This is a genomic window from Kribbella steppae (assembly GCF_004342025.1).
GTDB lineage: Bacteria > Actinomycetota > Actinomycetes > Propionibacteriales > Kribbellaceae > Kribbella > Kribbella steppae.
In genome coordinates, this window is record NZ_SLWN01000003.1 from 282,779 (window position 1) to 338,989 (window position 56,211).

The 56,211-nt window shown below is 68.1% G+C and carries 51 protein-coding genes (1 of these 51 running past the window's edge); 31 read left to right on the forward strand and 20 right to left on the reverse strand.

Annotated features, from left to right (window positions below):
* Positions 1-1,183, reverse strand: the 5' portion of a protein-coding gene (locus EV652_RS10025; protein ID WP_132208757.1) for a DUF7800 domain-containing protein. It extends 488 nt beyond the left edge of the window; only the first 1,183 of its 1,671 coding nucleotides appear in the window; it begins with the start codon at positions 1,181-1,183; its stop codon lies off the left edge, out of view.
* A 17-nt stretch (positions 1,184-1,200) separates the two neighbouring features.
* A complete protein-coding gene (locus EV652_RS10030; RefSeq protein ID WP_132208758.1) occupies positions 1,201-1,785 on the reverse strand; it encodes a TetR/AcrR family transcriptional regulator in 585 nt (194 codons plus the stop codon).
* Between the two features lie 85 nt (positions 1,786-1,870).
* Between EV652_RS10030 and EV652_RS10035 the strand changes: the two genes are divergently transcribed.
* Complete coding sequence (locus EV652_RS10035; protein WP_132208759.1) at positions 1,871-3,022, forward strand: acyl-CoA dehydrogenase family protein; 1,152 nt, start codon at positions 1,871-1,873, stop codon at positions 3,020-3,022.
* Positions 3,019-3,786 (forward strand): SDR family NAD(P)-dependent oxidoreductase, encoded by a 768-nt coding sequence (locus EV652_RS10040; protein WP_132208760.1) that lies wholly within the window; start codon positions 3,019-3,021, stop codon positions 3,784-3,786. Before EV652_RS10035 ends, EV652_RS10040 begins: the two co-directional genes overlap by 4 nt.
* Here the strand turns inward: EV652_RS10040 and EV652_RS10045 are convergent.
* From EV652_RS10045 to EV652_RS10055, 3 genes are read right to left on the reverse strand one after another with little or no spacing between them, the layout of a single operon-like run.
* Positions 3,779-5,014: a glycoside hydrolase family 27 protein gene (locus tag EV652_RS10045; RefSeq protein WP_132208761.1), complete on the reverse strand. Its 1,236-nt coding sequence runs from the start codon at positions 5,012-5,014 to the stop codon at positions 3,779-3,781. The two genes, EV652_RS10040 and EV652_RS10045, sit on opposite strands and share 8 nt — an antisense overlap.
* 20 nt (positions 5,015-5,034) lie before the next feature.
* Entirely contained in the window at positions 5,035-6,180 is a 1,146-nt protein-coding gene (gene dgoD, locus EV652_RS10050; RefSeq protein ID WP_132208762.1) for a galactonate dehydratase, read from the reverse strand.
* Positions 6,177-7,409 carry an ROK family transcriptional regulator gene (locus EV652_RS10055; protein ID WP_132208763.1) on the reverse strand — a complete coding sequence of 411 codons (1,233 nt, stop codon included), beginning with the start codon at positions 7,407-7,409 and terminating at the stop codon, positions 6,177-6,179. The genes dgoD and EV652_RS10055 overlap by 4 nt, the downstream gene beginning before the upstream one ends.
* Before the next feature lie 145 nt (positions 7,410-7,554).
* Here EV652_RS10055 and EV652_RS10060 point away from each other — a divergent pair, with 145 nt between their 5' ends.
* From EV652_RS10060 to EV652_RS10090, 7 genes are all read left to right on the forward strand, one after another.
* Entirely contained in the window at positions 7,555-8,340 is a 786-nt protein-coding gene (locus tag EV652_RS10060; RefSeq protein WP_132208764.1) for an NAD-dependent epimerase/dehydratase family protein, read from the forward strand.
* Positions 8,341-8,362: 22 nt separating this feature from the next.
* A complete protein-coding gene (locus EV652_RS10065) occupies positions 8,363-9,727 on the forward strand; it encodes an ABC transporter substrate-binding protein (protein ID WP_132208765.1) in 1,365 nt (454 codons plus the stop codon).
* Positions 9,724-10,707 carry a carbohydrate ABC transporter permease gene (locus EV652_RS10070; protein ID WP_199238103.1) on the forward strand — a complete coding sequence of 328 codons (984 nt, stop codon included), beginning with the start codon at positions 9,724-9,726 and terminating at the stop codon, positions 10,705-10,707. The genes EV652_RS10065 and EV652_RS10070 overlap by 4 nt, the downstream gene beginning before the upstream one ends.
* Positions 10,704-11,525: a carbohydrate ABC transporter permease gene (locus EV652_RS10075; RefSeq protein WP_132208766.1), complete on the forward strand. Its 822-nt coding sequence runs from the start codon at positions 10,704-10,706 to the stop codon at positions 11,523-11,525. Before EV652_RS10070 ends, EV652_RS10075 begins: the two co-directional genes overlap by 4 nt.
* A gap of 28 nt (positions 11,526-11,553) precedes the next feature.
* Positions 11,554-12,429, forward strand: coding sequence for a glycoside hydrolase family 16 protein (locus EV652_RS10080; RefSeq protein ID WP_132208767.1), 876 nt, complete (start codon positions 11,554-11,556; stop codon positions 12,427-12,429).
* A gap of 101 nt (positions 12,430-12,530) precedes the next feature.
* Positions 12,531-12,803 (forward strand): type II toxin-antitoxin system Phd/YefM family antitoxin, encoded by a 273-nt coding sequence (locus tag EV652_RS10085; protein ID WP_132208768.1) that lies wholly within the window; start codon positions 12,531-12,533, stop codon positions 12,801-12,803.
* Positions 12,803-13,204, forward strand: coding sequence for a type II toxin-antitoxin system VapC family toxin (locus EV652_RS10090; RefSeq protein ID WP_132208769.1), 402 nt, complete (start codon positions 12,803-12,805; stop codon positions 13,202-13,204). Before EV652_RS10085 ends, EV652_RS10090 begins: the two co-directional genes overlap by 1 nt.
* Positions 13,205-13,381: 177 nt before the next feature.
* Here EV652_RS10090 and EV652_RS10095 read toward each other — a convergent pair whose 3' ends face one another.
* From EV652_RS10095 to EV652_RS10105, 3 genes are all read right to left on the reverse strand, one after another.
* Positions 13,382-14,428 carry a hypothetical protein gene (locus tag EV652_RS10095; RefSeq protein WP_132208770.1) on the reverse strand — a complete coding sequence of 349 codons (1,047 nt, stop codon included), beginning with the start codon at positions 14,426-14,428 and terminating at the stop codon, positions 13,382-13,384.
* Positions 14,428-14,925 (reverse strand): SigE family RNA polymerase sigma factor, encoded by a 498-nt coding sequence (locus EV652_RS10100; RefSeq protein WP_132208771.1) that lies wholly within the window; start codon positions 14,923-14,925, stop codon positions 14,428-14,430. Before EV652_RS10100 ends, EV652_RS10095 begins: the two co-directional genes overlap by 1 nt.
* A gap of 176 nt (positions 14,926-15,101) precedes the next feature.
* Positions 15,102-16,328 carry a DUF4032 domain-containing protein gene (locus EV652_RS10105; protein ID WP_132208772.1) on the reverse strand — a complete coding sequence of 409 codons (1,227 nt, stop codon included), beginning with the start codon at positions 16,326-16,328 and terminating at the stop codon, positions 15,102-15,104.
* Positions 16,329-16,475: 147 nt separating this feature from the next.
* Between EV652_RS10105 and EV652_RS10110 the strand changes: the two genes are divergently transcribed.
* The 5 genes from EV652_RS10110 (at position 16,476) to EV652_RS10130 (ending at position 22,535) form a co-directional block, all read left to right on the forward strand.
* Positions 16,476-17,468, forward strand: coding sequence for a LacI family DNA-binding transcriptional regulator (locus EV652_RS10110; protein ID WP_132208773.1), 993 nt, complete (start codon positions 16,476-16,478; stop codon positions 17,466-17,468).
* Between the two features lie 308 nt (positions 17,469-17,776).
* Positions 17,777-19,150, forward strand: a complete 1,374-nt coding sequence (locus EV652_RS10115) for an ABC transporter substrate-binding protein (RefSeq protein WP_132208774.1) — start codon at positions 17,777-17,779, stop codon at positions 19,148-19,150.
* Complete coding sequence (locus EV652_RS10120; protein WP_242001680.1) at positions 19,150-20,103, forward strand: carbohydrate ABC transporter permease; 954 nt, start codon at positions 19,150-19,152, stop codon at positions 20,101-20,103. The genes EV652_RS10115 and EV652_RS10120 overlap by 1 nt, the downstream gene beginning before the upstream one ends.
* A complete protein-coding gene (locus EV652_RS10125) occupies positions 20,100-20,969 on the forward strand; it encodes a carbohydrate ABC transporter permease (protein ID WP_132208775.1) in 870 nt (289 codons plus the stop codon). Before EV652_RS10120 ends, EV652_RS10125 begins: the two co-directional genes overlap by 4 nt.
* Positions 20,970-20,993: 24 nt before the next feature.
* Positions 20,994-22,535, forward strand: a complete 1,542-nt coding sequence (locus EV652_RS10130) for a glycoside hydrolase family 13 protein (RefSeq protein WP_132208776.1) — start codon at positions 20,994-20,996, stop codon at positions 22,533-22,535.
* Here the strand turns inward: EV652_RS10130 and EV652_RS10135 are convergent.
* The 4 genes from EV652_RS10135 to EV652_RS10150 are packed head-to-tail and all read right to left on the reverse strand — an operon-like array spanning position 22,528 to position 26,371.
* Positions 22,528-24,768, reverse strand: a complete 2,241-nt coding sequence (locus EV652_RS10135) for a heavy metal translocating P-type ATPase (protein WP_132208777.1) — start codon at positions 24,766-24,768, stop codon at positions 22,528-22,530. The genes EV652_RS10130 and EV652_RS10135 overlap by 8 nt on opposite strands.
* An 18-nt stretch (positions 24,769-24,786) precedes the next feature.
* Complete coding sequence (locus tag EV652_RS10140; protein WP_132208778.1) at positions 24,787-25,803, reverse strand: DUF8832 domain-containing protein; 1,017 nt, start codon at positions 25,801-25,803, stop codon at positions 24,787-24,789.
* Entirely contained in the window at positions 25,800-26,018 is a 219-nt protein-coding gene (locus tag EV652_RS10145) for a heavy-metal-associated domain-containing protein (protein ID WP_132208779.1), read from the reverse strand. The genes EV652_RS10140 and EV652_RS10145 overlap by 4 nt, the downstream gene beginning before the upstream one ends.
* A 38-nt stretch (positions 26,019-26,056) precedes the next feature.
* Complete coding sequence (locus tag EV652_RS10150) at positions 26,057-26,371, reverse strand: metal-sensitive transcriptional regulator (RefSeq protein WP_199238104.1); 315 nt, start codon at positions 26,369-26,371, stop codon at positions 26,057-26,059.
* Between the two features lie 177 nt (positions 26,372-26,548).
* Here EV652_RS10150 and EV652_RS10155 point away from each other — a divergent pair, with 177 nt between their 5' ends.
* Entirely contained in the window at positions 26,549-27,469 is a 921-nt protein-coding gene (locus EV652_RS10155; protein ID WP_132208780.1) for an ATP-binding cassette domain-containing protein, read from the forward strand.
* A complete protein-coding gene (locus EV652_RS10160; protein WP_132208781.1) occupies positions 27,469-28,461 on the forward strand; it encodes a DUF2705 family protein in 993 nt (330 codons plus the stop codon). Before EV652_RS10155 ends, EV652_RS10160 begins: the two co-directional genes overlap by 1 nt.
* Here EV652_RS10160 and EV652_RS10165 read toward each other — a convergent pair.
* Positions 28,451-31,018 (reverse strand): YfhO family protein, encoded by a 2,568-nt coding sequence (locus EV652_RS10165; RefSeq protein ID WP_132208782.1) that lies wholly within the window; start codon positions 31,016-31,018, stop codon positions 28,451-28,453. The two genes, EV652_RS10160 and EV652_RS10165, sit on opposite strands and share 11 nt — an antisense overlap.
* 108 nt (positions 31,019-31,126) lie before the next feature.
* On the opposite strand from EV652_RS10165, the gene EV652_RS10170 reads away from it, so the two are divergent.
* The gene (locus EV652_RS10170; protein ID WP_242001681.1) at positions 31,127-32,098 is read left to right on the forward strand and encodes a glycosyltransferase family 2 protein; all 972 of its coding nucleotides are present in this window, start codon (positions 31,127-31,129) and stop codon (positions 32,096-32,098) included.
* A gap of 68 nt (positions 32,099-32,166) precedes the next feature.
* On the opposite strand, the gene EV652_RS10175 is transcribed toward EV652_RS10170, so the two are convergent.
* Positions 32,167-33,246, reverse strand: a complete 1,080-nt coding sequence (locus EV652_RS10175) for an ABC transporter ATP-binding protein (protein ID WP_132208783.1) — start codon at positions 33,244-33,246, stop codon at positions 32,167-32,169.
* Positions 33,247-33,469: 223 nt separating this feature from the next.
* Between EV652_RS10175 and EV652_RS10180 the strand changes: the two genes are divergently transcribed.
* On the forward strand, positions 33,470-34,498 hold the full coding sequence (locus EV652_RS10180; RefSeq protein ID WP_132208784.1) for a LacI family DNA-binding transcriptional regulator: 1,029 nt from the start codon (positions 33,470-33,472) through the stop codon (positions 34,496-34,498).
* A 193-nt stretch (positions 34,499-34,691) separates the two neighbouring features.
* On the opposite strand, the gene snpA is transcribed toward EV652_RS10180, so the two are convergent.
* A complete protein-coding gene (gene snpA / locus EV652_RS10185) occupies positions 34,692-35,372 on the reverse strand; it encodes a snapalysin (protein WP_132208785.1) in 681 nt (226 codons plus the stop codon).
* Between the two features lie 172 nt (positions 35,373-35,544).
* Entirely contained in the window at positions 35,545-36,018 is a 474-nt protein-coding gene (gene soxR, locus EV652_RS10190; RefSeq protein ID WP_132208786.1) for a redox-sensitive transcriptional activator SoxR, read from the reverse strand.
* 357 nt (positions 36,019-36,375) lie between these two features.
* Here soxR and EV652_RS10195 point away from each other — a divergent pair, with 357 nt between their 5' ends.
* Positions 36,376-38,547, forward strand: coding sequence for a DEAD/DEAH box helicase (locus tag EV652_RS10195; RefSeq protein ID WP_132208787.1), 2,172 nt, complete (start codon positions 36,376-36,378; stop codon positions 38,545-38,547).
* Between the two features lie 52 nt (positions 38,548-38,599).
* Here the strand turns inward: EV652_RS10195 and EV652_RS10200 are convergent, their stop codons facing one another.
* Positions 38,600-39,691, reverse strand: a complete 1,092-nt coding sequence (locus tag EV652_RS10200) for an aminotransferase class V-fold PLP-dependent enzyme (protein WP_132208788.1) — start codon at positions 39,689-39,691, stop codon at positions 38,600-38,602.
* Positions 39,692-39,828: 137 nt separating this feature from the next.
* Here EV652_RS10200 and EV652_RS10205 point away from each other — a divergent pair, with 137 nt between their 5' ends.
* Genes EV652_RS10205 through EV652_RS10220 form a run of 4 tightly spaced genes read left to right on the forward strand, consistent with a single transcriptional unit; the run spans position 39,829 to position 46,273 of the window.
* A complete protein-coding gene (locus tag EV652_RS10205) occupies positions 39,829-43,005 on the forward strand; it encodes a penicillin acylase family protein (protein WP_132208789.1) in 3,177 nt (1,058 codons plus the stop codon).
* Positions 43,006-43,047: 42 nt separating this feature from the next.
* Entirely contained in the window at positions 43,048-43,662 is a 615-nt protein-coding gene (locus EV652_RS10210; RefSeq protein ID WP_132208790.1) for a YbjQ family protein, read from the forward strand.
* Positions 43,652-45,019: a GH1 family beta-glucosidase gene (locus EV652_RS10215; RefSeq protein ID WP_132208791.1), complete on the forward strand. Its 1,368-nt coding sequence runs from the start codon at positions 43,652-43,654 to the stop codon at positions 45,017-45,019. Before EV652_RS10210 ends, EV652_RS10215 begins: the two co-directional genes overlap by 11 nt.
* Positions 45,020-45,028: 9 nt before the next feature.
* Positions 45,029-46,273: an MFS transporter gene (locus EV652_RS10220; RefSeq protein ID WP_132208792.1), complete on the forward strand. Its 1,245-nt coding sequence runs from the start codon at positions 45,029-45,031 to the stop codon at positions 46,271-46,273.
* Positions 46,274-46,338: 65 nt separating this feature from the next.
* On the opposite strand, the gene EV652_RS10225 is transcribed toward EV652_RS10220, so the two are convergent.
* A complete protein-coding gene (locus EV652_RS10225) occupies positions 46,339-47,694 on the reverse strand; it encodes an MFS transporter (protein WP_132208793.1) in 1,356 nt (451 codons plus the stop codon).
* A gap of 110 nt (positions 47,695-47,804) precedes the next feature.
* On the opposite strand from EV652_RS10225, the gene EV652_RS10230 reads away from it, so the two are divergent.
* Complete coding sequence (locus EV652_RS10230; protein ID WP_132208794.1) at positions 47,805-49,022, forward strand: pyridoxal phosphate-dependent aminotransferase; 1,218 nt, start codon at positions 47,805-47,807, stop codon at positions 49,020-49,022.
* On the opposite strand, the gene EV652_RS10235 is transcribed toward EV652_RS10230, so the two are convergent.
* Entirely contained in the window at positions 48,976-49,437 is a 462-nt protein-coding gene (locus EV652_RS10235) for an EVE domain-containing protein (protein ID WP_132208795.1), read from the reverse strand. The genes EV652_RS10230 and EV652_RS10235 overlap by 47 nt on opposite strands.
* A 264-nt stretch (positions 49,438-49,701) precedes the next feature.
* Between EV652_RS10235 and EV652_RS10240 the strand changes: the two genes are divergently transcribed.
* From EV652_RS10240 to EV652_RS10260, 5 genes are all read left to right on the forward strand, one after another.
* Entirely contained in the window at positions 49,702-50,223 is a 522-nt protein-coding gene (locus EV652_RS10240; RefSeq protein WP_132208796.1) for a gamma carbonic anhydrase family protein, read from the forward strand.
* Between the two features lie 385 nt (positions 50,224-50,608).
* On the forward strand, positions 50,609-51,334 hold the full coding sequence (locus tag EV652_RS10245) for an HD domain-containing protein (RefSeq protein WP_199238105.1): 726 nt from the start codon (positions 50,609-50,611) through the stop codon (positions 51,332-51,334).
* Complete coding sequence (locus tag EV652_RS10250; protein WP_132208798.1) at positions 51,331-51,744, forward strand: hypothetical protein; 414 nt, start codon at positions 51,331-51,333, stop codon at positions 51,742-51,744. Before EV652_RS10245 ends, EV652_RS10250 begins: the two co-directional genes overlap by 4 nt.
* A gap of 10 nt (positions 51,745-51,754) precedes the next feature.
* Entirely contained in the window at positions 51,755-52,888 is a 1,134-nt protein-coding gene (locus tag EV652_RS10255) for an MFS transporter (protein WP_132208799.1), read from the forward strand.
* Between the two features lie 99 nt (positions 52,889-52,987).
* Positions 52,988-53,350 carry a cupin domain-containing protein gene (locus EV652_RS10260; protein WP_132208800.1) on the forward strand — a complete coding sequence of 121 codons (363 nt, stop codon included), beginning with the start codon at positions 52,988-52,990 and terminating at the stop codon, positions 53,348-53,350.
* Positions 53,351-53,498: 148 nt separating this feature from the next.
* Here EV652_RS10260 and EV652_RS10265 read toward each other — a convergent pair whose 3' ends face one another.
* Positions 53,499-54,101 carry a TetR/AcrR family transcriptional regulator gene (locus EV652_RS10265; protein ID WP_132208801.1) on the reverse strand — a complete coding sequence of 201 codons (603 nt, stop codon included), beginning with the start codon at positions 54,099-54,101 and terminating at the stop codon, positions 53,499-53,501.
* A 100-nt stretch (positions 54,102-54,201) separates the two neighbouring features.
* On the opposite strand from EV652_RS10265, the gene EV652_RS10270 reads away from it, so the two are divergent.
* Positions 54,202-55,611, forward strand: coding sequence for an MFS transporter (locus EV652_RS10270; RefSeq protein WP_132208802.1), 1,410 nt, complete (start codon positions 54,202-54,204; stop codon positions 55,609-55,611).
* Positions 55,601-56,068: a GNAT family N-acetyltransferase gene (locus EV652_RS10275; RefSeq protein ID WP_132208803.1), complete on the forward strand. Its 468-nt coding sequence runs from the start codon at positions 55,601-55,603 to the stop codon at positions 56,066-56,068. The genes EV652_RS10270 and EV652_RS10275 overlap by 11 nt, the downstream gene beginning before the upstream one ends.
* The last annotated feature ends 143 nt before the right edge of the window (positions 56,069-56,211 follow it).

A 56,211-nucleotide genomic window follows, 5' to 3' on the forward strand; every position in this document is an offset into this window, starting at 1 on the left:
GATCCATGCCCTGCCGGATCTTCTCGCCGATCCGCGAGCCACGCGGTCCCCAGGCACCGGACGAGATCGCCTCGTCCCAGCCCTCCAGATGATGCAGCCCAGGTGCAAGCAGGAACGGCAGCGTCGACGCGAGCAGCAGGTGGCGGATCGGCCGGGACGCCTCGACGGTGTGACGCCGGACCCACTCCCATTCGTGCGCGTCGACCATCGCTCGCTCATCCGGCTCGAGATGCCGCGAGCAGCGCGAGTCGACCGCGAGCAGCCGGATCCCGCGGGACGCGTCGCCGAAGTCGCGGTAGAAGCTCCATCGGGTCGAGGCCGGATCCTCGTCCGCCATCCACGCGAAGCTGTCCAGGTACGCCGTACGCTCGTCGTCGTCCTCGATCGAGAGCATCGCCCGGTACGTCGCGTCCTGGTCGAGCTGCTCGGGCGACAGGTTGCCGAGATGCTGATAGACCCAGTACGACGCGTAGGCGCCGACGACTCGATCGTGCCACCACGGCTGCGAGGTGACCCAGCGACGCCAGGTCAGCGAGGTGTTCCAGTCGTCGCGCAGGTCGTGGTCGTCGAGCAGCATGCACAGCGGGACCGTCGAGAACAGCCACCGCACGGCCGGGGTCAGCCACGCGTCGTCGTACAGCCAGGTGTACTCCTCGAAGTTTCCGATCTCGTCGGCCACCTCGGACCCCTGCCGGCCACCGTGCGCCTCCCGGAGTTTCTCGAGTACGGCGTCCGACGGGTCGTCGGCGTACACCTGGTCACCGAGCAGCAGGACCGCGTCCGGTGATGCGTCGGAGCCGGTCGCCATCCGCTCGGCGAGCGCGACGAGTGCGTCCGGGCCGAACTCCTTGAACCCTTTCGCGTCGAACGGCACCGACCGCCGGCACGACCCGAACGTCAGCCGGAAGGTCCCGTCGGCGAGCGGCGTCCGGATCACGCTGGGACCGAACTCGCCGTCCGGCAACGGCCAGACGAGCCTCCCGTCCAGCCGGACCTCGTACGGCGTCTCGCTGTCCGGCGTGAGGCCTTCGATCCGGACCAGCGCGTAGTGGTGACCGTGCACCGTCCAGGTCCGGGCCTGGTGGCCGAGCACCTCGACATCGCAGGGCGCGCTGGTCTCGACCCAGACCGTAGCCCGAGTGTCGTCGACGTACCGCAGCAGCGGCCCCAGCTTGAGTTCCATCCGGAAAAGCTACAAGGTCAGTCCAGCCGAAGGGAGTGCAGTACGAAGGACGCGAGCTCCCGGTACGCCTCGGCGTCGTTCAGGCCGGTCCGGCGGGCGATGTCGCCACGCTGGATCGCCTGCATGGTGTGGGCGATCATCTCGGCCGCGAACGCGATGTCGACCGGCCGGAACGCCTTGTTGTTGATGCCGTCCTCGATCAGCGTCCGGACCCGATCGGCCGCGATCCGGGTGTTCCGCTCGTACACCGAGCGGGCCGGGGCGAACCGGGCCACGTCGTCCAGGAAGGTCCGGCTGGCCGGCCGGAGCGCGTCCGCGACCGCGTTCAGGTACGCCGCGATCCGCCGGTCGTGCCGGGTCTGCCGGGCGACCGCGGACTCCACCTGGGCGGTGGCATGCTTGAAGTAGTGCTTCACCACCTCGACGGCGAGCTGTTCCTTGCTCGGCGCGAGCGCGTAGAGGGTCGTCTTGCTACAGCGCAGCTCGGCGGCCAGGTCGTCCAGGGTGAACCGGCTGAAGCCCTGGGTGAGAAACAGGGACAGAAGCCGGTCGAGCAGCTCGGACTGCCTGCGGGTACGGCGACCCGGAACGACTGTCGTCATATCGAGACAGCATAGAACGATACTGAAGTATGGTCGACAGTATCATTTGTAGTATCGTTAGGGCAGCTGTTGAGAGGGGTGCCTGATGGCTGTCGATCGTCTCCTGCCGACCGAGGAATCAACCGACCTGCTGGCTCTCGTGCGCGACCTGTGCACGCACGAGCTGGCGCCGCACGCTGCTCAAGCCGAGGAGAGCGAGACGTTCCCGCGGGACGCGTTCCGCACGCTCGGCAAGGCCGGCCTGCTCGGCCTGCCCTACCCGGAGCAGTACGGCGGCGCCGAGCAGCCCTACGAGGTGTACCTCCAGATGCTGGAGGAGGTCGCCTCCGCCTGGATGTCCGTCGGCGTCGGGGTCTCGGTCCACACCATGACCAGCTATGCAGTCGCCACCTTCGGCACGGAGGAGCAGCGGGCTCGACTGCTGCCCGACATGGTTGGCGGCGAGCAGCTCGGTGCCTACGCGTTGTCCGAGCCGCAGGCCGGTTCGGATATCAGCGCGATGACCACGAAGGCGGTCCGCGACGGCGACGAGTACGTCCTGTCCGGGACCAAGGCGTGGATCAGCCACGGGTCGCACGCCGACTTCTACACCACCTTCGCCCGGACGTCGGACGACCCGAAGCACGGCATCTCCGCCTTCCACGTGCCGGGCTCGTCGGAGGGCCTCAGCTTCGGTGCGCCCGAGCGCAAGATGGGCCTGACCGGATCGACCACGACGCTGGTCAACTACGACCGTGTCCGCGTCCCGGCCGGGAACCTGATCGGCGCCGAGGGCGACGGCATGCGGATCGCCTTGTCCGCCTTGGATTCCGGTCGTCTCGGGATCGCGGCGTGTGCGACCGGTCTGGCCCAGGCCGCGCTCGAGGTCGCCGCGTCGTACGCGCTCGAGCGGCAGCAGTTCGGGCACGCGATCGCGGACTTCCAGGGTGTCCAGTTCCTGCTCGCGGACATGGCCGCGGCGGTCGAGTCGGCCCGGGCGACGTACCTGCAGGCCGCCCGGCGGCGCGACCTCGGCCGGCCGTTCACCCAGCAGGCGGCGATCGCCAAGCTGGTCTGCACCGACGCCGCGATGAAGGTCACCACGGACGCCGTCCAGGTGCTCGGTGGGTACGGTTACACCCGCGAGTTCCCGGTCGAGCGCTACATGCGTGAGGCCAAGGTCACCCAGATCTTCGAAGGAACCAACCAGATCCAGCGGCTCGTCATCAGCCGCGACCTGTTGAGGAGCGCTCGATGAAGCTTGGCCCGTCCGATGTCGCCCTGGTCAGCGGTGGTGGTTCCGGGCTCGGAGAGGCGACGGTACGGCGGTTGGCCGCGGAGGGGATCGGGGTCGTGATCGTCGACCTGCCCTCCTCGGCCGGCAAGGCGGTCGCCGACGAGCTGGGCGACCGGGTCGTCTTCGCGCCGGCCGATGTCACCGACGAGGCCGCGGTGACCGCGGCGCTGGACGCGGCAGCGTCACTCGGGACCCTGCGCGTCGTCGTCACCTGCGCGGGGATCGCCACCCCCGGCCGGGTCGTCGGCCGGAAGGGACCGTTGCCGCTGGCAACCTTCCGGCAGGTGGTCGAGGTGAACCTGATCGGAACCTTCAACGTGCTCCGGCTGGCCGCCGAGCGGATGATCGACCAGCCGGCCGGCGACGACGGTGACCGCGGCGTCGTGGTGATGACCGCGTCCATCGCGGCGTACGACGGTCAGGTCGGGCAGGCGGCGTACGCGGCCAGCAAGGGCGGCATCGTCGGTCTCACCCTGACCGCGGCGCGCGACCTTGCGGACAAGGGGATCCGGGTCGTCACGATCGCACCGGGCACGATGGAGACGCCGATGCTGGCAGGCCTCCCGGAGGAGACCCGCGCAGTCCTCGAGCAGCAGGTCCCGCACCCGTCCCGGCTCGGCCGGCCGTCCGAGTACGCCGCCCTGGTCGGTCACATCATCGACAACCAGCTGCTCAACGGCGAGGTCATCCGCCTCGACGGCGCCCTTCGGATGCCACCTAGGTAAGACGCAACCAGCGCACACCATGTGCTGGAACGTCGTACTCGAGCTGCTCACTCGCGTCCTGAGCTGTGCCGTCCCACAGGTCCTGCGCGGCCGAGGCGCCGGCGCCGACTGAGGTCAACGGCACGGACACCTTCCGCGCGGAGGCGCCGGTCCAGAAGATCGCCACGAAGGTGCACTCCGGCGATCGGGCGGTCCACACGATCAGCTCACCGTCGTCCATCGGTTCGCGGATCACCTCGCGACCGTCGTACGACGATCGCAGCAACTCCGACAGCGCGGGGTTGGCCAGCAGGTCCAGCGTCGCGTCGTCGGTGGTCGGCAGGTCGCCACCCATCATCAGCGGCGACCGTCCCATCACCCACAGCGTCAGCAGCGTCTTCTGCTCGTCTCGGGTCAGGCGACTGGACCGATCGTCACCGCGCTCTGCCCGGATCCCGATGTGCCCGAGCGGCAGCATGTCGGCATCCGCCCACCCGCCGGCCTGCTGGAACGGCGCCCAGCGGGCCAGCCGCGCGAACTGCGCGTGCACGTCCTCCCAGCGATCCCACAGGTCGTCGGAGATCCGCCACATCTGCGCGTTGGCGCGCAGATGGTCGAGATGGTGAGTCGACAGGTGCGTGCCTGGTGACAGTGACAGCACGATGTCCCGGCCGCTGCGCTCGATCGCTCGTGCGTACGCCGCGATCTCGCGGTCGTGGTACGGCGCCAGCATGTCGTCGGCCTTGATGAAGTCGACACCCCAGGCGGCGAACTGTGCCACCTGTGCGTCGTAGTACGCCTGGGCGCCGGGATGGTCGTGGTTCAGCCCCAGGTTGTCCGGGTTCCAACTGCAGACGTTCTCCGCGTCCGCGATCTCGCGCGCGGTCCACTGGGTGCCGAACACCGGCAGGTCGAGCTCGACCGCGCGCCGCGGGATGCCCCGCATGATGTGCAGCCCGAACTTCAGCCCGAGGTCGTGCACTTTCGCCGCGAGCGGCCCGAAGCCGGCGCCGTCAACCGCCGAGGGGAAGCGGTTCGGCGCCGGCAACTGGCGGCCGTGATCGTCCAGGACGATCGGCGCGTCGGTGTTGTAGCCGTGCGACCGGGCGGTCGGGTCGTACCACGCGATGTCCACGACGATGGTGTCCCAGCCGGACGCCAGCAGCCGGTCGTGCATCACCTGCGCGTTCGCGAGGGTCTCGGCCTCGGTGACCGTCGTACCGAAACAGTCCCAGCTGTTCCACCCCATCGGCGGGGTCTGCGCCCAGGTCACCACTCGGCGAAGGAACCGTCGGCGTGCCGCAACACCGGCGACCTCCAGGTATGGCCGTCGGCGGCCGCCGCGCGGACGGCGTCCTCGTTGACCTCGATGCCGAGGCCTGGACCGGCGAGCCGCTGGATGTGGCCGTCCACGAAGGAGAACACCTGCGGGTCGACCAGGTAATCGAGCAGGGCGCTGCCGCCGCCGTACTCGATGCCGAGGCTCTGCTCCTGGATCAGGAAGTTCGGTGTGGCCAGGTCGATCTGCAGGCTTGCGGCCAGCGTGATCGGGCCCAACGGGCAGTGCGGCGCGACCGCTACGTCGTACGCCTCGGCCATCGCGGCGATTCGGCGTACCTCGGAGATGCCGCCCGCATGGGACAGGTCCGGCTGGGCGACCGCGATACCGGTGGGCAGGACGTCGCGGAAGTCCCAGCGGGAGTACAGCCGTTCGCCGGTCGCGATCGGGATGCTGGTCGACTCGGTGATCCGGCGCAGGTCGCGGGCGTACTCCGGCAGCACCGGCTCCTCGACGAACATCGGCAGGTACGGCTCCAGCAACGGCAGGATCTGCCGGGTGGCCGCCGTACTGAACCGGCCGTGGAAGTCGATCGCGATGTCGACTGCGTCGCCGAGCCCGTCCCGCAGGGCCTCGACCCGGCCGACCATGGCACGGACCTGGGCCGCACTCGGAATGGCCGGCAGTGCTTCGGCGAGGTTGATCTTGATCGCGCTGAATCCCTTGGCCACCTTGGCCTGCGCGTCGTCGACCAGCGCGGCGGTGTCGCGGCCGTGGACCCACGTGTAGATGCGGACGCGGTCACGCACCGGACCGCCGAGCAGCTCGTGCACGGGTGTCTCGTGGTAGCGGCCCTTGATGTCCCACAGGGCCTGGTCGATCCCGGCCAGCGCGCTCGAGAGCACCGGGCCGCCGCGGTAGAAACCGCCCTTGGCCAACGTCTGCCAGTGGTCCTCGATCCGCAGGGGATCGGTGCCGACCAGGTACTCCATCAGTGCGGCGACCGCGCCCTGGACCGCTTCGGCCCGGCCTTCGACGATCGGCTCGCCCCAGCCGCTGATGCCTTCGTCGGTGTCGATGCGCAGGAACTGCCAGCGCGGCGCTACCAGGAATGTCTCGTACCCGACGATCTTCACACTGCCTCATTCGGTCGAAGTTCCGCGCCGGCCAGCAGCGCGGCGACGAGCTGATCGGTCTGTCGCAGCACCAGGGCGGCGGCGCCGGACGCGCCCGCCCGGGCGCCGAGGTCGAGCTCCGCGGCGACCACGTCGGCGTCGCGGGTGAGTGCCATCGCGGACCGGCGCAGGGTGGCGCGGATCGGCTCCAGCACGAGGTCGCCGGCCCGGGCGAGCTCGCCGCCGACGATGATCCGCTCAGGGTTGAGCAGGTTGCAGATGTTCGCCAGCACCCGCCCGGTCACCTCGCCGGCCTCACGCAGCACGCGCACGGTGTCCGGCCTTCCGGCCTCGGCCGACGCGAGAAGCTCATCGACATCCGCCAGTTGCAAGGTCTTCAGTACGGCGGGGAGTGACGCGTACTGCACCAGGCAGCCACGGTTCCCACACGGGCACTGAGCGCCGGCCGGGTCCGCCGAGATGTGGCCGATCTCGCCGCCGCCACCGCGCGCACCACCCTGATGAAGGTTGCCGTCGACAAGCAATCCGGATCCGATCCCGGTGGACAGCCCGACGTACAGGACGTCTCGGGCGCCCCGGCCCGCGCCCCAGGTGAACTCGGCGACCGCCTCGAGCCGGGTGTTGTTCTCCACCAGCACCGGTACGGCGAGCTGCCGGCCGAACTCGGTGGAGACGTTCACACCCGCCCACGCCTGCCCTGGCAACGACGGACGGACCACGCCACTCTGCCTGTCGATCGGACCCGGTACGCCGATCGCGACACCGACCAGGGCGTTGCGATCGAGCCCGGTCTGCGCGAGCAGGTCGTCGAGCAGCGTCAGGCCGGCCGTGAGTCGCTCCTGCCACGGGGTGTCCCTGGCCGTGGTGACTCCGGCGCTGGCGAGCGTCGCACCGGAGAGGTCGGTGACGTGACCCCAGACGCGCTCGAGGGTGAAGTCCAGACCGGCCGCGGCTCCCGCGCCCGGGTTCGCCTGCAGAAAGCCGCGGGCGCGCCCGTCCACCTCCGAGGCATCGATGCCGGCTTTGGCGACCTGATCGCCGACCGCCTCGATCACGACGCTGCCGGCGATCAGGTCCGCGGTGATCGTCGACACGGTTGTCCGCGACAAGCCGCAGATGCGCGCGAGCTCGGCACGGTGCAACGCGCCGTGCTCCATCAGGGCCGAAAGCAGCCGTTCGGAGTTGGTGCGCCGCAGCGCTCGCAGTGATCCGGTGTCCTTGGCAGCCACCCGAAGAGTATCGACGCCCGGTCACAGTGGCGTCAACAAAACGGACATGGTTCGTTCACACTCTTGACACAAACCCGGAAGTGCTCGAACAATTCCGGACACAGTTCGGGTATCGATCCCGGCCGGGCGACATGGATGGCACGACATGGGCGCTGTGCGGAACAACCGTGAACCACTGGTGGTGATCACCGGCGGACTGGGCCGGGTGGCCGGTGTGGTGCTGCCGCAACTGCGGAAGCACTACCGCCTCCGGCTCGTCGACCGGTCTGCACCGGTCGCGTCCGGCGACGAGGTCCGGCAGGCCGACATCGGAGATCCCGATGCGGCGTACCAGGCCTTCGAGGGAGCCGACGCCATCCTGCACCTGGCCGCGAACGGCAGCCCGTGGCAGACCTGGGACAGCGTGTACGCCGCCAACGTGCGACCGACCCAGAGTGTGCTCGAGGCGGCCGCGGCGCACGCCGTACCGAAGGTCGTGCTCGCGAGCTCGTTGCACGTGGTGGGCGAGTACAACCGGCCGCAGTACCGGCCGGTCGATCCGCGGCTCGATCCCCGTCCGTGCTGCCCGTACGGCCTCGGCAAGGTCGTGCTGGAGGCACTGGGCCGGACGCACGCGGCGCGAACCGGTGCCTCGGTCACCTGCCTGCGGCTCGGCCTGACCGGCTGGCCGCTGACCGAGCGGCGCTATCTGGGCCAGTGGCTGTCCGACGGCGACGCCGGCCGGCTGGTGCTGGCCGCACTGAACGCCCGGGAGCGCTACGGCGTGCATTTCGGGGTGTCCGCCAACACCCGCAACTACTGGGACATCACCTCGGCCCGGCACGAGCTCGGCTACCGGCCCGAGGACGACAGCGAGCTGCTGGCAGACCGGACCGGCCCCTCCTCCGGCCCGGTCTGCCGGCTCTTCGACGACTCACAGCCTTCGGAATGACTTTCGGAATGAGAGGTTTGACATGACCACTACGAACCCAGGGCTCTCCCGCCGCCGGTTCCTTGCCCTCTCGGGCACCGCCGTCGGGGGTGCCCTAGCGGTCGGCTGTTCGCCCGCGTCCTCGACCAACACACCGGCCGCCGGGTCGAGCACGGGCTCGGCCGCCAAGGGGACCGTGACCGTGATGTCCCAGTCGGGTGAGTTCGGCCCGAAGGAGGCCAAGGCGGCCTCACAGGCGCTCGGTGTCACCGTGAAGACGGTCGAGTACGACCTGACCAAGCTGACCGCGATGCTTGCCAGCGGCAACCCGCCGGACGTCGTCCGCGGCATGGGTGCGACCGAGACGCCGTACCTGGTCGCCCGGCAGGTGGCCGAGAACCTCGATCCGTACTTCGAGAAGAGCACGCTGATCAAGGCCGACGACATCGACCCGGTCAACGATGTCTGGCGGTACGACGGCGAGAAGCAGGGCAGCGGGCCGCGGTACGGGTTCGCGAAGGACTACTCGCAGGACTGCACCCTTTGGTACAACGGCGGGCTGTTCGACACCGCGAAGGTGACCCGCCCGAGTGCGACCACGCCGCTGCTGCTCGACGAACTGCTCGAAGAGGGCAAGAAGCTGACGAAGCGGCAGGGCGCCAAGGTCAGTGTCTACGGCCTCAACCCGAACGGGCTGGGCCTGTTCACCCAGCTGACCTGGCTGACCGACCTGGCCGGCGGGAAGCTGACGGCCGACGATCTCGCGTCGGTCGACTTCAGCAGCCCGGAAGCACAGCGGGCATTGACCTGGTACCTGGAGTACGCGAAGGCCGGCATCGGTCCAACGGTTCTCAACCCCGACCCGAACGGCTGGGACGGTCCGACCTTCCAGGCCGGCCGGATGGCCGCCACACTCAGCGGCTACTGGCTCGGCGGATTGTTCTCCGGTGACGCCAAGTCCGCCAAGGTCGCGGGCTTCGCGCCGGCACCGCAGTTCGACACCGGCCGGCGGGTCAGCCCGTGCTTCGGCGCCACCGGGCTGTGGATTCCGAAGGCCAGCAAGAACAAGGACGCGGCCTTCGCGGTGCTGGAGTGGTTCATGGCCGGCGACCCGGCCAAAGCGCGGGCGACCGGTGGCTGGGGCATCCCGCCGCTGAAGTCGCTGCAGAAGCTCATGCCGCAGAAGCTGCCGTTCCAGAAGCAGGCCTTCGCGGTGCAGCAGGAGGAGCAGAAGCACTTCTCGGTGATGTCCTTCACGCCGTACGTGCGGCTCGACGCGATCAACACCGTCATCGGCCGGGAGTTGCCCAAGGCAATCAAGGGGACAACGTCGGCCGGTCAGCTGGCCGACACGCTGAACTCACAGATCAACGCTCAGCTGGCGGATGGAAAGAAGCGGTTGCGGTGAGCTCCGCGCTGACCGACGTACGACGTCCCGCCGCGCCGGCCGCGGCGGAACGGGAGGATCGGGGCAGGAAGAAGCCGCCGAGCCTGCGCAAGGCACGGACCTTCTACCTGTTCGTCGCGCCGTGGATCATCGGGTTCGTCACGCTGACCGTGTTCCCGCTGGGCTATGCGTTCTGGCTCAGCCTGACCGACTCCGACGGCCTCTCGCCGCGCACGCACTTCGTGGGTTTCGCCAACTACATCGAGATCTTCCAGGACCCGCTGACGCTCAGCTCGCTGGCGAAGACCGGGGTGTTCACCCTGGTCACGGTGCCGCTGTCGATCTTCGCCGGGCTGCTGCTCGCGGTGATGCTGAATCAGCCGATCAAGGCGCGCGGGTTGTTCCGGGCGTTGATCTACCTGCCGGCGGTGGTCCCGCCGGTGGGTGCGGCGCTGACGTTCCGGTTGATCTTCGACCGCGACGCGGGTGCGGCGAACGGGATCCTGAGCAGCTTCGGTGCGGATCCGATCACCTGGCTGGTCGATCCGAACGCGCGCTATGTGCTGTACGGCCTGGTGATGTGGGGATGTGGCGGGGCGATGATCATCTCGCTCGCCGGGCTGCAGGACATTCCCCGTGAGTTGCAGGAAGCTGCTCAGGTGGACGGGGCGTCGTACTGGCAGTCCTTCGCCAGGATCACCATCCCGCTGCTGTCCCCGGTGATCCTCTTCCAGGTGATCACCGGGGTGATCGGCTCGCTGCAGTCGTTCGCACCGCTGTTGTTGTCCTCGGGTTCGCTCAGCGGTGCCGGGACGGTGCCACAGGGCAACTACATGTACATGATCCACGTGTTCGCGCAGTACTTCTCCGCGTCCCGCTTCGGCTACGCCTCGGCGATGCTGTGGATGCTGTTCGCGGTCATCCTGCTCGTGACGCTGGTGATCATCAAGGTGAGCGCCAAGACCGTCTTCTACACCGTCGAGCCGGAGGGGAAGCGATGACCAGGTCCTACCGCTATGCGCTCTACATCGTGCTGCTGGCCGTCGTACTGCTGATGCTCAGCCCGATCTACTGGCTGGTGCAGACCTCGCTGAAGTCGCCGGCCGAGATGGCGTCGTTCCCACCCACCTGGTGGCCGTCCGCACCGCGGCTCGCGAACTACTCCGAGGCGGTCACCAGCGTCAACTTCGTCGGCGCCCTGCAGAACTCGCTCACCATCGCCTTCATCACCACCACCCTGACCACGCTCAGCTCGGCCTGGGTCGGGTTCGGGTTCGCCCGGCTGACCGCGCCGGGGAAGAAGCAACTGTTCGTCATCCTGCTGTCCACGATGATGCTGCCCGGCATCGTCACGCTGGTGCCGACGTACCTGATCTTCGCCAAGCTGCACATGGTCAACACCTACTGGCCGTGGGTGGCCTGGGGGCTCGGCGGCAGTGCGTTCCTGATCTTCCTGTTCCGGCAGTTCTTCGCCGGTATCCCGAAGGAGATGGAGGAGGCCGCCATCATCGACGGCTGCGGGTACGTCGGGATCTTCTGGCGGATCTTCCTGCCGCAGTCGTGGCCGGTCATCGCGGCCAGCGTGATCCTCTCCTTCACCGGGGCGTGGGGCGACTTCGTCGGACCGGCCATGTTCCTCAGTCAGGACAGCACCACCTTGGCGGTGGCGATGGCGACCGGCTACGTCAACGACAAGGGCCTGCCGCTGAACAACCTGGTCGCGGCCGGAGCGGTCATGTACGTCCTGCCCGTGCTGGTGCTCTTCATGTTCATGCAACGCCGCTTCGTCAGCGGCTTCTCCACCTCCGGAATCAAGTGATCGTCAACCGACGCGAAGGAGTTCCGAAGTGACGAAACGATGGCGGGCCTTGTCACTGGGCGCCGTCGGCCTGATGCTCGCGACAGCGAGCCTTGCCAGCGCCGGCACTGCCACAGCGCAAGGGGAATCGACCACAGGTGTGACGGCTCCGACAGCCAACGCCACCTGCACGCAACCCACCTCCCAACCTGCCCGGGGGCTGCCGCTCGCGTGGCATGACGAGTTCAGCGGGCGGTCGCTCGACACCAGTCGGTGGAGCACGGTGATGGACTTCCCCGGTCGGGCGGGTGGTCACTACCACAACACGTCGTACGGAAGCTATGCCGTCGACGAGAACGTCGTACTCTCACGCGGCCGGCTGCGGCTCATCGCCGACAACAAGCCCGTCGTCGGCACCGACCCGGCCGGGACCTACCAGTACACCGAGGGCTTCATCTCCTCGCACGACAAGTTCTTCCAGGCCTACGGCTACTGGGAGATCTGCGCGAAGTTCCCGACCGGCAAGGGGTTGTGGCCCGCGTTCTGGCTGATCCCGCAGGACCGCAGCTGGCCGCCGGAGATCGATGTGGCGGAGTGGTTCGGCAGTATCGAGGGCATGCACAGCGGACTTGCCTCTGGCAACTGGCCGGACGTCCGCTGGGACAGCAACTGGTCCTACGGCCTGACGCCGACGACCGGCTGGCACAAGTACGGCGTGCTCTGGTCACCCGGCCGCATCACCTTCTTCACCGACGGCGCTCCCACCTACACGGTCACCGGCGACCAGGTCCCCACCAAGCCGATGTACATCGTCCTCAACAGCGGCACCTGGGCCAACCCCGACCGAGGCGGCCCACCCGACGCCACCACGCCCTTCCCCAACTCCTTCGACATCGACTACGTCCGCGTCTACCGCGCGAAATAGCCCTGTGGACAACGCCTGATCCGGGTCGGAACACCCATATCTTCCCTGGCGACAGGCAACGGGAAGGATGGTGTCAGACAAATATGTACTATGATGCCGCCATGGCTGAGGTTCCGATCCGGATGTTGAACCAGGAGACGGCCCGAGTGCTGGCTCGGGTGAAGCACGGCGAGGAGATCGAGATCACCGAGCGTGGCGTGGTTGTCGCGCGCCTGGTCCCGGCCGAACCGTCGCCAACGGCCTGGCTGCTCGCGACGGGAAGTCTGCGGCCGGCTCGGCTGACAAGGCCCTTCTCGCGTCCGAAAGGCGAGGTGCGGACGGACCACGAGGCTGGTGCGCTCCTGGAGCAGATGCGCGACGAGGAGCGCTACTGATGATCTACCTGGACACAGCTGCGCTGGTGAAGCTCGTCCGACGGGAGGCGGCGTCTGACGAGCTCGTCGACTGGCTCAACGAGCAGGTCGATCGGATCTTCGTCTCGTCCGCGCTGGTGGAGGTGGAGTTGCCTCGTGCTCTCCGGCGATCTGAGCCGGCTCTGCTCACCGCCGCTCCCGCCGTCCTGGCGCATATTTCCGTCTACGACGTTGACGAGACGGTGCGGACCACCGCGGCGGCCTACCAGGATCCGTGGATCCGATCGCTCGACGCGATTCACCTCGCCACCGCGGATGCCGTGCTGGGTGACGATCTCACCGCCTTCGTCACCTACGACCGGCGCATGTTGGCCCACGCCAAGGCGATCGGCCTCCCCACCGTCAGCCCCGGGATGAACTGACCCAACAGTCACCGCGACGGCCAAGCCGGCCGGGCATGGGCCGGCCGTCGTCATCGGCCGGCAGCCGAGCGCCCAGGATCGGCTCGGTGCCGTCCTTCAGCTTCGTCCCGACCACTCAAGACCACCGTTGCCAAGGGCGCCCGGCCGGTGACAACTCCTTGCGTGTGGCAACAATGCTCAGCGGGGTGATGGGGTGAGGCGGGGTGCGTCGAAGAGGTCGCTGGGTTGGTGCTGCTTGTGGGTGCCTTGGCGGATGAGGTCCAAGGTTTCGTAGCCAGTGCGGCGTTGGGTGCTGCCGTCGTCGGTGGGGAAGGTGTGGTCGGCGTAGCAGTAGGCCATGGTGACGCGGACCGGGTAAGACTCGGTGCGGCCGTGCAGGGTGACGACGAAGGTGCGCTGGTCGGGTTGGCTGCAGCCTTTGCTCCACTCCGCCGGTGCGCCTGGCGGTGAGGTGGCGAGGAGCAGGGCCAGCTTGGCGGCGGGGCTGCCGTTCAGTACTGATCCGGCGACGAGGGTGTTCTCCCAGTACTCGCAGATGCTTGCCGACGCGATGCGGTCAGCCGGGTCCAGGCCGGTGCCGCGAGGGCCGGAGTCGGTGGGAGAGCAGCCGTAGTAGTCGGTCCCGGTGATCGGGCGGGCCGAGTCGAGGATGCGACGGCGGAGTGCGTCGTCCTGTGTCAGCACGCTGATCTTCACACCGGCGACGAGCCGCGTCTCTTCGGTCCATCCGGCGTCGTACTGCTTGACTCCCGGTGCCTGGACGTCGTTGAACCACAGGTACTGCAGTCGTCGGTCGGCCGGGAGTACGGCGTCCTCGCAGACATGGCTCGAGGGGCGGAGCCAACCGTTGAACCGCCCGACGACCGGGTTGCTCGAGGAGGAGCCGCCTGAGATCCCCGTACACGGCGCCGGGCCGGAGACGTACTGCGTCCAGTTGACCGGCACCTGGACCTGGACCGTCTTGTACGACTCCCACCGCCAGCCGGCGTCGGGTGCGGCCGGGCGAGCAACCTCGGGGTCGGTCCGCAGTTCGTTGGTGAGCGAGTGCGTCGCGGTGATCGCGGTCGCGACCACGGCACACGCCAGCACGGCGGCACCGATCGTGCGACCGGTCCGGCGACGCTGGAGACGTTGGTGGACCGCGGCCAGCAGGTCATCGTCCGAAGGCGCCTCCGTCGCGTGCTTCGACAAGCTCGTCACGATCAGCTTCTCGTGGGCGTCCATCAGTGGTTGACCTCCTCGGCGGTGATGAGAGTGGTGCGCAGACTGGCCAGCGCACGGTGGATCTGCGACCGGACGGTCGCGGGACTGCACTCGAGGATCTCGGCGATCTCCGCATCGGGCAGGTCTTCGTAGTACCGCAGTACGACGGCCGCCCGCTGCTTGGCCGGCAACGTCGCGCACAACGCCCAGACCGCGTCCTGCTCCGCTTGAGCGACCGCATGATCCGGGCTCGGCGAGTGCACGTACGGGTCCGCGGTTGGACTCTCCCGGCGGAAGAACCGCCGCCAGCGTGAGATGTCCGCGTTGACGATCGACCGCCGTACGTAGGACTCGGGATCGCCGTCGCGGCAGATCCGGGACCAGCGTGAGTACGCCGCCACCAACGCGTCCTGCACGGCTTCCTCGGCGCGGCTGTGGTCACGCGTGATCAGGTACGCGAACCGCAACAACGCCGCACCACGCTGCCCCACCCACACATCGAACTCCGGCCGCTCCATCGGCACCTCCCACCCCTAACCACGCCGTGAACAGGCCGAACGTTGCAAGCCCCCCGCCACCGCCGCACCCCGCCCCGGCTGCACCCACCGGCCGCACCCCGCCCCGGCTGCACCCGCCATCGGTCGCGCCCCGCCGCTCCAGGCCGGCGGCTGTCGCCCGCGGTGGGCCGCTGGGGCTACTCCGCTTCGGGGATGGCGGGGGTGGGGAGAGCGAGTTTCTCGTCGGGTTTGGCGCTGAGGACGTCGTCGACGTACGAGCGGGCGGCCTCCATCATGTCGACCTCGTGGCCGGCCTGCTCGGACAGGAACCAGCGGTGCTCGAGGACCTCGTGGAAGACCTCGGCCGGCTCCAGCTTGCGCTTCAGATCGCGCGGGACCGCGCGGACCACCGGCTCGAAGATCTCGGTCAGCCACTGGTGCGCGACGATCTCCTCGTCCTCGTTCTGCTGGTCGGTGGCGGCGGCGAACGAGTCGAGGTCGTTCAGCAGCCGACGGGCCTGGTTCTCCTCGACGTCCAGGCCGGTCAGTCGGAGCAGCCGGCGCGAGTGGTGCCCGGCGTCCACGACCTTCGGCTGGATCCGGACCTGGCTGCCGTCCCAGTCGGTGATGATGTCGATCTCGGCGACGTCGAAGCCGAGCTCGTTCAGCCGCCGGATCCGCGAGTCCAGCCGGTGCATCTCGTCGGTGGCGAACTCCTCCGGCGCGGTCAGCTCGGCCCAGAGTGCGTCGTACCGGTCGGTGATGGACTGCACCGTCTCCTGCGGGTCGATGTCCGGGTCGAGCAGGCCGCCCTCCTGCAGGTCGAGCAGCTCGCCGAACAGGTTGATCTCCGCGGTGTAGAGATCGTGCGCGCGCTGCCCGTCGGAGATGTCCTGGTGCAGTTCACCGGTCTCGGCGTCCACCAGGTACGCCGCGAAGGCCCCGGCGTCTCGTCGGAACAAGGTGTTGGACAGCGAGCAGTCGCCCCAGAAGAAGCCGAGCAGGTGCAGCCGGACGATCAGCGCGACCAGCGCGTCGATCAGCCGGTTCACGGTGTCGGGGCGCAGCGTGCTGGAGAACAGTGCGCGGTAGGGGAGCGAGAACTGCAGGTGCCGGGTGATCAGGATCGAGTCGATCGGCTCGCCGTTGCGGTCGAGGCGGTCGGTGATCACGCCGACGGGTTCGACCGAGGGCGATTCCAGGCGTTCCAGGTCCCGCAGGAGCCGGTACTCGTGCATGGCGAGGTGCTCGAGCACCTCTTTGATCGCGTACACGGTGCCGTTGACCCGGACGAACCGGACCACGTGCCGCGAGATACCGCGCGGCAGCGCGACCAACTGGTCCTCGGGCCAGTCCTCCAGCGGGACATCCCACGGAAGCGACAGCAGACCGGTGTCGGGGCGGGTGGCGACGAATCGGGGCACGGCCCCCAGTCTGTCAGCTTCTGCCCGGAATCCTGACCCTTCAGCCACGTCGTGGTACGTCGGCCGGCCGTACCGACGGACTGCGGTCTGCACCGATGAACGCAAGTGGTTGCAAGAATTTGCGCTATCGGGCGTAGAGTTTGCGTCATGACACGACGACTTGCAGAGGTGGCCAAGAAGGTCGGCGTCAGCGAGGCCACCGTGAGCCGGGTGCTGAACGGGAAGCCGGGCGTCTCCGAGGCGACCCGGGAAGCGGTCCTCACCGCGCTGGACGTGCTCGGCTACGAGCGGCCGACCCAGCTGCGCGGCGACCGGGCCCGGCTGGTCGGGCTGGTGCTGCCCGAGTTGCAGAACCCGATCTTCCCGGCGTTCGCCGAGGTCGTCGGTGGTGCGCTCGCGCAGCAGGGTTTCACCTCCCTGCTCTGCACCCGGACGGTCGGCGGCGTGTCTGAAGCGGACTACGTCGACCTGCTCCTGCAGCAGCAGGTGTCCGGCGTGGTGTTCGCCGGCGGGTTCTACGCGCAGGCCGACGCGCCACACCAGCACTACGAGCTGATCCAGGAGCGCAAGCTGCCGACCGTGCTGGTCAACGCGGCGGTCGACCACCTCGGCTTCCCGCAGGTGTCGTCGGACGACTATGTCGCCGCGGAGATGGCGATCGGCCACCTGCGCGCTCTCGGGCACCGGCGGATCGGCATGGTCCTCGGCCCGCGTGATCACATCCCGTCGCGGCGCAAGCTGGATGCCTTCATCGCCTCGGACGAGGCGGATCTCGAGCTGGTCGAGCACACGATGTTCTCGCTCGAAGGCGGGCACGCAGCCGCGACCCGCCTGGTCAACAAGGGCGTCACCGGCATCGTCTGTGCAAGCGACATCCTGGCCCTCGGTGCCATCCGCGCGGTCCGCCGGGCCGGCCTCACCGTCCCGGACGAAGTCTCGGTGATCGGGTACGACGACTCCGCGATGATGAACTGCACCGACCCGCCACTGACCACCGTCCGCCAGCCCATCGATGCAATGGGCCGCGCCGCCGTGGACATGCTCGTCGCCCTGATCGAACGCGCCGTTGTCCCCGCCGACGAACTCCTCTTCGAGCCCGAACTGGTAGTCCGAGCCTCCACCGCCCGCGCCAGGATCTAACACCACCCTCACCGCGCGGCCGCCGCGCCAGGATCTACCCCACCACCCTCACAGCGCCCCGCCCCGAGGCGACATCCGCCCCGTACCTGTGCCCGGACCCCGGTGTCCGCCGCCCTCGCCAGATCTGCAGCCGCTGACCGCTTGTCGGTCGGCGGCTGCGTTGTGTGCCGACGTGTGCGGGAGCAGGTCCTGCGCGCGAGCCACCTTCCCATCATGAGTCATGATTTTGCAATCTTCGATCGAACTATTGCGCAGATTCGATCGAGTTGCCTACGGTGTGCGCCAGAAGTCCGAGGAGAGGGTGGATCATGAGGACAACGCGCCGCGGGCTCGGCCTGCTGCTGGTGATGGGACTCGGGCTGGTGGCCGCGTCCTGTGGGTCGGGGGACGAGAAGACCGACGCTCAGGGATCAGCGGGCGCCGACGGCCCGGTCACGATCACGGTCGGCTGCCAGCCGCCGAAGAGCAATCCGAAGGAACGGTCGGCCTGGGACGCGGATGTCGCCGAGTTCCAGAAGCTGCACCCGAACATCACCATCCAGAGCAAGGATGCGTTCCCCTGTATCAACCCCGACACCTTCCAGGCGAAGCTGGCCGGCGGTACCCAGGAGGACGTCTTCTACGTCTACTACACCGACGTGCAGAAGATCATCAAAGCCCGGCAAGCCGCTGACATCAGCCAGTACGTCGGCAGCGTCAAGGCAGTCAGCGACGTGCGCTCCGATGTCATGAGCGTGTTCAAGGACGGCGACAAGACCTACGGCCTGCCGCGCAACAACTACAACATGGGCCTGGTCTACAACCGCAAGCTGTTCACCCAGGCCGGCCTCGACCCCGAAGCCCCGCCGAAGACCTGGGCCGACGTGCAGGCGGCGGCCAAGAAGATCGCCGGCCTCGGCGCCGGGTACGTCGGTTTCGGTGAGTACTCCGCCGGCAACACCGGCGGCTGGCACTTCGCCGCGAGCCTGTACGCCCGTGGCGGCTCGATGGTCGGCGACGACGGCAAGACCGCCGCGTTCAACAGCGCCGAGGGCAAGGCAGTGCTGGAGAACCTCAAGCAGATGCGCTGGAACGACAACTCGATGGGCAGCAAGCAGCTCCTCCAGTGGGAGGACCTGATGCGGATGATGGGTGGCGGCAAGCTCGGCATGATGATCGGCGCACCGGATGTGGTGCAGTCGGTGAACAACGACTTCCAGGGCAAGTTCGAGGACTACGGCGTCACCGCCGTACCCGAGTCCGAGGGCAAGGCGTCGCTGAGTGGTGGCGACGGCTACATGTTCAACCCGAAGGCGACGCCGGAGAAGATCAAGGCCGGCCTGCTCTGGCTGGAGTTCCACGAGCTCACGCCGGGCAAGGGTCAGTTCAACTACGCCCGGTCCAAGGAGCAGGGACGTCCGGTCGGACTGCCGATCCCGGACCTGTACGGCGACTCCGCGCCGGGCCAGGAGATCATTGCCCTGCGCAAGCAGTACGCCACCGTCCCGGTCGACCACTTCGCGCCGTACGTCGCCGCGCAGTCGAACATCACCAACAAGCTCGAACCGCCGAAGGCGCAGGAGCTGTACGCCGTCCTGGACGTCGCGATGTCCGCCGTCCTGACCCGCCAGGACGCCGATATCGACAAGCTGCTCTCGGATGCGGAGAGCAAGGCGAACAAGATCCTGGCCAAGAACACCTGATGGCAGTCACCGAAGAGCAGGTACGCCGTCCCCGGGGGACGGGGGCGGCGGACCCGCGACCTGACGACGACCACCGGGGCGCGCTCCGGCGGGCGGTCGGGCGGAACCTGACGGCGTACGGGTTTCTCTGTGGGGCACTGATCTGTTTTGGGTTGTTCTCCTGGTATCCGATGGTGCGCGAGGTGATCCTCAGCTTCCAGGAGAACAACTTCGTCGACCCGCCGCGCTGGGTGGGGTTCGACAACTTCCGCTCGGTCATCGAGGACCCGGCCTTCCGCTCGGCCTGGCTCAACACCGCCGTGTTCAGCGGGCTGGCCCTCGTCATCGGGTACGCCGTCCCGTTCGTGCTGGCCGTCGTCCTCAACGAACTCAAGCACGCCAAGGCCTACCTGCGGTTCGTCGTCTACCTCCCTGTCATGCTCCCACCGGCCGTCGCCGTCCTGCTGTTCAAGTGGTTCTACGACCCCGGCGCCGGCCTGTTCAACCAGGTGCTCGACGTGTTCCACCTGCCGCCGTTGAGCTGGCTCGACTCGACCAGTACGGCGCTTGTCAGCCTGGTGCTCGTGTCGACCTGGATGAACCTCGGCACCGGCACGCTGATCTACCTGGCCGCGCTGCAAAGCATCCCGGGCGACCTGTACGAGTCGGCCGAGCTGGACGGCGCCGGCCTGTTCCGGCGGGTCTGGCACGTGACCATCCCGCAGACCAAGTTGATCCTGCTGGTGATGTTGCTGCTGCAGGTCGTCGCGACCATGCAGGTGTTCATCGAGCCGTACCTGCTGACCGGCGGCGGCCCGGAGAACGCGACCGTCACGGTCGCCTACCTGATGTACCAGTACGCCTTCAACTTCGGCGACTTCGGAGGCGGTGGCGCCCTCGGCCTGATGCTGATGGTCGTCCTGATGGTGTTCTCCGCGATTTACCTGCGCGTGTCCCGGGAGGAGGCCCGATGAGGACCCTGGTGTCACCCCTCGCGCTCCGGACCACCCGCGGTCGCCTGATGTACTGGGCGATCCTCAGCATCGTCGTCATCGGCTTCACCGGCGCCTTCGTGTTCCCGCTGTACTGGATGGTGACCGGCGCGCTGAAGTCACCGGACGAGCTGGCCCAGATCCCGCCGAGCTTCTTCCCGACGAGCTTCGACTTCGGCGTCTATGCCGACGCGTGGGAGCAGTTGCAGCTCGGTGTCTTCCTGAAGAACACAGTCCTGTACGCCGGTGGCGCCTGGCTGTTCACCCTCGCCGTCGACGTGACCGCGGCGTACGCGTTGTCGAAGCTCCGGCCGTTCTTCGGCAAGGTCGTCCTGGCCGCGATGCTCGCGACCCTGATGATCCCGCCGATGGTGCTGCTGCTGCCGACGTACCTGACGGTCAAGGATCTGCCGATCCTGCATCTGGACCTGCTGAACACGCCCTGGGCGATTTGGTTGCCGGCGGCAGCGAACGGGTTCTTCGTCTTCCTGCTGAAGCGATTCTTCGACTCGATCCCGCGCGAGTTGCTGGAGGCGGCGGAGATCGACGGCGCCTCACCGATGCGGATCCTGTGGTCGATCGTGTTGCCGGTGTCGCGGCCGATCCTCGGAGTGGTGTCGATCCTGTCCGTGGTGACGGTGTGGAAGGACTTCGTCTGGCCGCTGCTAGTACTGCCGGAGACGGACAAGATGTCGATCAGTGTCGGCATCGCGTCGCTGTCCGCGCAGATGCCGCAGAACGTGCTGATCGCGTCGCTGGTGATCGCCAGCCTGCCGACGATCCTGGTGTTCTTCGTGTTCCAGCGCAGCATCATGGCGGGCCTCACCGCCGGAAGCCTGAAGGGCTGAAACCCAATCAGACAAGGAGATTCGATGGCGGACGAGTGGTGGCGTGGAGCCGCGATCTACCAGGTGTACCTGCGGAGTTTCGCCGACGGCAACGGCGACGGGATCGGCGACCTGGCCGGCCTCCGGCAGAAACTGCCGTACCTGGCCGAGCTCGGCATCGACGCGATCTGGCTGAACCCCTGGTACCCGTCGCCGATGGCCGACGGCGGGTACGACGTGGCCGACTACCGAGCGATCGACCCGGCGTTCGGGACGTTGCACGAGGCCGAGGCGTACATCGCGGAGGCGCACGTCCTGAACATCCGCACCATCATCGACATCGTCCCCAACCACGGCTCCGACCAGCAGGACTGGTTCGTCCAGGCGCTCGCAGCCGGTCCCGGCTCATGCGAGCGGGAACGGTTCATCTTCAAGCCCGGACGAGGCGACCAGCCGCCCAACGACTGGCAGTCCATCTTCAACGGCCCGGCCTGGACCCAGGTCGAGGACGGTGAGTGGTACCTGCACCTGTTCGCCCCTGAGCAGCCCGACTTCAACTGGCGAAACCCCGAGGTGGTCGAGGAGTTCCACGACATCCTCCGGTTCTGGCTGGACCGTGGGGTGGACGGAATCCGGATCGACAGTGCCGCCGTACTCTTCAAGGACCTGGACAGTGTCGAGGAGTCGTACACCGATCACGACGAGGTGCACGAGGTCTACCGCGGCTGGCGCCGGATCACCGACGAGTACGACGGCCGGTTCCTGGTCGGCGAGATGTGGATGCCGGACCAGGAGCGGTTCGCGCTGTATTTGCGGCCGGACGAGATGCAGACCGCGTTCAACTTCGACTTCCTGTCCCGCCCGTGGCAGGCAGACGAGCTCAGGGCCTCGATCGACCTCACCCTGACCACCCACGTCCCGATCGGCGCACCGCCGACCTGGGTGCTGTCCAACCACGACGTCACCCGGCCGGTGACGAAGTACGGACGCCCGGACACGTCGTTCTCGCACCAGGACCGCAAGCACGGCATGCAGACCGACCTCGTCCTCGGTGAACGCCGGGCCCGCGCGGCCGCCCTCCTCGCGATGGCGCTACCGGGCGGACTGTACGTCTACCAGGGCGAGGAGCTCGGTCTGCCGGAGGTGGAAGACCTCCCGGACCACCTGCTCCAGGACCCGATCTTCACCCGCTCCGGCGGCACCGACCGCGGCCGCGATGGTTGCCGAGTGCCCCTTCCCTGGTCCGGCAAGGAGCCCCCGTTCGGCTTCGGCACGGGTACGCCGTGGCTGCCACAGCCACCCGACTGGAAGAACCTCACCGCCGAGTCCCAGTACGACGACCAGAGCTCGATGCTGACCCTCTACCGCAACGGCCTTCGCATCCGCCGTACCCACCTCGGCGACGGCATCCTCACCTGGCTCGACACCCCACCCGGAGTCCTCGCCTTCAGCCGCGAGAGCCTGATCTGCATCACCAACCTGACGGCGGAGCCGATCGAGCTCCCGCCGTACGACGAACTGCTACTGGCCAGCAGCCCGTTGGACGACGGGTTGCTGGCCAGCGACAGCACGGCCTGGATCAGGTGAGCGGGCGGAAGCGGCGCAACCTGAGGCTGTTGGTGACCACGAAGACCGAGCTGAAGGCCATCGCGGCGCCGGCCAGCATCGGGTTGAGCAGGCCGGCCGCGGCCAGTGGGATCGCGGCCACGTTGTAGGCGAAGGCCCAGAACAGGTTGCCCTTGATGGTGCGCAGCGTGCTGCGGGAGAGGCGGATGGCGTCCGCCGCCGCGCGCAGGTCGCCGCGCACCAGCGTCAGGTCGCTGGCCTCGATCGCCACGTCCGTCCCGGTGCCCATGCTCAGGCCGAGGTCGGCCTGGGCCAGGGCGGCCGCGTCGTTGACGCCGTCGCCGACCATCGCGACCACGCGGCCCTCGTCCTGCAGCTTCTTCACCGCGTCGACCTTGCCGGCCGGCAGGACCTCGGCGATCACCTCGTCGATGCCGACCTCGGCCGCCACCTTCGAAGCCACCGCCTCGTTGTCGCCGGTCAGCAGCACCGGCCGCAGTCCCAGCGCCTTCAACTGACCGATCGCCTCTGAAGACGTCGCCTTCACCGTGTCCGCGACGACCAGCACCGCCCGGGCCTGACCGTCCCAGCCGACTGCGACCGCCGTACTGCCCTCGGCCTCGGCGTGGTCCTTCGCGTGCGCCAGGTCGTCCGGCAGGTACTGGCTCCACTCCTCCAGCAGGCGGGTCCGGCCTACCAGTACGGCGTGCCCGTCGACGATGCCCTGGACGCCAAGTCCCTCGACGTTCCCGAAGTCTTCGACCTCGGGCAGTTGACCGAGCTCGGCCATGGCGCCCCGGGCAACGGCCTGCGCGATCGGGTGCTCGCTGGAGTGCTCCAGCGCCCCGGCCAACCGCAGTACCTCGGAGCGGTCCTCCGAAGGAGCCAGCAGTACGTCGACCAACTCCATCCGACCGGTCGTCACGGTGCCCGTCTTGTCCAGGACGACGGTGTCGATCCGGCGGGTGGACTCGAGTACCTCCGGGCCCTTGATCAGGATGCCCAGCTGGGCGCCCCGACCGGTGCCGACCATCAACGCGGTCGGCGTGGCCAGCCCGAGGGCACAGGGGCAGGCGATGATCAGTACGGCGACCGCCGCGGTGAACGCGATCTCCACCGGCGAACCGTTGCCGAGCCAGAACCCCAATGTCGCCAGCGCCAGCCCGATCACGATCGGCACGAAGATCCCGGACACCTTGTCGGCCAGCCGCTGAACCGCGGCCTTCCCGTTCTGTGCGTCCTCGACCAGCCGGGCCATCTGGGCCAGCTGGGTGTCCGACCCGACCCGGGTCGCCCGGACCACAAGCCGGCCGCCGGCGTTCACGGTCGCCCCGACGACGGCATCGCCCTCGCCGACCTCGACCGGCACCGACTCGCCGGTCAGCATCGACGCGTCGACCGCGCTGCTGCCGGTGACGATCACACCGTCGGTAGCGACCTTCTCGCCAGGTCGTACGACGAACTGGTCGCCCACGACCAACTGGTCGGCGGGGATGCGTACCTCAGAGCCATCGCGCAGTACGGCGACATCCTTCGCACCCAGCTCCAGCAGGGCCCGCAGGGCCGCACCCGAACGGCGCTTGGCGCGGGCCTCGAAGTACCGGCCGGCCAGGATGAACGTGGTGACGCCGGCAGCGACCTCGAGGTAGATCTCCTCGGCCCCGCTGCCCCGGGACGGGATCAGCGTGAACGGCATCTTCATCCCCGGCTCACCCGCACCGCCGATGAACAGCGCGTACAGCGACCACAGGAAGGCGCTCACCACGCCCAGCGAGATCAGCGTGTCCATCGTGGCCGCGCCGTGCCGCAGGTTCGTCCAGGCGGCCTTGTGGAACGGCCAGGCCGCCCACGTCACCACCGGGAAGGCCAGCATCAGCGACGCCCACTGCCAGAAGTCGAACTGCAGTGCCGGGATCATTCCGAACGCGATCACCGGCACCGACAGCGCGATGCTGGCGAACAGGCGGTCCCGCAGCGGCTTCAGCTCGTCCGGCCCTTCGTCCGACGAGTTGCCGTCGGCAACAGCCGGGGCCGGCAGAGCGGCGGTGTAACCGGTCTTCTCGACGGTGGCGACCAGTTCGTCAGTGGTGATGCCGTCCGCGTACGTCACCTTCGCCTTCTCGGTGGCGTAGTTGACGGTCGCGGTGACACCGTCCATCCGGTTCAGCTTCTTCTCGACCCGGGCGGCGCACGAGGCGCACGTCATGCCACCGATGATGAGTTCGACGGACTGACCGGGTTCTGCGGTGGTCATTGCTGTGTGCCTCCTCTCTCAGTGGCCGTGCGGGGTGGTCTCGTGTCCCGGCGTAGCCGGAGCCTTGGTCGCCGGAGCCTTGGTCGTCGGGAGTTGCTTGGGCGGGACGATCGCGGACCCGTCCGCGCCCACCTTGACGGTGAACTCGGCGGTGTGGACCGCGCCCGCGTGCTGGAAGTCCAGGAACAGGCTGTACGTTCCGGCGGTCGGGAAGGTGGTGGCGAACTTGATCTCCGGCCCGCCCTTCATCCCCGCTGTCGCTTCCTGTGCGGGGTGGGTGTGCAGGTAGGCGAGGTCGCCGCCGCGCAGTGACACCAGGTGCCCGAAGGCGCCCAGGTACGGCTGAAGGTCGGTGACCGGCTTGCCGCCCCGGCTGATCGCGAAGGTCAGCTCGGATTCCTTGCCCGCGACCGGCGTGCCCGCCAGTGTCACGTCGTACCCGTCGAAGCTGTAGCTGCCGGCCGGCTCGCTCAGCGGGACCGGGATGTAGAGACCGGAGACGTTGACGTCCGTGCCGAGAGTCAGCGTCCGGTCGAGTCCGGCCGGCTGGAAGTCGGCGAACACTCGCCACGTGCCACCGGCGGTGAACGTGAAAGGAATGCTCCAGGTCCCATTGGCGTCCCGGGTCGGGTGCACGTGGTGGAAGCCGGACAGGTCACGCCGTACGACGATCAGGTGCAGGTCCTTCTCGTGCGTCTCGGTGTACTCCTTCACGGGCTTGCCGTCCGGGCCCTGGATGGTGAAGCGCAGCTCGGTCTTGGTGCCGGGCTGGTAGAACGTCGTGGCGGGGGTGAGGGTGTACCCGGCTTCGGAGACCGCGAGCCCGGGCAGTTGCCCGCCCGACTCGCTGTGTCCCTCCCCGTGTCCTGCTGCTGATTCCTCCATACCGCCCATCTCCTCTCCGTGAGCAGGGGCAGTGGTGGTGTCGGCCGCCGCGATCGGGTCGACCGCGGTGCCGATCGCGTACGCCGCCCCGAAGGCGAGCGCGAGCGCACCGGCGAACGCGCCGAGCCGGAGCGCGACGGCCCGGTTCACGACGCCGCCAGTTCGTAGCCCGCCTCGTCGACGGCCTCGCGGACGGCGGCCTCGTCGAGAGCGGACTCACTCGTCACGTGCACCGCGGAGGTGCCACCCGCGACGAGGTCGATGCTGATGTCCTTGACCCCGATCAGCTTGCTGATCTCCTCGGTGACCGCGGCGGTGCAGTGGCCGCAGGTCATCCCGGTGACGGAGTAGGTCGTGGTGGTCATAAGAGTGCTCCTAACTCGGATTCTTCGTGTTCTGACGTTCAGCTGCGGACCAGGCGGGCGATCGCGTCGGAGGCCTCGCGGACCTTCTCCTCGGCCTCCGGACCGCCCTTCTGCGCGGCCTCGACCACGCAGTGCGCCAGGTGCTCGTCCAGCAACTCCAGCGAGAACGACTGCAGTGCCTTCGTCGCCGCCGAGACCTGGGTGAGGATGTCGATGCAGTACTTGTCCTCCTCGACCATCCGCTGCAGGCCACGGACCTGGCCCTCGATCCGCCGCAGCCGCTTCAGGTGGCTGCTCTTCTCGGCGGTGTACCCGTGCACTGGGGCCGGTGTTTCCGTGCCGTCGGTGGTCATATCAGGCTCCTTCTGTTTCCCGCATCTACCCCTCGGGGGTATGTCGACAGGCATGAAGTTACCCCCTTGGGGTATCGAATGCAAGTTCTGAGGCGATACCTCTAGGGGGTATTTTTCAAACACCTGTGCCAACAAACCTGCCAAGCTGTGCGTCTACTGGCGCGACAAGGGGGTTCCATGCCGGAGCTGGCGATCAGTACGCGCGGTCTACGCAAGACATACCGGACCCGGCGAGGCCGGAAGGTGGTGGCCGTCCAGGGCCTCGACCTGGACGTGCCGGTCGGGGGAGTGCACGGGTTCCTCGGGCCGAACGGCTCCGGGAAGACCACCTCGATCCGGATGCTGCTCGGGCTGATCCGGGCCGACGCCGGATCGATGACGGTGTTCGGCCGGCCGGTGCCGGCCCAGCTGCCGGACGTGGTCGGCCGGGTCGGCGCGATCGTCGAGTCGCCGAAGTTCTTCCCGGCGTTCAGCGGCCGGAAGAACCTGGAACTGCTCGCCGAGGCGATCGGCGCACCCCGGCCGCGGGTCGGTGAGGTGCTCGAGCAGACCTCGCTCGGCGAACGCGGCAAGGACCGGTTCAAGACGTACTCACTCGGCATGAAGCAGCGGCTGGCGATCGCCGCGACCCTGCTGAAGGAACCCGATCTGCTGATCTTCGACGAGCCCACCAACGGCCTCGACCCGGCCGGAATCCGGGAGATCCGCGAGACCATGCGCGGTCTCGGCGAGCAGGGCCGGACGGTCCTGGTCAGCTCCCACATCCTGGCCGAGGTCGAGCAGGTCGCCGACACCGTCTCGATCATCGGCCACGGCCGCCTGCTCGCCTCCGGCACGGTCGCCGAGGTGATCGGCGGCGGTACGGCGGCAACGGTCAAGCTCGCGGTGGACGACCACGAGGCCGCGACCCGGGTCCTGACCGCGGCCGGCCTGACAGTGCGGGCCGACGGCAACTATCTGCTCGTCGACGGCGCCGAGCACCCGGCGGACGTGACCCGCCGGCTCGCCCATCAGGAGTTGTACGTGTCCGAGCTGGTGCCGGTCCGCGCCGACCTCGAGTCGGTCTTCCTCGAACTCACCGCCGAGGAGGGGTTGTGATGATCCGTCTGACCACGGTCGAGCTCCGCCGGCTGACCGCCCGGCGTCTGACCGTCATCGGCGTACTCGGGGTGCTGGTGATCAGCGCGCTGCTGTTGCTCGCCACCTGGATCGAGGCCAGGCCGCAGTCCGAGGCGGAGCAGCGGGTGTCCCAGCAGCAGTTCGAAGTGGCGCACGAGTACTGGGTGGAACACGCCGACGAGGATCGCGCCAGGTGCACGGAGGAGTGGCAGAAGCAGGCGGATCCGAAGCCGTCGCTGGAAGAGCTCTGCAGCTACCCGGAGCCGACCATCGACGACTTCGGCAAGCCGCGGATGGTGTTCGCCGAGACGATGCCGGAGCTGCTGCTCGGATCGTCGTACCTGCTGGTCTTCGCCGCGTTCCTGATCGGGGCCAGTTTCGTCGGAGCCGAGTTCAGTACCGGCGCCATCGGCAACTGGCTGACCTTCGAACCACGGCGGCTGCGCGTCTACGGCAGCAAGCTGCTGGCGGCCGCGATCGGCTTCGCTCCGGTCGCGATCGTCGTACTGGCGTTTCTCACGCTCGGGACCTATCTGATCATCGCTCAGCTCGGCGACACGTCCAGTACGACGGGAAAGGTCTGGGGCGATCTCGTCGCGATGGGCGGCCGGGCCGTCCTGTTGATCGCGATGGGCGCCGCACTCGGTGGGGTGGTCGGGCTCCTGCTCCGGCACACGGCGGCCGCGATCGGTGTGGCGATGGGCTACCTGGTCCTGATCGAGGGGGTCTTCGCCGGATTCCTGAACACGGTCCAGCCGTGGCTGGTGAAGCTGAACTTCGACGCGTTCGTCCGGCACGACACGACGTACTACGTCAACGAATGCTCGTCCGATGAAGGCGGTGGCTACTCCTGCAACAGCATCGAGAAGACGCTGTCGTTCGAGCACGGTGCCTGGTACCTCGGCATCCTGGCCGTCGTCCTGGTCCTGCTCGGCGGCGCCGTCTTCTACCGCCGGGACGTCAACTCTTAGCCCGGCGGAGGCGGCCGAAGAGCACGAGTCCGAGCGTGATGACTGCGGCGACGGCGGCCAGCGCCAGGCCACGCCGGAGGCCGGGTGGCGTGTAGGTGCAGTCGATCCGGTCGGCGGACTCGGGCAGTTGTACGGCGATCAGGCCGCCGTAATCGCGCGGGGTCTGAGCCTTCCCGCCGTCGACCGAGCACTGCCAACCGGGCAGCTTCGGTACGGAGACCACGGCGTACCCCTTGCTGCCTGGACGCAGCATCGCGCTGATCGAATGGCCGCCGGCCTCGACGTCCGTTGCCCCGCTCAACCGCAGGTTGCGCACGGCCTTGGCCAGGCGCTGCTCGTCCAGACAGCCGATCGCGCCGGTGGCCGTGATGCCGGAGGCATTGCCGGTGAACCGGATCTCGGCCGACACCACGCCGGACGCCGGGACGGTGCCCAGGCGGACCATGGCACTGTTCGTGTAGATCCCCGGCCGGCGGCTCGCCGTCAGTTCGCGCCACTGGTTGCCGTCGGTCAGTCGCGCCTCGCCGGAGACCCGCGGCTGGTGCAGGTACGCCGTCGTACCGGGTGTGCATTTCCCGACCAGCTTCACGTCTCCGCCGGTGATCGACTTGCTGCCCTTGTACTCGGGCACCTCGTACACCTGGGTCCCGAGCAACCGCTCCTGTGCGACGAAGGCGTTCGAGGTGGCCGTCATTCCAAGCCGCCGCCGGACCGTCACCAGCGGCGGTACCGCGGACCGGGTGATGACCTCCCGTCCGCCCGCCTCCAGGTGCAGGCGCGCGCCGATCGAGAAGATCGCATCGATCACCGGGTGCTCGAGATCATGGCTTGCGCGGCCGTACCCGGCCCAGCCGAAGCCCAGGTTGGTCAGCGTCTGGTTGAGCGAGTACGGCAGCAGGCTGCTGTACATCCCGGGGCCCTGGCCGCCCAGCAACAGCGGATCGTTGGGCGTCACCGAGGTCCCCGGATCGGCCCGGTACTTCGGCCAGTCGCCGGCTCCCTCGATCGCATCCGCCCGCTCGGTCTGCTGCTGGTCCCACGGTTGCACCGACGAACTGAGGATCTTCGACCGCAGTTCGTCGGTCACCACCGCGGTCCACGTCGTCTCCACGGCGACGACGGCCATGACGATGCCGAAGGCCACGGCGACCGGCCACTTCAACCGTCGCACGGTGGCAGAGCGGCGTACCGCCCAGATGGTGCCCAGCGCAACGAAGGTGACGGCGCCGGAGGCGATCAGCACGGTCATGGTGTGCTCGGTCAGCAGCGGGCTGCCCTCGGACAGTACGGCGATGACCGCGAACAGAGCTCCACCGCCCAGCAGTGCGAGCGGGCCGGGCAGGTGCTGCGCGACCGACACCCAGGCCACGACGACGATCACGCCGCACAGGACGAAGGCCTCGCGGTACTGACTCCCGTTCGGGGTGTCGAAGCCGTGCCACATCTCCTGCGTCGGCGTCCACAGGAAGGACAGGGCGACCACTGCGGTGGTCACGATCCAGACCGCCTTGGTCCGGATCGCCACGTTCCGGTTGAACGGGAGGGTGAGCGCGAGCAGCAGGGCGACCGTCCCGACGTACAGGCTGGCCGTACGGCCGACGCCCTCGGACAGCGGGAGCAGTCGGGACAGGAAGATGTCGACCGGCGCCGGGGTGAAGATGCCCGCCGGGGACGGTGTCGCGTCGTCGTTGGCGGACAGGACCGCCAGGAGAACGGGGGCGGACAGAGCCACGCCGAGCACGAACGAGATGCCATGTCTCAGTACGGCGCGCAGCCGCAGCATCCAGGCCAGATCGCTGGTCAGTACCCGCGCGAGCAGATAGACCCCGGCCGCGATCGTTGCCATGTACGCGGTGTAGAAGTTGGACACCCAGAAGACGGCCACCACCAGCACGCTGAGCAGGCGGTTGGTCCGGCGCAGTGACCATTCGGCCACCAGGAAGAACATCGGCAGCGCGATCAGGCCGTCCAGCCACATCGGCACGTAGGCGCCGTCGTCGATCGCCCAGCCGCACACTCCGTAAGAAGCTCCGAGAATCGCTGCAACCCAACGGGGTCCTGGAGACATCTTGAGTAGTAGCACCGCCATCGCGGCGGCCGCCAGGCTCAGCTTGAGGACGGTGATGACGTAGACGGCCAGGTCGATCTGGTCGCGGGGGAAGAGACCCACCAACAGGGACAATGGACTACCGAGGTCGACCCCGTAGTCAGCCAGGAACCCGACGCCGAACGCGCTCTGCCAGTTGAAGAACAGGTCACCCTGGGCGCGGCCGTGCAGGACATCCCACAGGTGGGCGAAGAAGGGGATGTATTGGGTACCGAGATCGTTGGTACTGCGGGACAGTGAACCGAAAGGAAAGGTACCGCGGATGATTCCGGAGGCGGCGAACACCGCCGCCACGAGTACACCGGCGACGAGCGCGGGCAACAGTGCCGAGCGCGTCGGGGCCGGTTGCCGTACGTCTGCCTCACCGGTCGCCGGGGCCGCCGCGACGACGATCGCCGGCGCCGCCGCGACGACGGTCGCCGGCGGGTCCTGTACCGCTCCGTCCTCCACTGGCCGCCTCTCTGCTCAGTCTCCCAGCATGCCCGCTCGATCGAGCGCCAAGGTAGCGCGTAGTTCCGGTCTGGACAAGAATCGGTTCCGTGCGGGGAGGTGGGACGGATGATGCGGCTGAGTCTGGTGGTGCCGTGCTACAACGAGGTCGAGGTGATCGACCGGTTCCATGAAGAGGTCAGCCAGGAACTCGCCGCGACCGGCCGGCCGTACGAGATCGTGTACGTCGACGACGGCAGCGACGACGGCACCCTCGACGCGATGGTGAAGCTCGCGGACGCCGATCCGTCCGTCCGGTACCTGTCCTTCAGCCGGAACTTCGGCAAGGAGTCCGCGATGCTGGCCGGACTGCGGTACGCCACCGGCGACGCGGTGATCATCATGGACGCCGACCTGCAGCACCCGCCGGAGCTGATCGGCCGGATGCTGGAGCTGTACGAGCGCGGCTTCGACCAGGTGATCGCGCGCCGGAACCGGGTCGGCGATCCGGCCAGCCGGACCTTCTTCGCCCGGGCGTACTACTGGCTGATCAACAAGTGGGCCGATGTCGAGCTGGTGGACGGGGTCGGCGACTTCCGGCTGCTGTCCCGCCGGGCCGTGGACGGGCTGCTCGAGCTGGGGGAGTACAACCGGTTCTCCAAGGGGCTGTTCGCCTGGATCGGGTACGAGTCGATCCTGTTCGAGTACGAGAACGTGAATCAGCCGGAGCGGAAGAGCCGCTGGACCTTCCGGCGGCTGGTGGAGTACGGGCTGGACGGTCTGCTCTCGTTCAACAACCGGCCGCTGCGACTGGCGATCTACGTCGGTCTGCTGCTCACGGCGGTCGCCGCCGCGTACACCGTGTGGGTGATCGCGGTGGCGGTCCTGCGCGGGGTGGAGATGCCGGGATACGTGACGCTGATCGCCGCGATCACCGGGCTCGGCGGGCTGCAGATGGTGATGCTCGGAGTGATCGGCGAGTACATCGGCCGGATCTACTACGAGACGAAGAAGCGGCCGCACTACCTGCTCAAGCAGACCAACCTGAACCCGGCCGACAACCCCTCACACCAGAACGACCGCAGCCGGGAGATCACCTAGCCCCTGGGCGTGCGACGGCCCCGGGTGGACCAACCACCCGGGGCCGCTGCGTTACGTCGTACCGAAGATCAGGCGGTCAGCCGCTCCTCGGTGGAGGTGGAGAACAGGTGCAGCTTGTCGGGCAGCGCCGCCAGGTGGATGGTCGACCCCTTCTCGACCGGCATCCGGGCGTCGATCCGGGCGACGATCTGCTGGTGCTCGTTGTTGTGCTCGGCGGTGCCGTACAGGTACGCGTCGGCACCGAGCTCCTCGACCACGGCGACGTGGACCGGCAGGCCCTGGTCGGCGACCTTGAAGGCCTCCGGCCGGACGCCCAGGGTCAGCGTCTTGTCGCTGCCGGCCTTGGCCAGGAGGCTACGCTCGAGCGGGACGACGTAATCGCCCAACTTTGCGCCGCTCTCGGTGATGTCCGCCTCGAGCAGGTTCATCGCGGGCGAGCCGATGAAGCCGGCGACGAACTTGTTCTTCGGGTGGTCGTACAGGTTCAGCGGGGTGTCGACCTGCTGGAGCAGACCGTCCTTCAGGACCGCGACCCGGTCGCCCATCGTCATGGCCTCGACCTGGTCGTGGGTGACGTAGACGGTGGTGACGCCGAGACGCTGCTGCAGCTCGGCGATCTGGGTACGGGTCTGGACGCGCAGCTTGGCGTCGAGGTTCGACAGCGGCTCGTCCATCAGGAAGACCTGCGGGTTACGCACGATGGCGCGGCCCATGGCGACACGCTGACGCTGACCACCGGAGAGTGCCTTCGGCTTGCGCTCGAGGTACTCCTCCAGGCCGAGCAGCTTGGCGGCCTCCATCACGCGCTTGGCGCGGTCCTCCTTGGAGACACCCTGCATCTTCAGCGCGAAGCCCATGTTGTCCGCGACCGACATGTGCGGGTAGAGCGCGTAGTTCTGGAACACCATCGCGATGTCCCGCTCCTTCGGCGGACGGTGCGTGACGTCGCGGTCGCCGATGTAGATGGAACCCTCGTTGACCTCTTCGAGGCCGGCGAGCATCCGGAGCGAGGTGGACTTACCACAACCCGACGGGCCGACGAGAACCATGAACTCGCCGTCCTCGATCTCGAGGTTGAGCTTGTCGACGGCGGGGGTGTCACCACCGGGGTAGATCCGGGTGGCTGACTTGAAAGACACAGTGGCCATGACGATTTACATCCCTTCACCGGCAGGAACGTGCCGGACGATCCGAGTAAAGGCCCCCAGGCGGGGGTGCGCTTATCCTCACCCGCCAGGCTCGTCCTGACAAGGCGTACGGCGTGTGACGTGTCCGTTCTGTTCACCTAGTGGACAGAACCGCGCAGTCTCAGTCTGCAAGTTCTTGCAGGATCTTGCTGCAAGGTCAACAGGTGGTGGGTACAGTGCCCGCGTGAGCAGCAGAGCACGGCTGGCGGATATCGCGGCCAAGGCGGGGGTGAGCGAGGCCACGGTCTCGCGAGTGCTGAACGGTAAGCCGGGGGTGGCCGAGGAGACCAAACAGTCGGTCCTGACCGCGCTCGACGTCCTCGGGTTCGAACGGCCGACCCGGTTGCGGCGCCGGTCGGCGGGGCTGATCGGGCTGGTGATGCCGGAGTTGATCAACCCGATCTTCCCGGCGTTCGCCCAGGTGATCGAGTCCGCGTTGTCGCAGCGCGGGTTCACCCCGGTGCTGTGCACGCAGTCTCCTTCCGGCGCGACCGAGGAGGAGTACGTCGAGATGCTGCTGGAACGCGGTGTCTCGGGAATCATCTTCGTCTCCGGTCTGCACGCCGACACCGGCGCCGATCATGCGCGCTACCAGTCACTGGTGGACCGGCGGCTGCCGGTGGTGTTCGTGAACGGCTGGCTGCCCGAGGTGGAGGCGCCGTTCGTGTCGTCGGACGAGTACGCCGCGATGGAGCTGGCGGTGTCCCATCTGGTGGCCCTCGGGCACCGCCGGATCGGCTTCGCCTCCGGGCCGGAACGGTTCATCGTGGTGCAGCGGAAACTGGCGGGCTACCGCATCTCGATGAAGGCTCAGCTCGGCCTGCACGACGGGGAGCTCGACGAGGTGGTTGCCTTGAGCATGTTCGGTGTCGAGGGCGGTGCCGCGGCCGCGCAGCAACTGCTGGACGCCGGGGTCAGCGCGGTGATCTGCGGCTCCGACATGATGGCGCTCGGTGTCATCCGGGCCGCCCGCCAGCGCGGACTCTCGGTCCCCGGCGACATCTCGGTGGTCGGCTACGACGACGCCCCGATGATGGAGTTCACCGACCCGCCCCTCACCACCGTCCGCCAACCCGTCCACGCCATGGGCCTGGCCGCCGTCCAATCCCTCCTCGAAGAAGTCCGCGGCCACACCACCCCCCACACCGAGTTCCTCTTTCGGCCCGAACTGGTAGTCCGAGGCTCCACCGGTCCGATCAGAACTGGTATCTGAGCTCGAGACCTGCCGGGGCAGTGCTGTTGGTGGACTGGATGGATGCGATCTCGGTGGGGTCTCGCCGCCCTGCGCCAAGGCCCCTTCGCACACCTCCGGATCGCATCAGGTTAGGTGGCGAGGGCGTCGTACCAAGGACTCCGGCCCGGAGCCGTCCCCTGCCGGGCGGTCCGGGCCGGAGGGCCTGGGGTGACTACTTGCTGGTGTGGAAGGCGGCGCTCGCAGCGGAGGCGAGGCCGTTGGCCCAGAGCTCGTTGACGCGGGAGCGCTCGTTGGCGTCCGGGTAGGCGTTGGTGCAGGACGGGCCGGGGCCGCCGCCGGACATCAGCTCGGAGCAGGGACCGGAGTAGTGGTCCGGCAGGCCGAGCACGTGACCGGTCTCGTGGGCGGTGATCCGGGTCGGGTCGTACTGCTGCGACTGGGCGTAGTCCAGGAAGATGTAGCCGCGACCGTGACCGTCGGTGGAGGCGTACGAACCACGCGGGTCGTTGCCCTCGGTGTAGTAGAAGTCGTAGTTGCTGCCCTCAACCAGCTGGACGTTGCTGACCGACGAGTTCCAGATCGACGTACTCGAGTTGATCTGTCCCTGGAACGTGGGTGCATCGACGGCGTAGGTGACGGTGACGGCGGCAACCTTCTTGCCGGCCTTGGCGTTCTGGGCCATCTTGGCGCGCGCGGACTTCATCACGGCGTCGTAGAAGGCCTTGGTGGCGGCTGCGTCCTGCGGCGAACCGGTGTATGCGGCGCGGCTCGTCGAGGTCGAGGCGGATGTTTCGGCCGGTGCCGGGGCGGGGGACGCGACGGCGAAGCTGGGGACGGCCAGTGCGGCGGCGGCGAGCCCCGCGAGCGAAGTCAGGATACGGCGATGCGACATTGGAGGGCCTCACTCCGGATCTGTGGCGGAAAGCGACCAGCGGATTACTGTTCGCTACAGACCGGATGCTGCCAAGACTCCGGAGATTCCGCACCAGATCGGTAAGAACTCGGGGGTTAACCCGCGAAGCACGCTCGCCGTTCTATGCCCCTCATAACCGGTGACCTATGCGTCACTCACCCGGGATGCCGACGTTGAGGATGCGGGCGCCGGGGCCGCGCTCGGCCAGTCGGTCGGCCTTGTTGTAGAGGTTGCAGCGCTGCAGACTCAGGCAGCCGCAGCCGATACAGCCGTCCAGATCGTCACGCAGTCGCTCGAGTTCGTCGATCCGCTCGTCGAGCCGGCTCCGCCACGACTTCGACAACCGGCTCCAGTCGGCGCGGGTCGGCGTACGGTCGTCCGGCAGCGAATCCAGCGCGCCCTTGATCTCGGCCAGCGCCAGCCCGACCCGCTGGGCCGCCTGCACGAACGCGACCCGGCGCAACGTGCTCCGCTGGTACTGACGCTGGTTTCCGGCTGTCCGCCGGGACTGGATCAGGCCCTGGTCCTCGTAGAACCGCAACGCCGACGCGGCGACTCCGGACCGATGAGCGATCTCCCCGATGGACAGCCAGTGATCCTTGCTCGGAACGTTCTCCTCCGCCATACCGCCACCCTAGAACCGTCGCCCAAGAACTCAAGCTCACTTGAACTGCTGGAGGTATGCCACTGCGGTGGGTGGTCTGGTCCGAGCCGGTGTGGTCAGAGCAGCGGTCACGGTCGGGTATACTTTTCTGCGTCGGTGCGCGCGTCGCGTCACCAGAAGATTTTCCCAGGCGCTCCGACCCGTCGGTTTCAGCATCCCGCTGAAGATTCCCCGGCGACATGGGTGCAACGCGATAGGCACCCGCAGGTCGATGCCCGTCTCCTGCTCAGCACGTTCTGTCCGGTCACGTCTGTGACCGGCCTTTCTGTGCGGTTGCGATCCGGCCACTCGTCCGTGACGTTGAGAGAGAGTTTTTGCGTGACCCAGCACCACCAGGACAACCAACCTGTCGACGGCAACCAGGCCGACGGCCGGGGCAAGAAGCCGCGGCACAAGAAGTTCCAGAACCAGTCGTTCGGCGAGCGGATGGCCGCCGAGGCTCAGGCCGAGGCCGCCGCGGCGCCGGCCGGCGAGGTTCGCAACGACGCTGCCCGCGGTGAGCGCCGGGGCGGACCCACCCAGTACTCCGACCGCGGCTCCCGCACCACCGACGATCGCCGCGACAACCGGCCGGTGAAGGGCTACCGCGCCGAGCGTGCCAACGAGCCGCGCACCGACCGCCGGCCCGTCAACCGCGACGACCGCCCGCAGTACAACCGCGACGACCGCCCGCAGTACAACCGCGACGAGCGTCCGCAGTACGGCGACCGCACCCGCACCGACCGTGGTGAGCGGACCCAGTACGGCGACCGCCCGCAGTACAACCGGGGTGAGCGTCCGCAGTACAACCGCGACGAGCGTCCGCAGTACAACCGCGACGAGCGCCCGCAGTACAACCGCGACGACCGCCCGCAGTACCGGCGGGACGACCGGCCGCAGTTCAACCGTGACGACCGTCCGCAGTTCAACCGTGACGACCGGGCGCGGACCGGCGATCGGCCGCGTTTCGAGCGCACCGACGACCGTGCGCGTGACGACCGTGCGCGCGATGACCGGCCGTCGTACCGGCGGGATGACCGGCCGCAGTACGACCGGAGCGACCGTTCGTCGTACCGGCGCGACGACAAGCCGGTCCGTGAGCGGGCGCCGTACCAGGAGAACAAGCGCGACGAGCAGCCGGAGGATCTGGGGAACGTTGCCCCGGACAACCAGTTCGCCGCCCTCGGGATCGCACCGCGGCTGGTGCAGCGGATGGCCCGGGACGGCATCACCGCGCCGTTCCCGATCCAGGCCGCGACCATCCCGGACGCGCTGGCCGGCAAGGACGTGCTCGGCCGCGGTCAGACCGGTTCCGGCAAAACGCTCGGTTTCGGTCTGCCGACGCTGATGCGGCTGGCCAGTGGCCGGACCGAGTCGCGCCGTCCGCGTGGCATGATCCTGGTCCCGACGCGTGAGCTGGCGATGCAGGTGCACGACGCTCTCGAGCCGCTCGCGCACGTCATGAACGTGTCGCTGAAGCTGATCGCGGGCGGCCTGCCCTACCCGAAGCAGATCGAGGCACTGCGCCGCGGTGTCGACCTCCTGATCGCGACCCCGGGCCGGTTGATCGACCTGTGCGAGCAGGGCGCGGCCGACCTCGGCGCGGTGGAGATCGCCGTTCTCGACGAGGCCGACCACATGTGCGACATGGGCTTCATGCCGGCTGTCACCACGCTGCTCGACATGACCCCGCCCGAGGGACAGCGGCTGCTGTTCTCGGCGACGCTGGACAACGACGTCGACACCATCGTGAAGACGTACCTGAAGGACCCGGTCACGCACTCGACCGAGTCGGGACAGGCCACCGTCACCACGATGGAGCACCACCTGCTCGTGATCGAGCCGGCGCACAAGCAGTCGCTGACGGCCGAGCTGGCCAGCCGCGACGGCCGGACGATCGTGTTCGTCCGCACCAAGCTGGGCGCCGACCGCGTCGCCACCCAGCTGCGGGACCGCGGTGTGATGGCCGCGGCGCTGCACGGCGGTCTGACCCAGGGCGCCCGGAACCGGACGCTGGACCAGTTCAAGGACGGTTCGGTACCGGTGCTCGTGGCAACGGATGTCGCCGCGCGCGGGATCCACGTCGACGACGTCGGCCTGGTCGTCCAGGCTGACCCGCCGGCCGAGCACAAGGACTACCTGCACCGCGCGGGCCGTACGGCGCGTGCCGGTGGCAAGGGTGCTGTGGTCACGCTCCTCCTGCCGCACCAGCGTCGAGGCATGATCCGGATGGCCGAGTCGGCCGGGGTCGAGGCCGAGCCGGTGCGCGTCCGTCCGGGCGACAACCTGATGACCGAGCTGACCGGCGGCACCAAGCCGTCCGGGTACCCGGTCAAGCTGCCGGCCCCGAAGCCGCAGCGCTTCGGCAAGGGTGGCGGCGGCAAGCGGTACGGCAGCAGCCGTCCGGGTCGCGGTCATGACGGTCGCGGCAGCAGCGGTCCGCGTCGGAGCAGCGGCCCCCGCCGTACCGACAGCAACCGCTACGAGGGCGGCAAGTCCTACCAGCGCTGAGCATGACGGAAGGCCCTGGTTTCTCCTTGTACTTCAGGGGAAACCAGGGCCTTTACTGTGTCAGGATCGCCCAGAGGCGAGCGAGGATGGCGGCGATCTCGGTGTCGTCGAGCGGGATGAGTTCGAGCATCAGCTCGTCCTCGTCGGCCCGGTCCGTCATCACATAGATCGACGGCGACCCGGCCTCCAGTTCGGTCGCGATCCGCTTGGCGTCCGGGACCTTCAGCAGCACCCGCGACACCTGCAGCCCGGTCGGGTCCTGCACCACTTCCGTCGACACACCAGGGATCTCGTCGGCCGCCCGGGCGAACGAGACCACCTTGCCCAGTTGGTCCGCCTCCCACTTGACCCGGTCGAAGGCCTGCCATTCCTCGAGCGCGGCCAGGACGCCGATCACGGCCTCCTTGGTCGGCTTCATCACCCGGCCGATGCCCTTGTCCTGCGCCCGGACGGACTGCACCAGTGGCCAGCTGCCCGCGATCAGCCCGGCGGTGGGGGAGCCGAGGTACTTCTGCCCGCTGACCAGGACGAGGTCGGCCCCGGTCGAGAGCAGGTCCGCGATCCGCGGGAACTGGGCGGCGCCGTCGATGATCGCCGGTACGCCGCGACGGTGTGCGGCGCGCACGGCCGCGACCAGATCGATCGGCTCACCATGGGTCAGCCGCGACGAGACGAGGAACAGGCAGGCGACGTCCGGTCCGTCGAGCTCCTCCTCCAGATCGTCAATGCCACAACGGTTTTCGTCGCCCGCGAGGTCCACCTGCGCACCCGCCAGCCGGACGCCCTGCAGGTTGGAATGGCCGTAGTTGACGACGTGGCTGGCCGGCATGACGACGCGGTTGTGCATATCTGTTGTGTCCGGCAACGCTGCCACCCGGCGCGGGTCGCCGCCGGTCATGGTGGCCGCGACCGAGAGCGTGATGCCCGCGGCCGTGCAGTGGACGACCGCGCCGGCCTGCGCGCCGGTCACCTGGGCGATGGCCTCGCTCGCGCGGTCGCCGAGCTCGTCCATGACGAAGAATTCGGGTAATGCCTGTGCGACAGCCTCTGCCACCCCGTAGGAACTCCGGGACACCCCGAGCGGGGTGTACGTCCCCTTGGCATTGATCACCACACTCAAGCGGTAACGATCATGGATGCTCATGGTGCTGCACACAGTAGTGGTCACCGACAGTGCTTGGCGAGAGTCAGGATCGTCAGATCTTGACCGAAAGCTACTGGTGAGTCATTCTCAGTTTCCAGTACTCCCCTGCCGTCCTGGTCGCGTCTCGAGGAGGATCCGTGCAGCTCCGCCCCGCTCACCGAACCATCCGTACGACGATCGCGGCGGTCGCGATCACCGCTGTGCTCGCTGGACTTCCAGCGCCCACGCAAGCGAAGCCCGTGGCCGCGGCGCCCCCGGTCGACTACTGCGTCGGGCAGTGCGACGACATCGTGACGCCCGGGCAGAACGGCAACGCAACCTTCACGGATCTCCTTCTGTTCAAGGGTTTCGGGACCCGGCCGCCACATTTCAGTGATTCGCTGAAGCCTTACGAGAACCTGGTCTGGAACTCCCAGGGCATCACCGACGACGGTCTCGCCGGGTACTTCGACGACGCGTCGTTCGGGGTCAAGGCCGGCGATGTCGCGAGCACGATCCAGCCACGCGCGGACGTCACGATCGTGCGGGACAAGTCGCGCGGCATCCCGCACATCACCGGCACCACGCGGCAGGGCGTCATGTTCGGTGCCGGGTTCGCCGGGGCGCAGGACCGGCTGTTCGTGATGGACGTGTTCCGGCATCTCGGCCGCGGTCAACTGACCCCGTTCGCGGGTGGCGCGGCGGCGAATCGAGCGTTCGAGCAGGAGTTCTGGCGCACCGCGCCGTACAACGAAGCCGATCTGCAGAAGCAGTTCGACGACGCGGACGAGAGGTACGGCGCCGATGGCGTGAAGATGCAGCAGGACATCCAGGCCTGGGTCGACGGGGTCAACCACTACATCAACACGATCAGCATCGCGTACCCCGGTGAGTACGTCGCGCTGGGCCTGGACTGGCCCACGCCACAGTGGAAGGTGACCGACGTGGTCGCCACCGCGGCCGTTGTCGCCGGCATCTTCGGCACCGGCGGCGGGCACGAGGTCGCATCGGCCTTGGCTCTGCTCGAGGCACAGGCGAAGTACGGCGTTGCCCAGGGCACCAAGGTCTGGGAGTCGTTCCGTTCGCAGAACGACCCGGAAGCGAACACCACGGTCCACAACGGCGCGACCTTCCCGTACGGCGTGACCGGTCCGAACCCAGCCGGTCGTGCGCTACCGGATCGCGGCTCGGTCACCCCGGAGCCTGAGGTCATCAACGAAACGGTTGCGGCAGTCAAACGCAGTACGACGCAAAAGAGCAGCAGCAAACCGCCGATGGAGGAGCAAACCCGTGAATCCTTGCGTGGGATTTTCGACAACGGCCTGTTCCCCGAGGGCTTCGGCGAGAAGGGCATGTCGAACGCGCTGCTCGTCTCGGGTCAGCACACCGTCAGTGGCAATCCGGTCGCCGTCTACGGCCCGCAGACCGGCTACTTCGCGCCGCAACTTCTGCTCCGTCAGGAACTCCAGGGCCCTGGGGTCAGCTCCCGCGGTATCGCCTTCGCCGGCCTGAACTTCTACACCCTGATCGGCCGCGGTCCGGACTACTCGTGGAGCGCCACGTCGGCCGGACAGGACATCACCGACACGTTCGCCGTACCGCTGTGCGAACCGGGCGGTGGGACGCCGACGAAGAACTCCCAGTACTACGAGTACCGCGGCCAGTGTGTCCCGATCGAGCGGCTCGAGCGGCACAACGAGTGGTACGCCAGCCTCGGGTCCTCCGAACCGGCCGGCTCGTACACGTTGGTTGCCCTGCGCACCAAGTACGGCATTGTCACGCACCGTGGGACGGTCGGCGGCCGGCCGGTGCTGTTCACCAAGAACCGCTCGACCTACGGCAACGAGGCCGGCTCCGCGCTTGGGTTCATGCAGCTCAACGACCCGGACCGGATCCACTCGGCGGCTGACTTCCAGAGCGCTGCGCAGAACATCGGCTACACGTTCAACTGGTTCTACACGGACAAGACGTCGATCGCGTACTACAACTCCGGTGACAACCCGGTTCGCGCGGCCGGTGCCGACCCGAACCTGCCGACCTGGAGCTCGTACGAGTGGCAGGGGTGGAACCCGGACACCAACCGCGCGACTTACACCCCGGCCGCGCAGCACCCGCAGGTGGTCAACCAGGACTACCTGACCAGCTGGAACAACAAGCAGGCGCCTGGGTTCTCCGCGTCCGACGGTCAGTTCGGCTACAACGCGGTCTACCGCAGTCAGCCGCTCGACGACCGGATCAAGGCGGTCATCAACAGCGGGCAGAAATTCACTCGTGGCAAGTTGGTCGAGGCGATGGAGGACGCCGGCACGGTCGACCTCCGCGGCGACCAGGTGGTGCCTTACTTACTTCGAGTGTTGAAGTCAGCCCCGATCACTGATCCGGCAGTGGCCGACGCGGTGGCCAAGCTGACCGCCTGGCAGGCGGCCGGCAGTCACCGCAAGACTCCGAACGCCACGTCGAAGGTCTACGACCACAGCGAGGCGATCCGGATCATCGACGCCTGGTGGCCGCTGCTGGTGCCGGCCCAGTTCAAGGATCTCGGTCCCGACCTGTACGGCGCCCTGGTCGCGAACCTGAAGATCGACGAGCGGCCGAGTGCGCAGGGATCGGCGTTCCAGAGCGGATGGTGGGGGTTCGTCCAGCGCGATCTGCGCAAGGTGCTCGGCGACCCGGTGCAGACGCCGCAGCCGGTCACGTACTGCGGCGGTGGTTCGCTCGCGTCCTGTCGCACGGTGCTCGCCGACTCGTTGCTGGTAGCAACCAAAGTTCCGGCGGCGACGACGTACCCGGCGACGGCCGACTGTGCCGCGCGCGATCAGTTCTGCGCGGACCAGATCGTGCACAACCCGATGGGTGGCATCACCCAGGACCGGATCGCCTGGGTCAACCGGCCGACGTACCAGCAGGTGATCGAGTTCCCGGCCCGCCGGGGTGACGACGTCAGCAACCTGGCGGCGGGCAAGACAGCGACCGCGAGCAGTCACGAGACCGGGTGGTACAACTCGCCGCCTGCCAACGCGGTCGACGGGAAGCTGACTACCCGGTGGGCCAGCAACTGGTCCGATCCACAGTGGCTGAAGGTCGACCTCGGCAGCGAGCAGGCGATCCGGCGGGTGGCGCTGCATTGGGAGGCGGCGTACGGGAAGTCGTACCGGGTGGAGGTGTCCCGGGACGGGTCGACCTGGCAGCAGGTGTACGCGACCACGACCGGCAACGGCGGGGAGGACGTCGTACGGTTCGACGCGGTGCCGGCCCGGTACGTCCGCGTCACTGGGACGCAGCGGGCTACGTCGTACGGGTACTCGCTGTACGAGCTTCAGGCCTACCGTCAATGACACTGCAGGCAATGACGACCGGGAGCCTGTCAGGATGAGGGCATGAACCAGAACTTTCCCCCGAACCCGAACCAGCCGTACCCGCCGCAGGGTTACCAGCAAGGCCCGCCGCCCGGTTATGCGCCGCCGCAGCAGCAGCCCGGGTACCAGCAGGGTCCGCCGCAGCAGGGGTACGGGCAGCAGCCCGGATACGGTCAGTCCGGGTACGGGCAGGCTCCTGGTAACTACCAGCCGACCCAGCAGAACGCACCGCATATCGCGCCGCAGGGTTCGCCGTACCCGGTGCTGGTCTCGACCATGAACGACGTGCCCGGGTACACCGCGGACAAGGTGTTCGGCGAGGTGTTCGGGCTGACCGTGCGCAGCCGCGACTTCGGGTCGAACTTCACCGCCGGCTTCCGGTCGCTGGCCGGTGGCGAGGTGCCGGAGTACACCCAGATGCTGGCCGAGTCGCGGCACGTAGCGGTGATGCGGATGTGCCAGATGGCCCAGCAGATGGGCGCGAACGCGATCCTGGCGATGCGGTTCGACTGCACCGAGATCGCGAACACGATGAGCGAGGTGGCGGCCTACGGTACGGCGGTCGTCGTCCGCAAGAACGAGCCGCCGCGGCCCCAGGACCCCAAGCCCGATAAGGACGATGCGAATGACAGCTGATCTTGCCTTCGGCCCCGAATTCCGCTGGGGGGTGTCGACGTCGGCGTACCAGATCGAAGGGGCCGTGGCCGAGGGTGGCCGCGGCCCGTCGACCTGGGACACGTTCTGCGCCGAGCCGGGCCGGATCCTGAACGGCGACACCGGGGCGGTCGCCTGCGACCACTACCACCGGTACGCCGAGGACGTCGCGCTGATGCGGGAGCTCGGGGTCGACACCTACCGGTTCTCGTTCTCGTGGCCGCGGATCCAGCCGTCGGGCAGCGGGCCGGGGAACGCGGCCGGGCTGGACTTCTACGACCGGTTGATCGACACGCTGCTGGGCGCCGGGATCCAGCCGGCGCCGACGCTGTACCACTGGGACACCCCGCAGCCGCTGGAGGACGCGGGCGGATGGCTGTCTCGCTCCATCACCGACCGTTTCGCCGACTACGCGGAGATTCTGGCCGCGCGCTTCGCGGATCGGGTGCCGATGTGGATCACCATCAACGAGCCGATGGTGATCACGCTGATGGGCTACTCGCTGGGTGCGCACGCGCCGGGTCGTTCGTTGATGTTCGACGCTTTACCGGTCGCGCATCACCAGCTGCTGGCCCATGGCCGAGCAGTTCAGGCGCTGCGGGCGAGCGGCGCGTCGAACATCGGGATCGCCAGCAATCACGCGCCGACCTGGCCGGCCAGCGACAGCGTCGAGGACAAGGAAGCGGCCGGTCTCTACGACAACCTGATCAACTGGCTGTTCGCTGATCCGGTCCTGCTCGGGACCTATCCGTCCGGCTTCGAGGCCGCGATGCCGGGTCCGGTCTCAGATGACCTGGCGGTCATCTCTACCCCGCTGGACTTCTTCGGGATCAACCACTATGCGCCGGTCTCGGTCGGCGCCGCGACGGGTCAGGCCGACACCGTTGCGACCGACGGCATTCTGCTGCCGCCGGGGCTGCCGTTCGAACCGCGGTCGCTGGAGGGGTATCCGCAGACCGACTTCGGCTGGCCGGTCGTGCCGGCGGCCTTCGGCGAGATCCTGCGCATCTTCAAGGATCGGTACGGCGACCGGCTGCCACCGATCTACATCACCGAGAACGGGTGCTCGGTCGGCGACGGGCCGGTCGACGGCGTGGTCGCGGACCAGCGCCGGATCGACTACCTGGACGGGTACCTGCGGTCGCTGCGGCAGGCGATGGACGACGGTGTCGACGTCCGGGGGTACTTCCAGTGGTCACTGCTGGACAACTTCGAGTGGGCGGCCGGGTACTCCCAACGCTTCGGCCTGGTGCACGTCGACTTCGACACCCAGGTCCGGACGCCGAAAGCGTCGTACCACTGGCTCAGTGACGTGATCGCGCAGAGTCGCGTCCGGTAAGGGCTGCGGATGATTCCCGAGCCGGGCGTCGTACCGACGGCGTTCGCGGAACCGGTCGCCCGGGTTCGGTCGCGCTGGACGGCGGCCGTCGTACTGGCCAATGTCGGTGTCTTCGCGGCCTGGCTGGGACCGATCCAGGTGCTGCTGGCGAAACAGTCCGAGGCGGTTGCTCCGGGCAACAAGGAGTTCGTGTTCGGCTTGGTGACCGGGGTCGGCGCGGCCGTCTCGGTGGTCGCGAACCCGTTGGCCGGCGCGATCTCCGACCGTACGACGTCCCGCTTCGGCCGTCGGGTGCCATGGGTGCTGGCCGGCGCTCTCGGCGGTGTCGTTGGACTACTGGTGCTGTCCGGCGTCGCGTCCGTCGCCTGGATGCTAGTCGGCTGGTGCCTGGTGCAACTGTTCGGCAACGCGTTGCTCGCGGCAATCACCGCCGCCGTGCCGGACCGGGTCCCGACACTCCAGCGCGGCGCTGTCGGGGGATGGGTCGCGCTGTCCCAGGTCCTCGGCGCATTGGTCGGCACGGGGCTTGCGACGTACTTCGGTGGCATTGGCGCCGGGTACGTCGCTTGTGCGGTCTTCCTGCTGTTGTCGGTGCTGCCGTATCTACTGGGGAGCGGTGACGAGCGGCTGGTTGCGCGACCGCCGCTGGTGATGCGCGACTTCGTCCGCGGCTTCTGGATCAGCCCGCGCCGCTACCCGGACTTCGGCTGGGGCTGGCTGACGCGCTTCCTGTTCAACGTGGGCAATGCGCTCGGGACGTTGTACCTCTTCTACTACCTGCAGGACGAGGTCCGCGTCGACGAGCCGGACACCGCCGTACTGATCCTGACCGCGATCTACAGCGGCTGCGTCCTCGTCACCGCCGTTGCCTTCGGCACCTGGTCCGACCGGATCGCCCGCCGCAAGATCTTCGTCACCGCCTCCGGCGTGGTGATGGCGGTGGCCGGCGTCGTCCTCGCCTTCTGGCCCACCTGGCCCGGCGCCGTCCTCGGCGCGATCATCCTGGGCGCAGGCTTCGGCGTCTACCTGTCCGTCGACTTCGCGCTCCTCACCCAGATCCTCCCCAGCGCCCGCGACCGCGCCAAGGACCTCGGCGTCATCAACATCGCCAACTCCCTCCCCCAGGTCTTCGCCCCCGCCATCGCCGCCCCCATCGTCAAACAGCTCGGCGGCTACCCCGCCCTCTACCTCCTAGCCGCCTCCGTAACGCTCCTAGCCGGCCTACTGGTCCGCCAAATCCGCACAGTCAATTGAGCGAGCCGGCCGGTTGCATGACATCGCGAGGGATGTGCGTGACCTGGCCGGCCGGCTGGGGTGAGTCAGGCGGCGACTAGCTGGGGCTCGGGGGCCGGGGCCGGGGCCGGGGTGATGTCGGTCGGGGCTGAGATGGCGTCGTACTCGGCGGTGAGGCGGCGGTAGGTCTTGGTGAGGAAGGCCAGGAGGACGACGATCAGCATGATGGTGCTGGCGACGACGAAGGTGAGGGCTAGGCCGCGGGCCTGGCCGGAACCCAGGAGCCAGCCGAAGGTGGAGTCGCCGCTGGTGGAGTTCATGTAGGGGATCAGGAGGAACTGGGCGACCGGGCCGATGGCGAAGGCGGCGACCGGGGTGGAGGCCGACTCGATGCTGTGGGCGAAGCCGAAGATGCGGCCCTGGGTCTCGAACGGTACGACGCGCTGCAGGATCGTCTGCTCGGCCGCCTCGGCGATCGGGACGACCAGCATGAACCCGAGCATGCCCAGCACCAGCAGCGACTGCCATTCGCGGATCGCGGTGGTCATGCCGATGACGGCGATCGCCACGTTCGCCAGTAGCAGGATCCGCAGCGGCGAGCGGCCCAGGCCGAAGCGCGCCACGATCGCACCGCCGGCGATGAAGCCGATGCTGGTGATGCCGAGGACGAGGCCCCACGACTCGACCGAGAAGAGGATCAGGCCGTACGGGTCCATCAGCGTCATGAACACGCCCATGATGAGGTTGTTGAAGGTGCTGAACAGGACCAGCGGCACCAGACCCGGTACGGCGCGCATGGTCCGCCACGAACCACGCAGGTCCAGGTGGTTGCGCTGGTGGCGTGCCGGGCGCGGCTCGTCGATCCGGATCGCGATCAGCAGGTGTCCGAGGACGACGGTCGTGAGTACGACGGCGATGGTGACCGTACCGCCCATCCCGAGGAACCCGACCGACAGACCGCTGAGGACGCTGGTCACCAGGTGAGCTAGGCCGTTGACCGTGCCGACCATGCCGTTGGCCTTGTCGCGGCGGTCGGCGGGGACCAGGAGCGTCACCGTGGTGGACAACGCGATGCTGCGCAGGCCGCCGGCGAGGCTGCCGAGGAGGACCAGAGCCGCGAACACCCAGAACCAAGGCTTGTTCCAGTCGGTCACCGGGACCAGCAGGTACACCAGGCCGGCAGCGGCGAAGGCGGCTCCGGTGGTCGAGCTGGAGATCACCATCGCGGTCTTCTTGCGGTTCGCGTCGACGATCGCGCCGAAGACGGCGCCGAACAACGCGCCGGCCAGCATGGAGCTTCCGGAGACGATGGACGCGACCAGCACGGACTCGGTCACCAGGTAGACCCAGAACGCCAGCGCGAAGGACAGGAACGTGGTCGTGACGTTGGCGATGAGAGTGTTGACCAGCAACCGCTTGAAGGTGCTGTTCTGCTCGCTCATGGTGACTCCTGGGTCGTGATCGGGCGGCTCTTACCTGTACGTCGTACGTATCGGGCGAGATTTGACACAGTCGCGACCACGAATTTCGGAGCACGGTTAAGGTGCCTCCCATGTCACCGGTGCAGCAGTCGTCCAAGCTCGCGAATGTCTGTTACGAGATCCGTGGACCCGTGCTGGACGAGGCACAGCGGCTGGAGGCGGCCGGTCACCGGATCCTCAAGCTGAACACCGGCAACCCCGCGCCGTTCGGGTTCGAGTGCCCGCCGGAGATCCTCGAGGACATCGTGCGTAGTCTCGCGGACGCGCACGGTTACGGCGACGCCAAGGGGCTGCCGGCAGCCCGGCGGGCGGTCGTCCAGCACTACCAGCCGTGGGGGATCCACCTGGACATCGAGGACGTGTACATCGGCAACGGTGTGTCCGAGCTGATCCAGATGGCCGTCCAGGCGTTGCTCGAGGACGGCGACGAGGTCCTCATCCCCGCTCCGGACTACCCCCTGTGGACCGCGGCGGTCGCGCTGGCCGGAGGTACGCCGGTGCACTACCGCTGCGACGAGCAGGCGGACTGGATGCCGGACCCCGCCGACATCGAGCGGAAGATCACCGACCGCACCAGGGCCCTGGTGATCATCAACCCGAACAACCCGACCGGCGCCGTCTACGACCGCGAACTCCTGGTCGAGCTGACCGAGATCGCCCGCCGGCACGGCCTGCTGATCTACGCCGACGAGATCTACGACAAGATCCTGTACGACGGGGTGGAGCACACGCCGATCGCGTCACTGGCTCCCGACGTACTGACGCTGACCTTCAACGGCCTGTCGAAGGCCTACCGCGTCGCCGGTTTCCGCTGCGGGTGGCTGGCGGTGAGCGGGCCGAAGCACCACGCGGCGAGTTACCTCGAGGGCCTCACGATCCTGTCGAACATGCGGCTGTGTGCCAACATGCCCTCGCAGCATGCGGTCGCGACCGCGCTCGGTGGCAGGCAGTCGATCAAGGATCTGGTGTTGCCCGGCGGACGACTGCTGGCTCAGCGCGATACGGCGTACGAGCTGCTCACCCAGATTCCCGGCGTGAGCTGTGTGAAGCCGAAGGGTGCGCTGTACGTGTTCCCGCGGCTGGACCCGAAGGTCTTCGGGATCACCGATGACCGGCAGTTCGTCCTCGACCTGCTCCGGGCCGAGAAGATCATGATCGTGCAGGGCACCGGCTTCAACTGGCCGGAACCCGATCACATCCGCATCGTCACGCTCCCGCACAAGGACCAACTCGAGGACGCCCTCACCCGGATCGCGACGTTCCTCGACTCCTATCGCCAACGGTCATGACGGCCTGGAGCGCCTCGAAGTCCTCGACCGGGAGTGAAACCAGGCCGCGGCGGAGCTGGTAGCCCCAGTTGGGTTGCCGGGTGAGCTCCAGTTCGAGCTCACGTAGTGGCACCGGTTGGACAGCCAGGAAGTCGACCCGGCGCCGCCACGGACGGACGGTGCCGTGCGAACCCATGCTCATCGGCTCGGCCAGGTAGGGCTCGGCGTCGGCGACGAGGCCGAGCGCGGTGAACGCGCGGAGCGGGGTCGTGTCGCCGAAGCGTTCGGTCGGGGAGTAGATGACGAAGCCGTCCCCTCGGCGCAGCCGGGCGACGTTGTGGCGCTTTCCGTGATTGAGCTGGATGAAGTACTGCTGTACGGCGATCCGCGCATGCTCGGCCGAGACGACACCGAGCCAGGCTCGTTCAGGTTTCATCTGGCTAGTCTCGGTCCGAATATCTGTCACGAACTGTCTTATATTCAGTGGGCTGCGCCGAGCTCGACCAGGAGTACGCCGGCCGCGATGAACCCGGTTGGTCGTAGACAGTTGGTGGGCTGGGACAGGAAATGGTGGGCTGGGACAGCTAATAACCTGTCCCAGCCCACCGGTAGTTGTCTCCGCTTCGCGCCCGTGGGGCTGGCTGGAGCGGCGCGGTCGGCAGGGCGGCAGGGGTAGGTGGGTGGGTGGTTAAGGTGCGCTATGCCCTTGTTCTCGTTTGAAGGTAAGAGTCCGGTTGTGCATCCGGAGGCGTGGATCGCGCCGACGGCGACGTTGGTCGGGGACGTGGTGGTCGAGGAAGGGGTGTCGATCTGGTACGGCGCCGTGGTGCGGGCCGATCTGGGCCGGATCACGATCCGGGCGGGGGCGAACATCCAGGACAACACCGTGATCCATGTCGGCAGCAACGGGTGTGAGATCGGGCCGAACGCGACCGTCGGACACCAGTGCCTGGTGCACGACTGCATGATCGGCGAGCAGGCGCTGGTGGGGAACGGTGCGATCGTGCTCGACGGCGCGGTGGTGGGTGAGCGCAGTCTGGTCGCGGCCGGCTCGACGGTGACGCCGGGGGCGGTGATCCCGCCGGAATCGGTCGCGATGGGCAGCCCGGCGAAGAAGATCGTGCCGCTCGAAGGCGTCGCGAAACTCTTCGTCGACCACAACGCCGCCGTCTACCACGACCTGGCCCGCCGCCACGCGTCGACCGTCGAACAGGTCGGCTAAAACGGGCCGAACCGGCTGGTGTCGAGCGGGCTGGCGTCGAGTGGGCTGGCTGGGGTCGAGTGGGCCAGCTGGGGTGAACGGGTCGGACTGGTGTCGAGCGGGCTGGCGTCGAGTGGGCTGGCTGGGGTCGAGTGGGCCAGCTGGGGTGAACGGGCCGGGCTGGTGTCGAGGGGACCGGACTGGTGTCGAGGGGACGGCTGGGGTGAACGGTGCCCATGGTGGGAATCTCCCGATTCCCCACCACGGGGCCGCTGGTGCGGGCTGTCTGCTCAACCCGACCACCAACCCGGTACCCATGCGGGCCAGGACAACTCTTGTCGGCTTCGCGACAGGGCTGCTAGCGTGATGAGCCAGTCTTGCAATGGTTGTAAGAAAGGCGGCCGTGGTGACGAGCGGGCAACTCGATCTGGCTGCCAAGCTGCGGTTCGCCCGAGCGGCCGTGTTCGCCCAGCTCAGCGGTTTGCCCGACCTGATCCGTGCCCGCCTGACAGCCGGTCCTGGTACGGCGGCACTCCTCACGGACCGCGAGCCGCCGGACACCGCGTTGACGCGCGAGGTGCTCGAGCTGGCCAGGTCGTCGTACCAGAAACCGTTGCTCGGTCACTGCCTCCGCACCTGGTTGTGGGCCGATCTCCTCGGCGGGCGCGACGGGATCAAACCCGACCAGGAGTTGCTGTACGTCGCCTGCCTCCTGCACGACATCGCCCTCACGGACCGCCATCGGCCACCACCGGAAGCCGCCTGCTTCGCCGTCCACGGTGGTGAAGTCGCCCGTACGACGTTGGCAGAGCTCGGCGCCGAGCCGTCGTACGCCGATGAAGTCGCACAGGCGATCGCGCTGCACATGAACATCCATTTGCCCACGGACCAAGGGCTCGAGGCGCATCTCCTGCACGCCGGCGCGCATCTGGACGTCGCCGGAACGCGTGCCGGCGAGTTGCCGCGTCAGGCGATCCGCGACGTCGTCAGCATGCATCCGCGTGCTGGCTTCCCGGACTGTTTCGCCACGCTCATGCTCCGCGAATCGGCCGAACGTCCCAACTCCCGCGCCGCTCTCCTCTGGCGCCTCGGCATGCGCCTGCCTCTCAACCACAACCCGCTCGACCGGTGACCCCCGCCACCTGGCGATGGATCTTGCTCGGCCTGGGCCTGACCTACCTAGCACTCGCCAGCTGGGCGCTGACCGCACCGGCGTCGTTCGCCGCAGCCCTTGCCAACTTCGGCCCGGGCGATCAGCACCTCGTCCGTGACTTCGGCGCCTGTTCTGCCGCGTTCGGCATCGGGCTCGTCGTCGCGGCCCGCAAGCCGTCCTGGCGTACGCCGGTGCTCACGGTCACCACACTGTGGAACGGTCTGCACGCCATCAACCACATCATCGACAGCGGTAAGTCCCACCCCGCCGCGGTCGGCCCGATCGAAGCCGCACTCCTCGTCGCCGCAACCTTCCTCCTCGCCTTCCTCGCCCGCGCCAGCACACAGCGCGCCAGCACACAGCGCGCCGGCACAAAGGGGGACAGCTAGGGTTGAGCGGGTGCTCAGGCCGGTTGTGGGATTCGGTGCGTTCGGGCTGTTCTGGGGTGCGTGGGGCGCGATCCTGCCGGCGGTCCGGACTGAGGTCGGCGTCAGTGATGGAGAACTCGGGATCGCGCTGCTCATGGTGGGCCTGGGTGCGTTGGCGTCGATGCGGTTCACCGGGTACCTGATCGATCGGTACGGCGGTGTCGTGCTGCCGGTCGTGGTGGTGTTGTTCGGGGCGTGCGGCGTACTGCCCGCGTTGGCCGACTCGGCTGTGACGCTCAGCGCGGCGCTGTTCTTGCTCGGGGCAACCTCGGGTGCGACGGATGTCGCCATCAACGCGGCCGGATCCGATGCGGAGGCCGTCACCGGCCGACCGCTGATGAACCTTGCCCACGGCATCTTTTCCGTGGCGGTCGTCGTAGCCAGCCTCGGTACGGCGGCTTTGCGCACAGCCGGCGCGGACGCGTTGCCGGTGCTCGGCGGTGTCGGCGTGATCATCACAGTCGTAGCGGTCGTCGTACTCGGGCCAGGCTCCCGCGACAACCTCCATGTCTCCACAGAACCAAAGCCCAAGCGCCGACTTGAGCCCGTACTCCTGGTTTTCGGGGGACTCTGCGCACTCGCCTTTGTCGTGGAGAACGCCTGGCAGAGCTGGAGCGCCGTACACCTCGACACGTCGCTGAACGCAGCACCAGGACTGGCGTCGAGCGCACCCGCGGTGTTCGCCGCCGCGGCCGCGACCGGGCGAATCGCCGGCAACGCCCTGCTGAGGCGATGGCGGCCGGTCCAGTTGCTGGTTGCCGGAGGTGCCCTCGCGGCAGTTGGCTCGATCGCGGCCGCCGCGGCGGGCTCCGCGTGGCTGGCGTTGGTCGGGATTGGCGTTGCCGGCCTGGGTACGTCGGTGTGCGCGCCGACCATCATCGGCATGGCCGGTGCGTGGGCCGGTCCGGAGCGGCGGGCCGGTGCGATCTCGACCGTGACCACGATCGCGTACCTCGGCTTCCTGCTCGGCCCGGCCGCGGTCGGTGCGGCGTCGTCCGCCTCGTCGTTGCCGGTCGCGCTCGGCGGCGTCGCCGTACTGGCGCTCCTCGTCGCGGCTCTCGGCCCGGTCGCCGCCCGGCAGACCGAGCGGCAGCCAACACACTGACCCGCAGCCGACGCGCACCGACCTTTCAGCGCTGATCAATGTGGTCGCGACCGAACCGATCGCCGTCTACGGTGGGCAGGAACTGAGGGGAGACAGCTGATGACCGAGATCGCGAACACTGGTGCAGCGGTGGTCAACCGCGCCGACGGGCGGGACGACGGCGAGGAGTGGACCGAGAACTACGAGCAGCTTCCGGGTGGGGCGGGGGTCTCGCTGATCCTCGAGGCCACCACGAAGGAAGGCGTCGGCCCACGCCTGCACAAGCACCCGTACGCCGAGACGTTCATCATCCGGCGTGGTTCGGCCACCTTCACCGTCGGCACCGAGCAGGTCGTCGGCCGGGCCGGCCAGATCCTCGTCGTACCGGCGGACACTCCGCACAAGTTCGCCACCGGCCCCGGCGGCTACGAAGCCGTCCACATCCACGCCAACCCGACCTTCGAGACCACCTGGCTGGAGTGACTTGTGCGAGTGGCACCGTCACGCGCGAGGCCGACACCAGCCGCTCGCCGTATAAGGAACTAGTCGAGGACGGCTGACCGCAGCCGCGAGACAAGCTCCTCGAACAGCTTTGGGCCGGTGCCGAAGTTCAGCAGGACCCAGGTGGTGGTCAAGACGGGACTCGGTCGCCCGGTGGGGTGAAGGCGGCCAGGACCGTCGCGGTGATGTACTCCGCCGCCTTGTCGGGGGTGAGACGGCCGGCGTTGATCTCGTCGGCTGCGCCGTGCATGACGCTGTGCATGGCGCCGACCAGCCAGGACGTCGGCAGATCGGTCCGGAACACGCCTTCCTTGCGGCCGCGCTCGATCAGCCGCTCCACCCGCGCCATCGGATCGGCGTGCAACTCGCGTACCCGGCCCGGTGGGAGCGCGTCCAGCGCGGCGACCAGGAGTGAGCGGAACCGGTCGACCAGATGCCAGCTGGACTCGATCAGCCGGGCCAGCGCCTCGCGCGGATCGCCGGTCAGATCGACCTGGCTGAGTGCGGCCTCGCCGCCCTCGATCGCCTGCACGAAGACCGCGTCGACCAGGTCGGTCCGGGTCGGGAAGTGGCCGTAGAGGGTGACCCGGCCGACGCCGGCCGCCTTCGCGATCTCGCTGGTGCTGGCGGCCGGATCCCGGCTGAGGCAGGCCGTCGCCGCGTCCACGATCGCCGCGATGTTGCGCTGTGCGTCGGCCCGCTTGGTCGCCGTACCTGCTGCTTTCGCCGGCATCGAATCTCCTCTTGTCGAACACCGCTGTACGAGTTACTGTAGCTCAGATAACTTGAACAACGGTGTTCGAGATAGTCAAAAATGTGAGGAGGGACCGGAGATGTCCGGACCTACCAAGGAACCTGAGGCCACCGCGCTGGACCCGCGGCGGTGGCGGATGCTGGGGCTGCTCGCCGTTGCGCAGTTCATGCTGATCCTCGATGTGACCGTGGTGGCGATCGCGCTGCCGCATATCGGGACCGACCTGGGGCTGGAGCGCGAGACGCTGACCTGGGTGGTCAGCGCCTACACGCTGATGTTCGGCGGCCTGATGCTGCTCGGTGGGCGTGCGGCCGACCTGTTCGGCTCCCGCAAGGTGGTGCTGGCCGGTCTGCTGGTGTTCACCGCGGCCTCGCTGGCGACCGGCCTGGCGAACAGCGCCGAGCTGCTGATCGGTGGCCGGATCGCGCAGGGGATCGGCGCCGCGATGCTGTCGCCGGCCGCGCTCTCGACAGTGACCAAGACGTTCGACGGCGACGAGCGGAACAAGGCGCTCGGCATCTGGTCCGCCATCGGTGGTGGCGGCTCCGCGATCGGCGTGCTGCTGGGTGGCGTGCTGACCGCAGGCCCGGGCTGGCAATGGGTGTTCTACGTGAACGTGCCGATCGGCGTGATCGTGTTCGCGATCCTGCTGAAGCTGCTGCCGGCCGACCGTCCGACGGAGAGCCAGGGCCGGCTCGACGTACCGGGCGCGATCCTGGTCACCGCCGGTACCGGTACGGCGATCTACGCGCTGATCAACGCCGGTGACCGCGGCTGGCTGTCCGCCGCGACGCTGGGCCTGCTGGCCGGCTCGGTCGTCCTGTACGCCGTTTTCGCCTGGCTGCAGACGGTCGTCAAGTCGCCGCTGATGAACCTCCGGATCCTGACCCGTCGCCCGGTGGCCGCCGGCACCTTCCTGATCCTGGTCGCCACCGCGCTGATGATCGCGGTCTTCTTCCTCGGCTCGTTCTACCTGCAGCACTACATGGGGTACGGCGCGCTGCGGACCGGACTGCTGTTCCTGCCGGTCGCCGTCCTGACGATCATCGGGGCGCAGGTGGCCGGCCAGGTCATCGGCAAGGTCGGGGCCCGTGCGGTCGCGATGATCGGTCTGACGATCGCAGCGGTGGGCATCGCTGTCCCCGCCATCTGGGATGGTGCAGCCATGGTCGTGATCGGGACGAGCTTCGGCGCCGGCGGTATCGGTGCGGTCTTCGTCGCGGCCTCGACCACCACGTTCGCGCAGATCGACTACACCGAAGCCGGGCTCGCGTCCGGGATCCTGAGCACGTTCCACGAGTTCGGTGCGGCGCTCGGTGTGGCGATCGTGTCGAGTATCGCGGCAGCGAGCCTGGCCGGAACGGTGACCACGGGCTTCAGTCGCGGATTCACCTTCGCCGCGATCACTGCGGCCGTCGCCGCCGTCCTCGCGCTGGTCGTCGTACCGGTTGCCGCCAAGCCTTCGACCGGAGCAGCTCATGTCCACTGAGATCCGCCGTGCGGTCCCTGCGGATGCCCAGCTCGTCCGGACCATGCTGGTCGAGCTCGCCGACTACCAGGACCAGGGCAAGTACGTCACCGCCACCGTCGAGGACTGGCAAGGATTCCTGGGCCGGGACGACGTGATCGTGCTGATCGCCGAGATCGACGGGACGGCGGCGGGCTACGTGTCGTCGCTGCGTCGCCCGTACCTGTGGGTCGGCGGGGACCTGCTCGCACTGGATGACCTCTACGTGCGGGAGCAGTTCCGCGATGCCGGAGTAGGCCGGGCCCTGATGCTCGAGCTCGCCCGTCACGCCCTCTCGGAGCGGCTGACAATCAGCTGGGGCCTACGCCTCGAGAACGAAGCCGGCTACCGCTTCTACGACCGCCTCGGCGCCAACCTGGTCACGAAGACCGCTGCCAGCTGGCCCGCAACGGCCTACGAGCAACTCCTGGCTGAGTGATGCGACCGCGCTGCCGGACGACCCGGCAGCGCGGTCGTGGTTTGAAAGCTCACCGCCCGCCACAGGTTGTTTGAAGGTTCTTGGGGTGGGGGTGTCGAATTTCGCCGGGGTCGGTCGACGCAGGGGTGAAGGAAGCTCAGACC

What these genes read in the sequence shown, in the direction of transcription:
- EV652_RS10030 (WP_132208758.1), bottom strand. Translation starts at nt 1,785, where the DNA reads ATGACGACAGTCGTTCCGGGTCGCCGTACCCGCAGGCAGTCCGAGCTG.
- EV652_RS10035 (WP_132208759.1), top strand. Translation starts at nt 1,871, where the DNA reads ATGGCTGTCGATCGTCTCCTGCCGACCGAGGAATCAACCGACCTGCTG.
- EV652_RS10040 (WP_132208760.1), top strand. Translation starts at nt 3,019, where the DNA reads ATGAAGCTTGGCCCGTCCGATGTCGCCCTGGTCAGCGGTGGTGGTTCC.
- EV652_RS10045 (WP_132208761.1), bottom strand. Translation starts at nt 5,014, where the DNA reads ATGGGGTGGAACAGCTGGGACTGTTTCGGTACGACGGTCACCGAGGCC.
- EV652_RS10060 (WP_132208764.1), top strand. Translation starts at nt 7,555, where the DNA reads ATGGGCGCTGTGCGGAACAACCGTGAACCACTGGTGGTGATCACCGGC.
- EV652_RS10065 (WP_132208765.1), top strand. Translation starts at nt 8,363, where the DNA reads ATGACCACTACGAACCCAGGGCTCTCCCGCCGCCGGTTCCTTGCCCTC.
- EV652_RS10075 (WP_132208766.1), top strand. Translation starts at nt 10,704, where the DNA reads ATGACCAGGTCCTACCGCTATGCGCTCTACATCGTGCTGCTGGCCGTC.
- EV652_RS10085 (WP_132208768.1), top strand. Translation starts at nt 12,531, where the DNA reads ATGGCTGAGGTTCCGATCCGGATGTTGAACCAGGAGACGGCCCGAGTG.
- EV652_RS10090 (WP_132208769.1), top strand. Translation starts at nt 12,803, where the DNA reads ATGATCTACCTGGACACAGCTGCGCTGGTGAAGCTCGTCCGACGGGAG.
- EV652_RS10095 (WP_132208770.1), bottom strand. Translation starts at nt 14,428, where the DNA reads ATGGACGCCCACGAGAAGCTGATCGTGACGAGCTTGTCGAAGCACGCG.
- EV652_RS10100 (WP_132208771.1), bottom strand. Translation starts at nt 14,925, where the DNA reads ATGGAGCGGCCGGAGTTCGATGTGTGGGTGGGGCAGCGTGGTGCGGCG.
- EV652_RS10110 (WP_132208773.1), top strand. Translation starts at nt 16,476, where the DNA reads ATGACACGACGACTTGCAGAGGTGGCCAAGAAGGTCGGCGTCAGCGAG.
- EV652_RS10115 (WP_132208774.1), top strand. Translation starts at nt 17,777, where the DNA reads ATGAGGACAACGCGCCGCGGGCTCGGCCTGCTGCTGGTGATGGGACTC.
- EV652_RS10120 (WP_242001680.1), top strand. Translation starts at nt 19,150, where the DNA reads ATGGCAGTCACCGAAGAGCAGGTACGCCGTCCCCGGGGGACGGGGGCG.
- EV652_RS10125 (WP_132208775.1), top strand. Translation starts at nt 20,100, where the DNA reads ATGAGGACCCTGGTGTCACCCCTCGCGCTCCGGACCACCCGCGGTCGC.
- EV652_RS10130 (WP_132208776.1), top strand. Translation starts at nt 20,994, where the DNA reads ATGGCGGACGAGTGGTGGCGTGGAGCCGCGATCTACCAGGTGTACCTG.
- EV652_RS10135 (WP_132208777.1), bottom strand. Translation starts at nt 24,768, where the DNA reads ATGACCACCGCAGAACCCGGTCAGTCCGTCGAACTCATCATCGGTGGC.
- EV652_RS10145 (WP_132208779.1), bottom strand. Translation starts at nt 26,018, where the DNA reads ATGACCACCACGACCTACTCCGTCACCGGGATGACCTGCGGCCACTGC.
- EV652_RS10150 (WP_199238104.1), bottom strand. Translation starts at nt 26,371, where the DNA reads ATGACCACCGACGGCACGGAAACACCGGCCCCAGTGCACGGGTACACC.
- EV652_RS10155 (WP_132208780.1), top strand. Translation starts at nt 26,549, where the DNA reads ATGCCGGAGCTGGCGATCAGTACGCGCGGTCTACGCAAGACATACCGG.
- EV652_RS10160 (WP_132208781.1), top strand. Translation starts at nt 27,469, where the DNA reads ATGATCCGTCTGACCACGGTCGAGCTCCGCCGGCTGACCGCCCGGCGT.
- EV652_RS10170 (WP_242001681.1), top strand. Translation starts at nt 31,127, where the DNA reads ATGATGCGGCTGAGTCTGGTGGTGCCGTGCTACAACGAGGTCGAGGTG.
- EV652_RS10175 (WP_132208783.1), bottom strand. Translation starts at nt 33,246, where the DNA reads ATGGCCACTGTGTCTTTCAAGTCAGCCACCCGGATCTACCCCGGTGGT.
- snpA (WP_132208785.1), bottom strand. Translation starts at nt 35,372, where the DNA reads ATGTCGCATCGCCGTATCCTGACTTCGCTCGCGGGGCTCGCCGCCGCC.
- soxR (WP_132208786.1), bottom strand. Translation starts at nt 36,018, where the DNA reads ATGGCGGAGGAGAACGTTCCGAGCAAGGATCACTGGCTGTCCATCGGG.
- EV652_RS10200 (WP_132208788.1), bottom strand. Translation starts at nt 39,691, where the DNA reads ATGAGCATCCATGATCGTTACCGCTTGAGTGTGGTGATCAATGCCAAG.
- EV652_RS10210 (WP_132208790.1), top strand. Translation starts at nt 43,048, where the DNA reads ATGAACCAGAACTTTCCCCCGAACCCGAACCAGCCGTACCCGCCGCAG.
- EV652_RS10215 (WP_132208791.1), top strand. Translation starts at nt 43,652, where the DNA reads ATGACAGCTGATCTTGCCTTCGGCCCCGAATTCCGCTGGGGGGTGTCG.
- EV652_RS10220 (WP_132208792.1), top strand. Translation starts at nt 45,029, where the DNA reads ATGATTCCCGAGCCGGGCGTCGTACCGACGGCGTTCGCGGAACCGGTC.
- EV652_RS10225 (WP_132208793.1), bottom strand. Translation starts at nt 47,694, where the DNA reads ATGAGCGAGCAGAACAGCACCTTCAAGCGGTTGCTGGTCAACACTCTC.
- EV652_RS10230 (WP_132208794.1), top strand. Translation starts at nt 47,805, where the DNA reads ATGTCACCGGTGCAGCAGTCGTCCAAGCTCGCGAATGTCTGTTACGAG.
- EV652_RS10235 (WP_132208795.1), bottom strand. Translation starts at nt 49,437, where the DNA reads ATGAAACCTGAACGAGCCTGGCTCGGTGTCGTCTCGGCCGAGCATGCG.
- EV652_RS10240 (WP_132208796.1), top strand. Translation starts at nt 49,702, where the DNA reads ATGCCCTTGTTCTCGTTTGAAGGTAAGAGTCCGGTTGTGCATCCGGAG.
- EV652_RS10260 (WP_132208800.1), top strand. Translation starts at nt 52,988, where the DNA reads ATGACCGAGATCGCGAACACTGGTGCAGCGGTGGTCAACCGCGCCGAC.
- EV652_RS10265 (WP_132208801.1), bottom strand. Translation starts at nt 54,101, where the DNA reads ATGCCGGCGAAAGCAGCAGGTACGGCGACCAAGCGGGCCGACGCACAG.
- EV652_RS10270 (WP_132208802.1), top strand. Translation starts at nt 54,202, where the DNA reads ATGTCCGGACCTACCAAGGAACCTGAGGCCACCGCGCTGGACCCGCGG.
- EV652_RS10275 (WP_132208803.1), top strand. Translation starts at nt 55,601, where the DNA reads ATGTCCACTGAGATCCGCCGTGCGGTCCCTGCGGATGCCCAGCTCGTC.